Genomic DNA, 57,254 nt, shown 5'->3' with positions numbered 1-57,254 from the left:
TGGTCGTGGTGGAGGCGGTGCCGCATCCCGAGATGCAGTCCAGGTAGAACCCGCCGGCGTTGCCGTACGAGTAGTTGTACTGGAACGTGCAGCTGCCCTTGATCTTCATGTCGCAGTCCCACGCGGTGGAGTCGTACGTCGATCCGACGCTGTTGCCGACCACGTTGTACTGGAACAGCGGATCGACCGAGTTGTACGGCCACATGCCCGCGAAGTTGCCCTTGAGGAACGGGTACTCGCCGTGCCCCAGATCGATGGCCGAGTTGTACTCGATGACCGGCTTGTCGGAGTTGTGGATCACGATGCCGTCGCCGCCCACCGCGCGGATGTCGTTGCGCGCGACGTACACCTTCTCGTTGTAGTGCCGGGTGGTGTCGGGCGCCGACAGCTTGATGCCGCCCGCTGCCGTGTCGTTGACGACGTTGTCGGTCACGGTGATGCCGTCGAACCAGCCGATGCCGTCGCCGAGCACCGAGATGCCCGCCGAGCGCGAGAACGCGTTGCCGAGGCTCGTCTTGTCGGACCAGCCGGCGACCTTCTCGACGTGGTTGCGCGTCAGCACGACACCGCTGCGCTTCGTGCCGTCGTTGATCTCGTACAGGATGCCGACACGTCGCTGGTCGGGCGTGCCCGGGTTGATCACATGCATGCCGTCGATGGTCCAGTTGCTGACGTTGAGCAGGTGGATGCCGGCGAGCGCGCCGTTGCCGTTGATCGTGGCCTCCGCGTCGCCGTCGCCGTAGGGCGCGACGGTGATGGGAGCCGTGGCGAGGCCGGAGCCGGTCGGAGCGAACGTGCCGACGCACTCGGCGCCGCGCCGGAAGCGCACCGACTGGCCGGGCTGGAACGGCTGCACGCCGCTCAGCTGCTCGAGAGAGGTGAACGGGGCGGCCTCGGAGCCGTCGCCGGTGCCGGTGGCGGAGCAGTCGACGTAGTAGACCGTGTCGGAGACCGCGACGACGTGCGCGGCGATCTCGCCGTGCGCAACGGCGCCGAACAGGGACTCGGCGCGCGCGGTGATCGTGTACTCGCCGGCTGAGACGTCGGCGGGTACGACGAACGAGGCCGTGGCACGTCCGTTGTCGTCGGCGTTCGCGATGACCTCCGTGCCCGCGAAGCCCACGGTGACGGGGGTCTGCGGGTTCGCCCCGTCGACGGTGACCGACACGGGCGAGCCCGCGGCCAGGAGCGACAGGTCGACGTCGGCCGCGGGGTTCACGGTGAGAGGCTGCGCGAGGTACTCGTCGGTGCAGTTGATGCGCAGATCGGCCCAGTCGGCGTGGTCGTTGCCGTTGCCCTCGGGCCCGGGCTCGGCGATGAGCTCGACGGTGCTCGCGCCGCGCAGATCGAGGTTCAGGCGGCCCGCGGGGTCCATGCCGCTGCGCGCCATGCGGAACTGCTCGGCGCCGTCGACCTTGACCACGAAGTCAACGCGGCCCTTGCCCGCCTGGCTGTCGTCGATGCCGACGTAGCCGAGCAGCTGCGTGCACTGCTGCCCGACGTCGTAGACGACGCGCGCAGGCGCGTGCGTGCCGAGCCCCTTCGGATACTGCACGCCGCGGATCGACTGGATGGTGCGCGTGGTGTCGGGCACGGCTCTGGCGCCGTTGCTGAAGTCGCGTTCGACCGGTCCCCAGCCGTTGTCGGCCGAGACCCAGTCGAGGTCGCTCGCGTAGTGGACGGCGCCGGCGAGACCGTCGGCGGCGAGAGCGGGCGCGGGAGCGCCCGTCAGGCACAGGGCGCCGACGGCTGCTGCGACGAGCAGCGTGGTCCGTTTGCTGGGCAAGGGATTCCTCCTCGAATCACACGGTCCGCGGCCCGGGATGACGGCGGACGATTCATCGTTCCAGCCGGTGTGCGTTCGGGCGATCGAAGTGAACAGAAGTGAACATCGGGCGATGGCTCATCCGCGGACGAACAAAGCCCCGGCGCGGGACACGCCGGGGCTTCGTTCGGGATCTCTCGATGTCAGCGAACGCCCTTCGCGGGCGCCGCCTCGAAGGCTCGCTCGATCTCCTGCGAGAAGGTGTTGCCCTCGGCATCCTTCGCCGTGACGCGCAGGTCGACCCAGCCGCCGGTGTCGGGCACCGGGATCTGGGCGGTGTAGCCGCTGACCCAGGCACGGCTCTTGACGAAGATGTCGCCGTCGTGCTCCACAGCACCCGTCGGGGCGTCCGTCTTCGCCGGCGCCAGCTCGACCCGCTTCCACTGTCCGTCCCCGCCGCGCACCTCGAGCGTCGCCTCGGTCACGGCGCCGGCCGGCGCGGCGCCCGCGACGTGGCCGAGCTCCAGGCCGAGAGTGACCCCGGTGCCCTTGCGGCGGCCTTCGCCCGCGAGGTTGCCGACGTTGACGTCGACGTCGTAGAACGCCTGGATCATCGGCAGCAGCCGGTTGTTCCAGTCGCCCAGCTTGCCCTCGGAGCGGAACGTCCAGTCGCTGACGGTCCTGGTCGATCCCGCGAGGTGGGCGCCGTCGTGCGTCGCGGTGCTCACGACGCGCCACTGCTGCTCACCGTCGGGAAGGTCGAAGACGTTGGCGCCCTGGTGCTCGGCCTGCTTGATCAGCTGGCCGTCGAGGTAGACGTCCGTGGACTGGTGGACGGTCGAGGGCTCGATCCACGTGTCGAACGTGCCCGTGTGCTCGGCGTTGCCGCCGTCCGCCCAGCTGGGGATGTTGATCTGCGCGTAGTCCGACACCCGGTACGGCGCCCAGAACCCGGTGGCGACGTACGGACGCACGACTCCGCCGAAGTACTCCTCCTCGGTGCGCTGACCCGGCTGGTACGTGCGCTGCTTGTCGCGGATCTCCCACATGACGGACGTCACGGCCACCCACTGGTTCCAGCGGAGCTGGTCGGTGTTGACCCACTCGGCACGGTCCATGCCGCGTTGAGCGCGGAACGGGAAGCCGCTGCCGTACTCGGCACCGGGCACGAAGTCGTACCGGAACTCGGCGACCTCCTCCTGCTGGCCGTGGTAGCGGGTGTCGATGCGGGCGAGGTCCTTCGACGTGTGCCGGTAGGCCATGTCCGACGGGATCTCGCCGTCGGCGTACTCCGCGATGTCGTACACCACGTCGGTCGCAGGCACGCCCACCGCCGACATCGTCAGCTTCTTCTTGCCCGAGATCTGCTCCCGCAGGGCGCGTCCCTCGACGCCGCTGATCTGGGCGACCGGGATGGCGGCATCCGTGAAGTCGGTCTCGGAGCCGACCCAGCCGTTGTGCTCGCGGTCCTCGTCGTTCGCGAGGACGACGAGCTTCACGCCGGCGGCGGCCGCGTCAGCGACCTGCTGGGATGCCGAGACGTCGGCGGTGCGCGTCACCACCGCGATCTTGCCGGCGGCGCCCGCCGCGGCCAGTTCGTCCGGCGTCCCGGTGCCGGCGTCGACCGCGGTCGCCTTGAGCGTTCCGTCGAGCAGCGTCGACCCGCCGGGGACGATGACGTCGAGCGGCTTCTTGCCGGCCGTGACGGTCAGCAGCGGCGTCTGCAGCCGCCAGCGCGTCGTGAAGCCGAAGTCGGCGTCGTCGACGGTCATGGGCTGCGCCCACATCTCGTCCGTGAGGATCGGCATCATCGCGCTGGCGAGGAAGTCGTCGACCTTGACGTCCATGCGGCGGAAGACGGACTCCAGCCCGTCCTGACCGACATCGACCGTGACCTGCTCGGCGGTGCGGGCGTCGAGTGCGACCGTCTTGTCGCCGTCGAGCTCCAGCGTGGGCTCGCCCACGAGCACGCTGGCGACGGTGTCGGGCGTGCGGTCGAGCTCCATGAACGAGACGAGCGAGTAGTCGCCCTTCATGAGGCGCAGCGTCGTCTCGCCGCCGACGTAGATCGGTTCGGCGAACTGCGTCGCGGGGTTCCACAGGTACGCGTACGTCTCGGCGGGGTTGCCGTCGAAGTCGGTCGCCGTGATCGTGAGGTCGTACCGCTCGGCCTCGGCGATGGTGCCGAGCGCCGTGCGCGCGACCGGCTCGCCGTCGACCAGGGCGACGAGGGCGCCCGAGAGCTGGGTTCCGGCGGGGACCTTCGCCGGATCCACCGTCATCGTCACGGAGCGGGTCTCGCCCGCCGGGATCGCGAGCGTCTGCGCGTCGATCTGGAGGGCGTCGAACGCGATGCCCGCACTGAGCGGGCCGGGCTCGCCGCCGCCGTCACCGGGAGTCGTGTCGACGAGCGTCGGCTCGAGGGTCACGCTGACGTCGGCGTCGGTGCGGTTCGTGTACTCGATCGTCCGGGTGACGGGCGCGGGCTCCTGACCCCACGCGAGCATCCCGAAGTCTCCCGATCCGGAGGCGACGACGGGCGCGTCCAGGGCTGCGGCGACGTCGACCACGCCCGTGCCGCCCTGATACGGCGTGTAGCCGAGATCCGTGGCGGAGCTGGAGAGCGCGGCCTTCAGTTGGGCGGCGGTGTAGTCCGGGTGCGCGCCGAGCAGGATCGCGGCGGCGCCCGCGACATGGGGCGTGGCCATGGAGGTGCCGCTCATGGACACGTATGCCCCCGAGCCGGCGCTGTCGGCCGAGCGCGCGGCGGTGACGTCGTTGCCCGGGCCGGTGAGATCCGGCTTCATGGCCCCCGACCGTGCGAGCGGTCCCTGGCTCGTGAAGTACGAGAGCGAGCCCGTCGGGTCGTCGACCGACCCGACGGTGAGCGCCTTCTCGGCCGATCCGGGCGCGCCGATCGTCTCGGATGCGCCCGCGTTGCCCGCGGCGACCACGAAGAGCGCACCGGTCTCTTCCGAGATGCGGTTGAGCGACTCGGCCATGAGGTCCTTGCCGTCGGACGCTTCGGTGGAGCCGAGGCTCATCGAGACGATCGGCGCGTGCTGACCGGCCCACTCCATCGCCTCGATGATCCAGGAGTCCTGGCCGTAGCCGTCGGCCCCCAGCACCTTGCCCACGAGCAGCTGCGCGCCGTCGGCGACACCGCGGTGCGTGCCGTCGCTGGCGGCGCCGGTGCCGGCGATGGTCGAGGCGACGTGCGTGCCGTGCCCGTTGGGGTCGGCATCGACCTCCTCGCCGGGCACGAAGCTCTTCGAGTCGCCGCTCACGTGGCCCTGCAGGTCGGGGTGGGTGTCGTCGTATCCGGTGTCGAGCACCGCGACGGTGACGCCTTCGCCGGTGTACCCCTGCGCCCATGCGTCGGGTGCGTCGATGTAGGGCACGCTCGAGTCCAGCGTGGCCCGCACCTTGCCGTCGAGGTGGATCGCCTGGATGCCGGCGGCCAGCGCAGGCGTCGCCGAGAACGATCGCGCCGACGGCGCCGACGGCGCCGTCAGCGCCTGCCACGCGGCGGCCGCATCCGCATGGCCGACGGTCGCCGCGGCTCCGCCGATGCTCGCGAGCGGAGCACCGACGTCCAGTCCCGGGACAGGGGCGGCGAAGGAACGCGCGGCCGCGGCATCCTGCTCGACGATGACGGGAGTGGCGTCGACGGACGCGTCGTCGTAGCCGAAGTCGATCAGGAGCGAGACGTTGAAGAGGTCCGCGTCGAGGACGCCGGCGGCGAGGTAGCCCATCGCACCCTCGGGGACCACGTGCAGATCGCCGCCCACCTCGTACGTCTGCACCCCGGCACCGTCGACGGCGGTGTCTACGGAGACGGTGTGGGTGCCGTCCGTGAGGTCGGTGACGGTGACGCGGTCGCCGGTGATCAGGGTGACGGTGTGCGCGTCGCCGGTGGCCGTGACCGTGGCGTCCGATGGGGCGGATGCCGGGTCGGCGGACGCCGGCAGAGCGGCGAGGCCGATGCCGGCGATGCCGATCGCCAGGCCGCTCGTGGCGGCGACGATCGGCCGCAGGCGGCGGGAGTGGGGTCGTGACATGCGCGAGCCTCTCAGGGTCCGGGGATCCGTTCCCCCCACCTTCGCGGGCGCGCCGCCTAAAGTGGGTGGCGGAGAAACGCCATGGCCACCATCCGCCACGTCGGTGCGCCTGATGGCCAGCGGAAGGAACGCCGTGCTCGACGCGCTCGGCCTCGATGAGGCCCACACCGCCGTCTACCGGTGCGTACTGCAGCAGCCGTCCGCCTCGGTGCCCGACATCGCGGCGGCCCTGAGCATGTCGCTGCCGCGCGTGCGCCCGATCGTCGCGGAGCTCGAACGGCTGGGGCTGCTCGCACGGCAGGCCTCGCAGAGCGACCGGTTCGTGGCATCCCCGCCGTCGATCTCGCTGCGGCCGCTGCTGCTGGAGCGCGAACGCGGACTCACCCGCGCACACGAGGCGCTTGTCGAGCTCAGCGATCTGTATCGGCGCTCGGCCGAGCAGCGCAGCGTGGCCGACGTCGTCGACGTGGTCATCGGCGACGACGCGGTCCGCCAGCGCGTCGCGCAGCTCCAGGCTGCCGCGACGCAGCAGGTGCGCGTGCTCGTGCTCAACGAGATCGCCCTCGTCAGCGGCGAGGAGAACATCGAGGAGGACCGTGCTCTCGCCCGCGGCGTGCGCTACCGGGTGATCGTCGAGAGCGCCGTGCTGGAGCGGCCGGGATTCCTGGCCGCCGCGCGCGAGATGGCGCAGATCGGCGAGGAGATCCGCGTCCTGCCCACCTTGCCGACGCGCATGTTCGTCGCGGACGACCAGATGGCGCTGGTCCCGATGCACTCGCAGGGGGAGGACGAGGGGTTCGGCGCTCTGCTCATCCATCCGAGCGGGCTGCTCGACCTCGTGACGTCGATCTTCGAGGAGTACTGGCGCACCGCCACCGAGTTCCTCCCGATCGCTGCCGCCCCCGCGGCGGAGGAGGACGTCGACCGCGATCTGCTCCATCTGCTGCTGCTCGGGGTGACCGATGCCGCTGCCGCGGCGCAGCTGGGCATCTCACTGCGCACGTTCCAGCGACGCGTCGCCGAGCTGATGACCATGGCGGGCGTCACGACGCGCATGCAGCTGGGCGCCGAGGCCGTCCGGCGCTCCTGGGCCTGATCCGCAGCGCGGGAGTTCAGGCGCGCGTGCGCGGCACGTACCGCGGCACCCACTTCACGAACGCCAGCGCGCCGAGCAGGCCGATCCCGCCCATGACGCCGGTCGCCACGGCGAGCGACGCGACCGCGGCGAGCCCCGACACGATGAGCGGCGCGACGGCGCCGCCGGCATCGGTGAGCGTGCGCCAGGATCCGAGGAACGCGGCCGGGTCGGACTTCGGCGCGACGTCGGCGCCGAGGGTGAGGAGGATGCCGCTCGACAGGCCGTTGCCGACGCCGAGCACGGCGGCGAACATGGCGAACCACATGGCCGCCTGCGGCACGTCGTGGGTGAGCGACAGCGCGATGAAGCCGGCCCCCATCAGCACCATGGCGGGCAGGGCCGCCCACAGCCGACCGAACCGGTCCATGACCTGACCGCTCGCGTAGAACAGGGCGAAGTCGATCGCGCCCGAGATGCCGACCACGAGCGCGATCGTCTGCGCGTCGAGGCCGATCGACACGCCCCACAGCGGCAGCACCACCTGGCGGGCGGAGCGGACGGCCGAGAGGGATGCCGCAGCCAGCCCCAGCGTCGAGAGCACGCGCCGATAGCGCCACATCGTGCGCATGACGCCTGTGGCGGGGCTGCGCGTCTCGCGTGACGGCAGGGGGATGGACCCGGTGACCGCCTCGCCGGTGTCTTCGGTGAGGTCGGCATCGATACGACGGGCCGGGGCTGGAGCCGGCAGCTGCTTCTCGGGGTCGGGACCGAGCAGCACCAGGAGGACCGTGGCGACGAGGCATCCTCCGAAGAACCAGATGGTCGCATGCTCATCGCCGAAGAGGGCGAGCAGTCCCGCGGCGATGAAGGGGCCGACGAACATGCCGAGGCGGAACGTGCCGCCGAGCAGCGAGAGCGCACGCGCACGGAACGACAGGGGAACGCGCGTCGTCATGAACGAATGGCGCGCGAGTCCGAACGCCGCCGCGCAGAACCCGATGAGGAACACCGCGATCGCGAACACGCCCAGCGACGGGGCGAGCGCCATGCCGAGGATGCCGGCGAGCGACACGATGCCGGCGATCGCCATCGTCAGGCGCTCGCCGATGCGCGCCACCGCCCATCCGGCCGGCAGATTGCCGCACAACTGGCCGACGACGAGCGCCGACGCGACGAGCGCCGCCGTGGCCACATCGGCACCCAGCTGCGCGGCGATGACCGGCACGAGCGGGATCACCGCGCCCTCGCCGAGTGCGAACAGTACGGTAGGGCCGTAGACCATGGGCCCGAACCGCCACAGCACGTCGCGAGCAGTGGGGGACTCGGCGCGTTCACTCATCGCTTCCACGTTAGTCTGGAGTGTCATGCTCGACTTCGATCCCTCCGCCGACATCCAGGCCCTGCGCTCCACGTTCGCCGACATCAAGGCCGTGGTCGACGTCGAGGCACTCACCGCCGACATCGCCCGCCTCAGCGAGGAGGCCGGAGCCCCCGACCTGTGGGACGACGTCGAGAAGGCCCAGAAGGTGACGAGCGCGCTCAGCCACCGCCAGGCCGAGCTCAAGCGCGTCACCGACGTCGAGCAGCGTCTCGACGATCTGGACGTGCTCGTCGAGCTCGCCAACGAGATGGACGACGAGGACTCCGCCGAAGAGGCCCGCCGCGAGATCGCCGAGCTCGAAGACATCATCAGCCAGCTCGAGGTGCAGACGCTTCTCGACGGCGAGTACGACGACCGCTCGGCCGTCGTGACGATCCGCTCCGGCGCGGGCGGCGACGACGCCACCGACTTCGCCGAGATGCTCATGCGCATGTACCTCCGCTGGGCCGAGCGGCACAAGTACCCCGTGAAGGTCATGGACACCTCGTACGCCGAGGGCGCGGGCATCAAGTCCGCGACGTTCCAGGTCGATGCGCCGTACGCGTACGGCACGCTGTCGGTCGAGGCGGGTACGCACCGCCTCGCCCGCATCAGCCCGTTCGGCTCGGCCGACAAGCGCCAGACGAGCTTCGCCGCCGTCGAGGTCATCCCCGTCATGGAGGAGGCCCAGGAGGTCGAGATCCCCGAGGGCGACATCCGCGTCGACGTGTTCCGCTCGTCGGGTCCCGGCGGTCAGTCCGTCAACACGACGGACTCCGCGGTGCGCATCACGCACCTCCCGACCGGCATCGTCGTCTCGATGCAGAACGAGAAGTCGCAGATCCAGAACCGCGCCGCCGCGATGCGCGTGCTGCAGACCCGTCTCATGCTGCTGCAGCGCGAAGAAGAAGCGGCGAAGAAGAAGGAGCTCGCCGGCGTCATCACGGCGAGCTGGGGCGACCAGATGCGCTCGTACTTCCTGTACGGCCAGCAGCTTGTGAAGGACCTGCGCACCGGGCACGAGGTCGGCAATCCCGCCGTGGTCTTCGACGGCGACCTCGACGGCTTCATCTCGGCCGGCATCCGCTGGCGCAAGCGCAAGGACGACGACGACTGATCCTCGGGATGCTGCGCCCTTGAGTGTCGCTGGACACCTGGATGAGGCATCCGCATAGGCTCGAAAGGCCATGATCCGGTTCGAGAACGTCACGAAGCGCTATCGCGGCACTGCGAAGCCCGCCCTGACCGATGTCGACTTCGAGGTGCTCCGCGGCGAGTTCGTGTTCCTCGTCGGCGCGTCGGGGTCCGGCAAATCGACGTGCCTGCGCATGATCCTCCGCGAGGAGACCCCCACCGACGGCAGGGTGGTCGTCCTCGGCCGCGACCTGCGCACGCTGTCGAACCGCAAGGTGCCGTACTTCCGGCGCCATGTCGGCGCCGTCTTCCAGGACTTCCGGCTGCTGCCCACCAAGACGGTGTTCCAGAACGTCGCCTTCACGCTGCAGGTGATCGGATCGTCGCGCGGCTTCATCCAGCAGGCGGTGCCCGAGGTGCTCGCGCTGGTCGGACTCGCCGGCAAAGAGAAGCGGTTCCCTCACGAGCTCTCGGGCGGTGAGCAGCAGCGCGTCGCGATCGCCCGCGCCCTGGCCAACCGTCCGCAGATCCTCCTCGCCGACGAGCCCACCGGAAACCTCGACCCCGGCACGTCGGTCGACATCATGCAGCTGCTCGCCCGTATCAACGCCGGCGGCACGACGGTCGTCATGGCCACGCACGAGGCGGGGTTCGTCGACCAGATGCAGCGCCGCGTGATCGAGCTGCGGCACGGCGAGATGGTGCGCGACGAGCGGCACGGCGGCTACGGCGACACGTCCAGCCTGCCGAGCCTGGCGCCCGAACCCGAGCGCGGCGCCGCGGCCGTGGCGGCCCTCACCGCCGTGCTCGAAGTGCAGCGCGAGGCCGCGATCGCCGCGGCGGCCGGCCTCGACCCGACCGCCGTCGCCGACGACGACGAGCTTCCCGCCTCGGGCGCGGTGGCGGATGCCGTCACGCCGCCGCCGTCGGCGCCGCCTGCGCCCCGCACGCCGGCCGCGACCGCCGCAGCGTCCGAGGCCGAAGCGGGGGCCGCCGCGGAGGAGGTCGACGGCGAGCCCGAGGGCGCGGCATCCCCTCCGCCGCCGGCGCCGCACACGCAGTCGATCCCCGTCGAACTGCCCGACATCGACGTCGAGGAGCTGGGGCTGGCCGATCGGCTCGGACTGCGCCGTGACGAATCCGACGGCGACGACGAAGTGGGGCCGACGTCATGAGGGCCGGGCTCATCCTGTCGGAGGCGTTCTCTGGCCTGCGGCGCAACCTGTCGATGGTCGTGTCGGTCGTGCTCGTCACGTTCGTGTCGCTCACGTTCGTCGGGGCGGCCATCCTCATGCAGATGCAGATCGCCACGATGCGCGATTTCTGGGTCGAGCGCGCCCAGGTCGCCGTCTACATGTGCACCAACATCTCGACGTCCGCCACCTGTGTGAACGGCGAGGCGACGCCCGAGCAGGTCGAGGACGTCAAGGCGAAGCTCGAGGGCAGCGCGCTGGCGCCGCTCATCCGCGAGAAGGTGTTCCTCAACCACGAGCAGGCATATCAGGAGTACGTCGACCTCGCCGGCGAAGACAACGCGAGCGTCATCACGGCCGACCAGGTGAACGAGACGTTCCGCATCACGCTGGTCGACCCTTCGCAGTCGGACGTGCTGCTCGAGGCGTTCAGCGGCATGCAGGGCGTCGAGGACGTCAAGGACCAGATGCAGTACCTCGATCCGCTGTTCTCGGCGCTGACCATCGCGACCTACATCGCCGTCGGCATCGCCGCGCTCATGCTGATCGCGGCGGTGCTGCTCATCGCGACCACGATCCGGCTCTCGGCGTATGCGCGGCGACGCGAGCTCGGCATCATGCGCCTGGTCGGGGCGTCCAATCGGTTCATCCAGACCCCCTTCATCCTCGAGGGCGTGTTCGCCGCGCTGCTGGGGTCGCTGCTGGCGAGCGCCGCGGTGCTGGCCGGCGTGCACTTCGGCGTGGACGCGTACCTGCGCAACCGCGTGGACTTCGTGACGACATGGGTCGACCTCGGCGACGCGTGGCTCGTGGTGCCCGTGCTGATCCTCGTGGGCGTGGTGCTGGCGGCGCTGTCGGCAGGATTCGCGATCCGGCGCTGGCTGCGGGCGTGAGTCGGCTAGACTGACAGGCTGCCGTGCACCCGGTGCGGCATGCTTCGACAAGCTCAGCAACCGTAGGAGACACGCATGCCCAGGGAACGCGGGGAGAAGGTCGTGGCGACCAATCGTCGCGCGCGCCACGAGTACGCGATCGAGAAGACGTACGAGGCGGGCCTCGTGCTCACCGGCACCGAGGTGAAGTCGCTGCGCGAGGGCCGCGCCAACCTGTCGGACGGCTACGCGTACATCGACAACGGTGAGGCGTTCCTCGACGCGGTGCACATCCCGGAGTACTCGCAGGGACACTGGACGAACCACTCGTCCAAGCGCACCCGCAAGCTCCTGCTGCACAAGGACGAGATCGTCAAGCTCTCGCACGCCATCTCGGCGGGCGGCTACACGCTGATCCCCTTGAAGCTGTACTTCTCGGACGGCCGGGCGAAGGTCGAGATCGCGATCGCGAAGGGCAAGCGCGAGTACGAGAAGCGCCAGACCATCCGCGAGCGCGAAGACAAGCGCGAGGCCGAGCGCGCCATGCGCAGCCGCAACCGGCTCGGCGAATAGTGGATGCCGGTCCCGCGGGTCAGCGGGCCACGAACCTCGCCTCGACGGCGGCCGACACCACGATGTCTTCGGGCTGGAGCTGCACGGCGGGTGCTCCGCCGGCGTCCGCCGCGTAGGCGGCCTTCGCCATCATCATGCGCGGCGCGGGGGCGGGCGACTGCTCCTGCCGCGTGAGCAGCCCGACGTCCGCGAGCTCGAGCGCCGTCACGTTCGACAGTCCGAGCGCGCCCGCGTATGCCTCGGCCCGTGCGACGGCGACGCCGACGGCCTGGGTGGCGACATCCTTCTCGGTCTGGGCCCGCGTCCCGGGCGTGAGCAGCCACTCGATCCAGCCGAGCTGTACGCCCTCGCGCTCGGCCACCTCGCCGGCCCACCACGACAGCACGGTGAAGTCCGTGAACGTGACCGAGAAGTCGACGCTGGCGTAGTGCACCGGCGCGAGGCGCTTGCCTTCGTTGTTCCAGGGGCGCTCGGACCACACCGAGACGCGCTGGCTCGTCCACTCGGGCACCGTGCCCGCCGTCTTGCGGGCGACGAGGTCGTCGCGGACCGGCTCGGTGAGTGCGGCCATGCGTTCGACGACCGCGCCGCGTTCCTGGCCCTCGGCGCGGATCGTGAGGTGCGCGATGGCGCGCTCGGGGGCGATGCGGATCTCGTGCTCACCGCGGACCGTGATGACGACGTCGCTCATGACGCCGACTCTACGTGAGTCGGCGTCACGTGCCGAGGTGCCGCGGAGGTCGCGCGCCCCCGCTTGTGCCACAACGGGGCGGCGGGCGCAAGCCGGTCCGGCGAGCCGGGCGGTCGTCGTATCGTCGCGGCATCGGACCGTGCAGGAGGAGGGACGCGATGTCGCGCAACGTGAGGGTGCTGCAGTGCACACCGGAGGACGTCTTCGAGGTGCTGGCGGACGGCTGGCTCTATCCGTCGTGGGTCGTGGGCGCTTCGAGGATGCGCGAAGTCGACGAGACGTGGCCGATGGCCGGCGCCGAGCTGCACCACTCGGTGGGGGTGTGGCCGGTGCTCATCGACGACAAGACGGTCGTCGAGCAGTTCGTGCCGTCGCGGCTGCTCGTGATGCGCGCACGCGGGTGGCCCCTCGGCGAGGCGCGCGTGACCATCGAGGTCAAGCTCCGGGACGACAGGTCGATCGTGCGCATCCAGGAAGAGGCGACCGCCGGGCCGGCACGGCTCGTGCCGCGCCAGATCATGGACGCGCTGCTGTACTGGCGCAACGCCGAGACGCTGCATCGGCTCGCCTACCTCGCCGAAGGCCGGGCGCAGGGACGCACGCCGCTGTCGACGGCGCAGCGCGAGATGGCTTCCGACACTGCGGGTTCTGCCGATGGTGCGGATACGGTCGACAGCGTGGAGCAGATGGATGCCGCCCGACCGGCGCCGACCGACGACCAGACTCCGGCGGACTCGCCCGACGCCGGGCGTATCGACATCGAGGCCAACGAGAATCCGCTGGGCGCGGCATCCCTGACCACTCCCGTCTCGGACGAGCGCGATCAGGGCGACGACGCGGCGCCTCCCGCCTCGTGAACGGCCGGCGCGGTGCCGTCGACGTCGACGCGGTGGTCGTCGGCGCCGGCCCGAACGGCCTGGCCGCGGCGGTGACGCTCGCGCGAGCGGGACTGCGCGTGCGCGTGTACGAGCGGGAGGACGCGCCGGGCGGCGGCGCATCGACGCGAGAGCTGACGATGCCGGGGTTCCGCCACGACGTGTGCTCGGCGGTGCACCCGATGGCGTTCGAGTCTCGGTTCTTCCGTGAGTTCGGGCTGCGTGACCGCGTGGGCTTCGTCACGCCCGACGTGTCGTTCGCGCACCCACTGGGCCTTGGGCAGGCGGGCATCGCCTACCGCGACCTTGCCCGCACGCGCGACGCCCTCGGCGCGGACGGCCGTGCCTACGAGCGGCTGATGCGCCCGCTCGTCGAGCGTTCCACGGCCGTGGCGGACTTCACCGGGTCGTCACTGCTGCGCATCCCGCGCGACCTGCGCACGGCGATCGCGTTCGGCCGCCGGGCGCTCGAGCAGGGCACGCACGCCTGGAACGTGCGGTTCCGCGACGCCGCGGCGCCCGCGATGCTCACCGGCGTCGCTGCGCACTCGATCCTGTCGCAGCCGAGTATCGCCGCCGCGGGTGCCGGTCTCGCGCTCACCGCCTACGCCCACGCGCGCGGGTGGCCGATTCCCATCGGCGGGAGCCAGGCGATCACCGACGCGCTCGTCGACGACCTCCGCGCCCACGGGGGTGAGCTGGTCGTCGATCACGAGGTCACGGACCTCGCCGCGCTGCCCGCGGCGACGGTCACGCTCCTCGATGTCACGCCGAGGGCGCTCATCCGGCTCGCCGGGGCTGCGATGCCGGCACGGTTCCGGCACGCGCTGGAGCGCTTCCGCTACGGCGACGGCGTCGCGAAGGTCGACTTCGCGCTCAGCGCTCCCGTGCCGTGGACGCACCCAGAGCTGGGCCGCGCCGGCACCGTCCACGTCGGCGGCACGCGCGCGGAGGTGGCGGATGCCGAGAACCAGGTGCATCGCGGGCGTCTGCCCGAACGCCCCTATGTGCTGGTGTCGCAGCCCTCGTTGTTCGACGAGACCCGGGCGCCCGCAGGCATGCACACGCTGTGGACGTACACGCACGTGCCGGCCGGCAGCCCCGCCGACCGCCGCGAGGCGGTCGTGCGGCAGATAGAGCGCTTCGCCCCGGGCTTCCGCGAGGTGATCGTCGCCAGCAGCTCGCGCAGCGCCCGCGACGTCGAGGAGCACAATCCGAACTACCCCGGCGGCGACATCGCCGCGGGTGCGCCGAACCTGTGGCAGCTGTTCCGACGACCCGTGCTGGCCACGGATCCGTGGCGCACGCCCATTCCGGGCGTGTACCTCGCCTCGGCGTCGACATCGCCTGGCCCCGGTGTGACCGGCATGCCGGGATGGTTCGCCGCCCTGAGCGCTCTTCGTCACGACTTCGGCACCCGCGCGCTGCCCGACCTCTCGCCGGGTTCCTGATCTCGCTGCGTCATCCCGTCCGTGTCAAGGGGGAGTTCCGCAGCGGGGATGCCGTCTAGCGTCGCCGGCATGGAGCCTCAACACGAGAACACGGAAGGCGTCAGCGTGCCGGGCGAAGACGCGTCGACCGGGCCGCTGTCGAACAGCGAAGCGCTGCGCAAGGACATGTCGTACAGTCCCGCAAGCGAGTCCGAGACCAGCCAGAAGCAGGCGGACCCGCTGCCGGATGCCCTGGACGGAGACGTCGACCCCGACGATGTGCGAGTGACGCCGGGCACCGGCGGGCCCGATGACGAGGGCGATGTCGCGGTCGACCCGGACGACCTCAACCTGCCGACGTCGCCGCGCGAATCGTCGTGAGCGTCGCCGTGGACCCGGTGGTCGTCCTCGTCGGTGCGTCCAGCGGCATCGGACGGGCGACCGCGCGCCGCTACGCGCGCGAAGGTGCGCGCCTCGTGCTCGCCGCCCGCGGCCGGGATGCGCTCGAGACCGTGGCCGCCGAATGCCGCGACCTCGGCGCGGCGGTGCTCGTGGTCCCCACCGACGTGACGAAGCCGGACGACGTTCACGCGCTGGCCTCGGCAGCGGTCTCGGAGTACGGCCGGATCGACGTGTGGGTCGGCAACGCCGGCGTCTTCGCGTACGGCGCGTTCGATGAGCTCCCCGCCGATCTGTTCCGGCACGTGGTCGAGACGAACCTGATGGGGCAGGTGCACGGCGCGCGGGCGGTCCTGCCCGTGTTCCGCCGTCAGGGCACCGGCACTCTCGTCATGGTGGGGTCGCTCTACTCCCGCGTGGGGTCGCCCGCCATCTCTCCGTACGTCGCGAGCAAATGGGGCGTGCTCGGTTTCGCCGAATCCCTGCGGCAGGAGCTCCGCGGCACGGGGGTCCGCGTGCGGGTCGTCCTGCCGGCATCCATCGACACCCCGATCTATCAGCATGCCGCCAACATGACGGGGCGTCAGGTGCACCCCCTGCCGCCGACATCGTCGCCGGCCCGAGTCGCCCGGGCGATCGTGAACGCACCGCACCGCCGTCGCCATGCGCTCTACGTCGGACGCCTGCAGCTGGTGGTATTGGTCGTGCATCGCGTCGCACCGGGGCTCTACGACGCGGTGGTCGGGTGGCTGATGGACCACGTCGAGCTGCGCGGCAGCGGTGTCGAACCCACGGCGGGGACGGTGTTCGATCCGCCTCCTGTCGCGGGTCCGGTCACGGGCGGCTGGCGGTCGCATCGCGTCGGGGCGACTGCCGTTGCGGTCGCCGCGGTCGCCGCGCTGGCGTTGGTCATGCGTCGCAGGTAGGTCAGCGGAAGCCTTCCATCTGAGTGCGCTCGTCGGCCACGCGAACCCCGTAGCGGTACGCGAGCTTGCCGCCCAGCCAGCCCGAGACGCCGAGGACGGCCAGCCCCACGATGCTGAGCACGAAGCCGACGATGCTGACCTCGTCCTGGTCGTCGGCCGACAACCGGACCAGCAGATCGACGACGAAGAGCACCACGACGCCGAGGTTCAGCGTCAGATGGATCGTCGCCGTGCGACGCGCAGCCGTGCTGCGACCGAGCTGCGCATAATCGATGAATCCCCACACGGCCGCGAGGACCGCACCGACCAGGCCGATCACGATGAGCACCCACGCGCCCCGCACGTACGGCTCCGGATCGTTCGAGACCAGCCCGATGATGTCGAACACGAGGCTCGCGATCCAGGCGCCGATCGGGATCGTGACGAGGATCGGGTGGAAAGGATGCCCGTACGGGCCGGCGAGGGCGGTACGCGGATGCTTGGCTCGGGCGTGCGGGGTGTTCTGCGACATGGCTGACTCCTTGGGTCGATGGGCTCAGCCGACCAGATCGCCGGGCACCGCGCAGGGGGATTGACAACGCCGAGTGGGCGGGAATGGCGAGGGTGCGGCATCCGTTATAGACTGATGTGCTCGGTAGCTGTTACTGCCGCGATTGACAACTCCACAGTGTGACAACGGCCCTTCGACAGAAGGAACAACCTCGAACGAGGCACGGGGATGATCGGTTTCGACATCGCCTGTGAATCTGCGAGAAGCGGGCCGAGGATGCAGGGTTATCTCGTGAACGCCCCCTGCAAACCAATAACTGCCGAAAAGAAGCAGTCCGACTTCGCCCTCGCTGCCTGAGCAGCGAGCCCGAGTCCGTCAATCCGTGACTGATCCCGTCACGGGTATTGGCGTCATCTAGGGATCTTGCTGCGTGACGACGCCTGAGCGTCACGCGGGACTCTTATCAGGCTGGGCTCGTCGACTTAGGTGTCTGTGACAAAGGTCGGAGCCGAGTAGAACGCTCGCACAGACTGCGCCCGGAGAAGCCGCCGTTACTCAGCGATGGACGGGGGTTCGATTCCCCCCATCTCCACAGCCGTTGTCACTGGATGAAGGCCCCGGCTTCCGCGTCATACGCGGGAGCCGGGGCCTTCGTCGGAATGGCCGCCGTGGGGGATGCTCCACCGCCGGCCGCTCGCTGCTTGCCTGTGCTCGTCCGCCTCAATCACGCAGATCGTGTGATTGAGAGCAACGCGGGATCGTCCACGCTGAGGGGATGAGCGAACGAGCAGGATTCGGCAAGCCGACGGGCAAGGACGTGGTCTCGGGCTTCGTCACCGGGCTGTTCTCGATCCCCGAGGGGATGGCGTACGCGAGCATCGGGAACTTCTCGGCTCCGCTCGGCCTGTGGTCGGGGATCGTGCCCACGATCATCGGCTCGATGTTCGCGCGGACCGTGCTGATGGTGACGACGCTCACGAGCGCGATCGCCCTGACATCTCACAGCGTGCTCACGAGCGCCGGTCTCAAGCCGAGCGACATCGGGGCGGTGGCGACGCTCACCGTCCTGACAGGCGTCGTCATGCTCACGCTGGGACTGCTGAAGCTCGGTTCGGTGATGTCCTACGTCTCGACCGCCGTCATGACGGGGTTCACCACGGGCATCGCGTTGCAGATCATCGCCGGCGTCATCGACGACGCGACGGGCTTCTCTCCCACGAGCCACAACACCGTGGGCAAGTTCATCGATGCCGTCGTCAACATCGGACAGTGGCAACCGGTCACGGTGCTCGTCTCGGTGAGCACGGTGGTCGTGTGGCTGCTCGTGCGGCTCATCAAGCCCATCAAGGCGCTGGCCACGCTCATCGCCCTCGTCGTGGTGAGCGTGCCCGTCGCGCTGCTCGGCGCAGACGTCCAGCTCGTCTCGGACATCGCGACCATTCCCCGTTCGCTGCCCCCGTTCACCTTGCCTGACATCAGCACGATTCCGGCGCTGGCGACGGGGGCTGTCGCAGTGGCGCTCGTGGCGCTCGCACAGGCAGCCGGCATCAGTGCCGCCGTCGCCAACCCGGACGGTTCGCGCTCGGACGCATCGAAGGACTTCTCGGCGCAGGGCCTGGCCAATCTGGCCGGAGGCTTCTTCGGCTCGCTCCCCACCGGCGGCTCGCTGTCCCGCACGGGGGTGGGCACGAGCGCGGGGGCGCGCACACGGTGGTCCGGGATCTTCGCGGGCATCTGGCTGGCGATCATCGTCCTGGCGATCGGGCCGCTGGCGGGGTACATCCCCATGGCCGTCATCGGCGGCCTGATGATCGTGATCGGCGGCGAGCTGATCGTGGGCCGCGCCGGCGACATCGCGCTCGTCTTCCGCACGTCGGCGCTGTCGGCCGTCGCCATGCTCGTCACCTTCGTCGCGACGACAGGGCTGCCGCTTCAGCAGGCGATCTTCCTCGGAGCCGGGCTGTCGATGATCCTCAGCCTGGCGGCGATCTCGCGCACCGGTCGGATCCTCGGCCTGGAGAAGTCCGACGGCGGATGGCGCATCTCTGCCCCACCGGAAGAGCTGCCCTCCGATCGGACGACGGTGCTGCATTACACCGGTGGCACCGTCTTCGCTGAGGTCAACCGGCTCGAGGAGGAATGGCCGCGGACGGCCGGGGCGCGACGGGCGGCGATCGTCCTCTCGCTGGGCGCATCGCCGATGGTGCCCTCCGCGACGTTCCTCAAGGCGCTGGATGCGATCGCGCTCAAGCTCCACCGCCAGGGTGTGCGGCTGGTCGTCTGCGGCGTGCCGGAGCGGTTCCGCCTGCTGCTGCGTCGCACCGGCAGGCTCGAGCACCTGGGCGAGGACGACGTCATCGCCCAGACACCCAAGCTGGGCGAGGCGCTCGACATCGCGTACGCCCGCGCAGAGACCCTTCGCGCCGGGCAGCTGGCGGAGGACGACCCGGCCGCGAGCTGATCTCCGCGCGGCGTCAGGCCGACCAGAGCCGGTCGATCGCGACGTCGTCGCCGAGGACCCGGCACGCGGCCCGGTGACCCGAGAGCATGGCCGCCGGCACGGTGGCGGGGTCGTCGGTCCAGGTGGCTTCGCCCGCGAGGTGAAGGATGTCGCCGATCGGGGTGGCGAGGTCGTCGTGGTCGGCGGTCGTCGAGCCCACGGTCATGTAGGCGTACGAGCCGAGTGAGAACGGATCGTCCTGCCAGGCGGTGATGTCGACGCGGGTCGGCTGCTCGACGCGATCGCCGTACAGTCGGCGCAGCTGCGTGAGGACGGAGTCCACGACGGCGGATTCGGACCAGGGGCGCGTCGCGATCGCAGCAGGACCCGCGGCGAAGGTGAGGAGCGTAGGGACGCCGTGCAGCGGGGTGAGGTCGTACCAGGAATGCCACCATGCGCTCTCGGGGCCCTGCTGGCGGATCGCGTAGACGCCGTCGTCCCAGAACCTGGTGGGGAAGCGCAGGAACACCTTCTCGAACGCGTTCATCCGAAGCCGCCCCAGAGCGCCGGCGACGGTGCCGGGAAGTGGGGGATCGATGACGAAGGCGTCCGACTGCAGCACGCCCACCGGCACCGTCACGATCGCGGTGCCGGCCGTGAAGACGCCGCGGTCCGTGGTCACGGTCACCGATCCCCGCGACCAGTCGACGTGCGACACGACGTGCTGCAGCCGGACGTCGAGGCCTTCCGCCAGCCGGGCAGGAAGCACGTCGTATCCGTCCGGGAAGACGACTTCGTCGCCGTCGATCGAGTCGTCGTCGAGTCCGTGCGCCGCCAGATCCTCGATCCAGGCGCCGTACTGCTCCTCTGACCGATGCTCCAGGTACTCGCGCACCCGCTGCGTTCGTTCGGCGTCCCAGTCCTGCAGCGCGAGCGCGCGGTCGGTGACGTCGCGGTACGAATCGTCAGGACCCGACGCCGCCACGACGTCAAGCAGGGCAGCATCGACGACACGGATGTCGTCGATGAAGCGCCGGGCGGCGGCATCCGTCAATCTCCTCCCATCGAGACCGTAGTACGCGATCGGGCGGCTGTCGGGCTGATACCCGCCCACCGTGAACTCCACCATGCGCATGCCGAAGGCCTCGGCTGCGGCGGCGACCGGGCTGCCGATGACGCCATGGATCCACGAAGCGCCGAGGTCGGTCGCGAGCCCGTCGACCCGGGCTGTCACCACGCGGCCCCCGACGCGGTCACGGGCTTCGAGCACCACCACCGAGAGTCCCGCGTCGACCAGCAGCTTCGCCGCGGAGAGCCCGGCGACACCGGCGCCGACGACGATCGTGTCGAGATGTTCCACGCCTGCCATCCTCGCGCAGGGACACCCGGGTGCGGTGCCGGCGAGCGCGCGCTGAGAGAATCGACGCATGACCGCAACACTCGTCGCCCGCGGACTGGCCGGCGGGTACGGCCACCGCACGCTCTTCGACTCGCTGGACCTCACGGTGGCCCCAGGCGACGTCGTCGGCGTCGTCGGCGCGAACGGCGCCGGAAAGTCCACGCTCCTGCGCCTGCTCGCGGGAGTCGACGAGCCGCAGGCGGGCTCGGTGACCCTCTCGCCCGCGGACGCGTTCGTGGGCTGGCTGCCGCAGGAGCATGAGCGTGTCGCGGGTGAGTCGGTCGCGGACTACATCGCCCGGCGGACGGGGTGCGCGCAGGCGACGAGACATGGATGCCGCGGCCGCCGCGCTCGCAGACCCGTCGCTGTCGGCAGGCGACGCCGATCCCGCCGACGTGTACTCGGCTGCGCTCGACCGCTGGCTGGCCAGCGGTGCCGCGGATCTCGACGAGCGGCTCCCCCTCGTCCTCGGCGAGCTGGGTCTGGACCTCGGCGGGACGCCCGCCGACCGGGCGAGCATGGTGTCGCTCTCGGGCGGACAGGCTGCCCGCGCCGGCCTCGCCGCGCTCCTGCTCTCGCGGTTCGACATCGTCCTGCTGGACGAGCCCACGAACGACCTCGACCTCGACGGCCTCGAGCGGCTGGAGGCGTTCGTGCGGGGACTGCGCGGCGGGGTCGTGCTGGTCAGTCACGACCGCGAGTTCCTCGCGCGCAGCGTGACGCGCGTGCTGGAACTGGATCTCGCGCAGCATTCGAACCGGGTCTTCGGCGGCGGCTACGACGCGTACCTCGAAGAGCGCGAGACCGTCCGGCGTCATGCGCGCGAGAAGTACGAGGAGTTCGCGGGCAAGAAGGCCGACCTCGTCGCGCGGGCGCGGACGCAGCGCGAGTGGTCGAGCCAGGGCGTGCGCAACGCGATGAGGAAGTCGCCCGACAACGACAAGATCCGCCGCAAAGCGGCGACGGAGTCCAGTGAGAAGCAGGCGCAGAAGGTGCGCCAGATGGAGAGCCGGATCGCCCAGCTCGAAGAGGTCGAGGAGCCTCGCAAGGAGTGGCGGCTCGAGTTCACCATCGGCGCGGCGCCGAGGTCCAGCACCGTCGTTTCGACGCTGAGCGCAGCCGTCCTGCGACAGGGGGCGTTCACGCTCGGACCGGTGTCGCTGCAGGTGAACGCGGGGGAGCGGATCGGCATCACAGGGCCCAACGGGGCCGGCAAGTCGACGCTGCTCCGAGCGCTGCTGGGCAGGCAGGAGCCGGACGAGGGGACCGCGAGCATCGGAGCGAACGTCGAGATCGGCGAGAGCGACCAGGCGCGGTCCCTCCTGGTCGGCGCACGCCCGCTGGCAGCGGCGTTCGCGGAGCTCGTCCCGTCGATGGAGTCGGGCGAGGTGCGTACGCTCCTCGCCAAGTTCGGTCTCAAAGCCGATCATGTCGGACGACCGGTCGACGAACTGTCGCCGGGGGAGCGCACCCGCGCAGCGCTCGCACTCCTCCAGGGGCGCGGCGTGAACGTCCTGGTCCTCGACGAGCCGACGAACCACCTCGATCTGCCGGCGATCGAACAGCTGGAGCAGGCACTCGAGTCGTACCGGGGGACCCTGCTCCTGGTCACGCACGACCGGCGGATGCTCGACGCCGTCGAACTCGATCGCCATTGGCGGGTGGAAGGCGGACGCGTCACCGAGCTCTAGTCCGCTCGCGCGTCATCTGCGCTGGCGCTTCTCGAACGACTTCGGCCCGGACCTGTCACATCCGCGGTCCTCATCCGGTCTCTGCTGATGACGCGCGCGGGAGCGCGATGAGCGGAGAGGGTTCGACATGAGGATCGCTGTCATCGGAGGAACCGGTCTGATCGGGTCGAGGGTGGTCGCGGGATTGCAGGCGACGGGCCACGACGTGGTCGTCGTCGCGCGCGCGGCGGGAGTGGACTCCTTCACCGGCGACGGTCTCGCCGACGCGCTCGCCGGAGTGGAGACGGTCGTCGACGTCTCGAACTCGTCGTACACCGACGAGGCCGGTGCGCGCGAGTTCTTCTCGGGGTCGACCATGAACCTCATCACGTACGGCGAGGCCGCGGGCGTGCGCCATCACGTGGTGCTGTCGGTGGTCGGCACCGATCGGCTCGCCGCGTCCGAGGGCGGGTACTTCCAGGCCAAGGCCGAGCAGGAGCGCCTGCTGGCGGCATCCGGCCGGCCGTACTCGATCGTGCACGCGACCCAGTTCTTCGAGTTCGTCCGCAGCATCACGGATGCCGCCACCCGCCGCGGCATCGCGCACCTGGCGGACGTGCTCATCCAGCCGATGGCGGCCGACGACGTGGCGGCCGCCGTCGCCCGGGCGGCGCTGGCGCGCCCGACCGGCGGGGTCTCCGAGGTCGCCGGGCCCGAGGTGTTCGAGCTCGGCTACCTCGCGGCCCGGGAGCTGCGCTTCCGGCGCGACCGGCGCGAAGTGGTCTCGGACCCGCTCGCGACCTACTTCGGCGCGCGGCTGGATCGGTATGAGCTCCTGCCCGACGTCGACGCGACGATCGCGCCGACGCGCTTCCATGAGTGGCAGGTCGCCTCGCACGACGGCGAGTCCGCACTGTCCTCCGCCGTGGCGACGCTCTGACGATCGTCTAGCCGGCGGGCGTCGAGGGTGCCTCGCGCGGCCGACGCGGCGCGGGCGGCGGCGGGACCTCCTTCGCGGCGATGATCGCGCCGCGGGGGATGCGCTCGACGCCGCGCTTGCCGTCGACGACGACCGTGGCGGCATCCGCGCTCAGCAGCTCGCCGAGCGCGTCGGTGGCCTGCCCGGTCGGGAGGATGTACCGCACGACCACCCGGCGGCCAGGTTCGGGCAGGTTCACCACGCGCCGGGGGCGTAGTCCTTCAGGAACACCCCGAACAGGTCTTCGCCCGCCTCACCGCGCACGATCGGGTCGTACACGCGTGCGGCGCCGTCGACGAGGTCGAGCGGCGCGTGGAAGCCCTCTTCGGCCAGGCGCACCTTCGTCGGGTGCGGCCGCTCGTCGGTGATCCACCCGGTGTCGACGCTCGTCATGAGGATGCGGTCGGTCTCGAAGAGCTCACGCGCGCTCGTGCGGGTGAGCATGTTGACCGCCGCCTTGGCCATGTTGGTGTGGGGATGCCCCGGCCCCTTGTAGCCGCGGTTGAACACGCCTTCCATCGCGCTCACGTTGACGATGTAGGTGCGCCGGGCGCTCGACGCGGCGAGCGACGAGCGCAGCTTCGAGACGAGCAGGAACGGCGCGGTCGTGTTCGCCAGCTGCACCTCGAGCATCTCGAGCGGGTCGACCTCGTCGACGCTCTGCACCCACGAGTTGGTGTGGTCGAGGTCGGGGATGAGCCCGCCGGCGTCGATCGCCGTCCCCGCGGCGAGGCGCTCCAGCGAGCTGGACCCGGCCGCCATCGCCTGCTCGGTGAGCTCGTCGGCGCGCGCGGCAGCCGCGGCGAGGATGGGGTGCGCCGTGACGGAGCGCTCCAGCGCCTGCGGGTGGCGGTCGTTCGTGTGACCGAACGTGACGAGCTCGGGAAGCGGCCCGTTCGGGAGGGGTGCGAGCTCGGCGTCCACGAGCGGCTGGTACGCGCCCGGCGAGCGGCGCACGGTCTGCGTCGCGTTGTTGATGAGGATGTCGAGCGGCCCCGCGGCCGCGACATCGTCGGCGAGTCCGATGACCTGTGCAGGGTCGCGCAGGTCGATGCCGACGATCTTGAGCCGGTCGATCCACTCGGGAGCGTCGGGCAGGCTGCTGAAGCGCCGGACCGCGTCACGCGGGAACCGCGTCGTGATGGTCGTGTGCGCGCCGTCACGCAGCAGCCGCAGCGCGATGTACATGCCGATCTTCGCGCGCCCGCCGGTCAGCAGCGCGCGCTTTCCCGTCAGATCGGTGCGCGCGTTGCGCTTGGTGTGGCTCATCGCCGCGCAGTCCGGACACAGCTGGTGGTAGAACGCGTCGACGACGGTGTAGGGCTGCTTGCAGATGTAGCACGCCCGCGCCTTGATGAGGGTGCCCGCGGTCGGCGCGGTCGTCGACGAGCTGATCGGGATGCCGCGCGTCTCGTCGTCGATGCGGTCGGGCGCCCCGGTGGCCGTGGCCGCGACGACCGCCTTGTCGGCGGCGGCGATGGCGTCGCGGATCTCGCGCCGGCGGTGACGCTTGACGGCCTTGAACATCTTGGCGGTCGCACGGCGGACGGCGATGAAGTCGGGGTGCGTCTCGTCGATGCCCGCCATGCTGCCGAGCACGCGGAGCGTCGTGGCGAGATCGTCCGCGTCGATGCCGCTGGGCGGCAGGTCGGAAGGCGCAGGGGATTCGAGAGGCACACGTGATTCTACGCCGGACGAGGTGGGCGCCACCTGTTAGCGTGCCAGGGTGACGACCTCGAATCCCGCCGAAGCCTCGGTGCGCAGCATCCACGTGTCGGCCGCGGTCATCGTGAACGACGCCGACGAGCTGCTGCTGGTGCGCAAGGCCGGGACGACGGCGTTCATGCAGCCCGGGGGCAAGCCCGAGCCGGGGGAGTCTGCTGCCGAGACGCTGTCGCGCGAGCTGCTCGAGGAGCTCGGCATCCGGGTGGAGCCGGACGCGCTCGAGGCTCTCGGCACGTTCACGGCCGCTGCGGCCAACGAACCCGGATTCCTCGTCGTCGCCGACGTGTTCGTCGCCGACATCGGCGCCCAGCAGCCGGTGGTGGCCGCCGAGATCGAGGAACTGCGCTGGGTCGGCAGCACCGAGGCCGCGGACCTCGACATCGCCCCGCTGGCGCGCGAGAACTTCCTGCCCGCCTGACCGGCGCCGTCAGGCGGCGGCCTGCGTGTGGATGTCGCTCTCGAGGCTCGTGCCGCCGAGGTCGAGGTAGATCCGCCGCTCGGTGACCGACAGCGTCATCGCGCTGCGGCGTTCGACGAGCGCCGCAGCGGCGTCGACGAACCCGGGGTCGAAGCTGTGCAGCAGGATCTCGCCGCCGCGGTGGATGCGCTTGCCCGCCCACGGTGCCGCCACCTTGGCCGGATCGCGGTGCGTGTACACGACGGTGCGGGCGGCCTGCATGCTGCCGGAGTGCAGGCGTGCGGCATCCGGAGCCCCCACTTCGATCCATGCGGTCAGCGCGCCGGTGAGGTCGCGCACGAGCACGGCCGGCTCGTCGGTGGCAGAGATGCCGTCGCTGAAGGCGATGCCTTCTTCGTACTCCAGGCAGTACGCGAGTACGCGGGTCATCATGAACGCGTCCGTCTCGGAGGGATGCCGCGCCACACGCAGCGCCAGATCCTCGTACACGCCGCGGTCGACGTCGGCCAGCTGCACCGTGAAGGTGTGCATCGTCGCGCCGACTGCCATGGATCAGGCCTTCGGCCACTCGATGAGGAGCAGACCCTGCTTGGTGTCGGCGACCTTCACCTGCCCGGCGACGAACAGGTACGTCATGCCGTAGCCCTCTTCGTCGGTGACCAGCGCCGTGTTCTCGCTCTCGGTGATGTACACGCCGCCGTCGTCGGCTTCCTCGCGTACCCAGCCCTCGGCGAGCAGCTCCTGCTGCGCCGCGTCGGACTCGGCGTCCGACAGCTTCGCCCAGCCGTAGATCTGGCCGGCGTCGCCGGCCGGCTGATCGAAGTTCGCCCACATGCACAGGATGCCGCCGTCGATCTGCTGACTGCCGATGAACAGGGGCTGTTCCTGTGACGTGACGCCGAGCTTCTCGTAGTCGGCCACGAGGCTGTCGGCGATGAGCGTGGCGCACGTGGGTGCGGCGTCGGCGGTGGGCTCGGGCGTGGTCGATGTCGTGGGTTCGGGTGCGACCGTCGTCGGAGCCGACGAGGTCGTCGGTTCGGGGGCGGCTTCGGGACTGCCACCGCAGGCGGTCAGGGCGAGCACGGACAGTGCCAGGACGGCGGCGGTGCCGAGGAGGCGGGGAGCAGGCATCGGGGGAGTCTCCGTGGGGGATGGGAGCGAACGGGGCGTGGATCAGGACTGGTGCAGCAGGCGGAGGTAGTCCTCGTGGAGGACGCGGTTGGTGGCGAGCGACGAGCGCGCTGAGACGGTGTCGTCACCGTCGAACGACGTGAACCGGCCGCCTGCCTCGGTCACGATCGGCACGAGCGCGGCGATGTCGTACTCCTTGACGTCGAACTCGGCGACGAGCTCCAGGCGTCCCTCGGCCAGCAGCATGTAGGGCCACGCGTCGCCGTAGCCGCGGTCGCGCCAGACCGCGGAGGTCAGGCGTTCGAGGGCGTCGAGCCTGCCGGCATCCCGCCACTGTCCGATGCTCTGGAAGCTCACGCTCGAGGCGCCGACGGTGTCGACCGTCGAGACGGCGAGGCGCTTCGGCTCGCCGGCCGGCGTGTTCGTCCACGCGCCCAGTCCGGTCGCCGCCCACCAGCGGCGCCCGATCGCGGGCTGACTGGCGACGCCGACGCGCGGGACGCCGTCGATCGACAGCGCGATGAGGGTCGTCCACATCGGGATGCCCTTGAGGTAGTTGGCCGTGCCGTCGATCGGGTCGATGATCCACTGTCGCGTCGAGTCGCCGGTGACGCCGAACTCCTCGCCGAAGACGCCGTCCGCCGGGCGCTCGGTCTGCAGCAGCGCGCGGATCGCCTGCTCGGTGGCGAGGTCCGCTTCGGTGACGTGCGTCGCGTCGGCCTTGATGCTCACGTCGAGGTCGGCGGCATCGAAGCGCGACATGGATGCCGCGTCCGCCGCGTCGGCCAGGCGGAGGGCGAGCGCGAGGTCATCCCGGAGGTCTCCGCGGTACGGCGCGTCGAACGTCGAGGCGGAGGGTCGGGTGGTCACAGGGACCAGGATACCCGGGCGGTTCCTGCCTCGATTTCACCTCCGGCCGATCCTCATGTAATGTGGTCCCTCGGTTCGGGTCATCCGGATCACGCGCCTCTAGCTCAATCGGCAGAGCAATTGACTCTTAATCAATGGGTTCAGGGTTCAAGTCCCTGGGGGCGCACCACACCAGGAGCCGCCTTCCGCAACGTCATGCGGGAGGCGGCTTCGTCGTGCTGTGCGCGGGCGGGGCAGTCGGAGCCGGAACCGCTTCTCGTGGTGCCCGCTGTGCCCCTAGATTCGTCACTGCGGACCGCGACGGACTCGGCCGCGGGAGGGAACGTCAGTGGCCGGACAACAGCACGCATCGGGCTGGAAGCGCTTCTGGGAGAGGGGCGGCTGGTGGCGCTCGCTGCTCGTCGTGGTGGGCTACTACGTGCTGTGGCAGCTCGTATCGCTCGCGCTCGGGCCCCTCATCGGCGCGATCGACACGTCGGACGAGGCCGTCGGCGTTCTCCTCGGGTACGGCCTGCCGATCGCCCTCGGCTGCGTCATCCTCGTCGTCTTCGCGCTGACCGTGGGCTGGCTGCGCGAGCTGTTCGGCCGGCAGCCGATCCGCGGCCGCGGCTGGATGTGGATCGCGGTGGTCGTCACCGTGCTCTTCAACGTGCTGCACTTCGCGGGCATCGACTACACGAAGGCGAGTGGAGCGCTGGTGGCGGCGTGGGTCGTATCGAGCCTCTTCGTCGGCTTCGCCGAAGAGTTCCTCACCCGTGGCCTGGTGGTGAATCTGATGCGCAAGGCGGGCTACCGCGAGATCGTCGTCGCCGTCGTGTCGGCGGCGCTGTTCGCCGCCCTGCACGCGGGAAATCTGCTGTCGGGCCAATCCGTCCTCGCGACGGGATTCCAGCTGCTCTACACGTTCGCGTTCGGCATCTGCATGTACCTCGCCCTGAGGGTGACGGGCAACCTCATCTGGCCGATCCTCATCCATGGGACGACGGACTCGGCGACGTTCCTCTTCACCGGCAACCCGGCGCCGGGCGCGCTCTCTGCCCTCGCAGCGCAGGGCAACATCGTCGTCATCATCACCGGGCTCGTCCTGCTGATCTTCATCCGTGGGCGGGTGAACGCGCCGGCGCCCGCGATCGAAGACGCACGAGCCTCTGCGTGACCGTACGCTGAAGCCCCCGCCCGAGGGCGGGGGCTTCAGCGCGTCCGGGTGAACCCGCGGGTTCCACAGCAGGATCGGGGCGTTCGACGGGCCGGAGGAATCAGGCGGCGTCGCCGACGAGCACCGAGGCGGCCTCGTCCGCGGCATCCGCTTCGCGCTCGTCGATCCGGGCGAGGGCGCGGCGGCCGATCGCGATCGTGGCCGTCGCGATGAGGATGGATGCCGCGGCGAACACGTACGGGACGGTTGCGCCGTAGGCGTGCCAGAGCCAGGCGGCCAGCGGCGGAGCGGCGGCACCGCCCAGGAAGCGCACGGCAGAGTAGGCCGACGACGCGACCGAGCGCGGCAGGTCGGTGGCCTCCATGACCGACTCCGTCAGCACGGTGTTCATGATGCCGAGGAGCAGGCCGCCGACGATGATGCACACCACGAGAGCCGTCGGGTTCTCGACGAGGATGCCCGCGATCACGAGGTCGATCGCCAGCAGGGGAAGGGTCAGCAGCATGACGGTGGTGCGGGCGAGGAAGCGCAGCAGCAGCGGTGCCACCCATACGCTCGTGATCGCCAGCGCGACACCCCAGCCGAAGAACGTGAAGCCGATGCCCATGGCGCCGAACCCGAGCGGGAACGGCGAGAACGCCAGCAGCACGAAGAACCCGATGTTGTAGAAGAGGGCTGCGACCGCCAGGACGGCCAGCGCCGGGATGCGTAGCGCTTTGAACGGGGCCGACAGCGGCACGGGGACGGGCTTCTCGCCCGGGCCGCGCAGCAGAGCGAGCACCGCGACGAACGCGATCGCCATGAGCGCGACGACGCCGAAGAACGGGCCGCGCCAGCTCACCTCGCCGAGCAGGCCGCCCAGGAGCGGGCCGATGGCGATGCCGAGGCCGAGCGCCGCCTCGTACAGGACGATGGCCGCGCTGCTGCCGCCCGATGCGGCGCCGACGATGGTCGCGAGCGCCGTCGAGATGAACAGCGCGTTGCCGAGGCCCCAGCCGGCACGGAAGCCGATGATGGCGTCGACGCTGCCCGAGAGCGAGCAGGCGAGGGCGAAGACCACGATGAGGGCGAGGCCGATGAGCAGCGTCGCCTTTGCGCCGATGCGGCTGGAGATCCAGCTCGTGATCAGCATGGCGAGGCCCGTGACCAGCAGGTAGCTCGTGAACAGCAGCTCGGTCTGCACCGGCGTCGCCTTCAGCGACTCGGCGATCGCGGGAAGGATCGGGTCGACGAGTCCGATGCCCATGAAGGCGACGACGCACGCGAATGCGACTGCCCACACCTGCGCGGGCTGGCGCCAGACCGAGACCTGTGCGGAGCCGTGCGCGCTCATCGGGCGGCCTCCGTGGCGGCGGTCGCGCGGTCGAGGTTGCGCGTCAGCACCTGGGCGGTGGTGCGCAGGGCGTCCCATTCAGACTCTGTCAGGTCCTCGAATCGAGGCGCGAGCGCCGAGGTCAGGTGCAAGAGCCACGTCTGCAGCGCTTCGATCCCGAGCGGCGTGGCCTCGACGACGGTGGCGCGTGAATCGGCGGCATCCGTCGCGCGCGTCAGCAGGCCCTGCTCGACCATCTGACCGACGAGCCGGGTCATGCCGGGCTGCGTCACGCGGCTGAGGCGTGCGAGCTCGCCCACACGCAGGGGACCGTGGTCGCGCAGGATGGTGAGGGTCCGCCACTGGGCGGCGGGGGTGTCGTTGGCTGTCTCGAGCGCCGCGAGTCGCGTGAGCGTGTGCGCGGCGACGATGAGGGTCTCGATGTCCTGATCGTGTGTCACTCGGTCAATGATACCAGCGATATATACCGAGGGTATCTATTTGCGGATGCCGGCGGCAGAGCTCATCGCGATTCGGTAACGCCGTCCGGCCCCGACTTGACCACGTGCTCGGTTCTTCCTAGATTGCAAATACCTGAATCGGATTTCATGTTCTCCGATGCACCAGATCCTTCCAATGGGGAAAGGCACGCACATGCGGGTTACGAAGAAGTTGCTCCTGGGCTCCGTGGTCGTCACGGCAGCGCTCGCCATGGCGGCGTGCGCACCGACCGCCGAGTCGCCGTCCGGTGAAGCGACCGACGGCGGTCCGTCCGAGGTCACCGTCGGCATCGTCACGAGCGAGTCCGGTCCGCTGGCCGGGTACGGCAAGCAGTACCTCGACGCGTTCAAGGCCGGGCTCGACTACGCCACCGACGGCAGCGGCGAGGTCGACGGCACGAAGATCACCGTGGAGTACCGCGACGACGCGGGCGACCCCGACAAGGCCGTCACCGCCGTCAAGGAGCTCATCGGCGAGGGCGTCAACATCATCGCCGGCACCGCGTCGTCGGGCGTCGCCCTCGCGGTCGCCGAGCAGGCCGCCCAGAACAAGGTGCTCTACATCTCGGGTCCGGCCGCGGCCGACGCGATCACCGGGATCAACGACTACACGTTCCGCTCCGGACGACAGAGTGCGCAGGACGTCGCAACGGCGGGAACCTTCCTCGACGACATCGAGGGCAAGAAGGTGACGGTGTTCGCACAGGACAACGCGTTCGGGCAGGGCAACGTGGCCGCCGTTGAGGCGATCCTCGGCGGCAAGGGCGCGACGGTCGACTCGGTGCTGGTCGCCGAGGATGCGACCGAGTTCACGCCGTTCGCGCAGCAGGTGCTGGCGGGCTCGCCCGACCTCGTGTTCGTGGCGTGGGCCGGTGCCACGTCCGGTGCCATGTGGCAGGCGATGAGCCAGCAGGGCGTCATGGACGAGATCCCGGTCGTCACCGGCCTCGGCGACTCGGCGACGTTCGGCGCCTACGGCGAGGCATCCGAGAAGATCAGCTTCCTCAACCACTACTTCCCCGGCGCACCCGATAACGACGTGAACACCGCGATGGTCGAGGCGATCGAGGACGCGGGCGGCACGCCCGACCTCTTCAGCCCCGACGGCTTCAACGCGGCGATCATGATCGTCCACGCCATCGAAGAGGGCAAGGGCGATGTCGACGCGATGGTGTCTGCGCTCGAGGGCTACGAGTTCGAGGGACCGAAGGGCACGATGACGGTCCGCGCGAGCGACCACGCGCTCCTCCAGGAGATGTACCAGGCCAAGCTCGTCGCCAAGGACGGCACATTCGTGCCCGAGCTCGTCGACACGGTGTCGGCAGACGACGTCGCGCCGGCCGAGGCCGCGAAGTAGTCCGGAGACGCGGAACGCGATGAGCACCTCAGTCCCGCCCGCGCCCGCCGCGGAGACCGCGCGCCGCGGCTCTCCGCTCAAGATCGACGGCCTCGGCCTGCAGATCGGGGGCGCGACGATCCTCAAGGACGTCGTACTCGACGTCGCCGCCGGCTCCCTCGTCGGTGTCATCGGTCCCAACGGCGCCGGCAAGACCACGCTCTTCAACGTGATCTCGGGGCTGGTGAAGCCCACGGCCGGCCGCGTCGTGCTGGACGACCGCGACATCACGACGGCGTCGGTGCCGGCGCGGGCGCGGGCGGGACTGGGACGCACCTTCCAGACGTCGAGCATCTTCCCCAAGCTCTCGGTGCTCGAGAACGTGCGCCTCGCGGCGCAGGTGGCGCTCGGCGGTTCGGGGTCGCTGCTGCACTTCCCGAGACGGACGGATGCCGCCACCGAAGCCGCGGTCGCCAAGCTCGAAGCCGTAGGCCTCGGCCACAAGCTCGACGCGCTGGCCGGAGACGTCTCACACGGCGACAAGCGGAAGCTCGAGATCGCGGTCCTGCTGGCCACAGAGGCGAGCATCGTGCTGCTGGACGAGCCGATGGCCGGTGTCGCGTCGGGAGACGTTCCAGGGCTCGTCGAGAACATCCGCGACATGCAGCGCGAGAAAGGCTGCACGCTGCTCATGGTCGAGCACCACATCGACGTGCTCATGGGCCTCGTCGAGAAGGTCGCGGTGATGTACTTCGGCAGGATCATCGCGTACGACACGCCGCAGCGGATCATGGAGAACCCGCTGGTGCAGAGCGCGTATCTCGGCACCGGGTCGGCCGGGACGGAGGCCGCATGACCAGCGAGCCGATCCTCACCGTGCGCGGGCTGCGCTGCACGATCTCCGGTCAGCAGGTCGTCGAGGACGTCTCGTTCGACGTGCCGGCGACCGGCATCACGGCGGTGCTCGGGCGCAACGGCGTCGGCAAGACCTCGACGCTCCGCGGCATCCTCGGCCTCATCTCGCGGCGGGGCGAGGTGCGCCTCGCGGGCGAGCGCATCGACGGGCTGCCCACGCACCGCATCGTGCGGCGCGGCGTCGGGTACGTGCCCGAGGACCGCGAGGTCTTCTCGAAGCTCAGCGTGGCCGAGAACCTCGCGCTCGCCGAGCGGCAGCACAACCCGCGGCGCGAGTTCGTGGCCGAGCTGTTCCCCGACCTCGTGGCTCGTCGCGACCAGGCTGCCGGAACGCTGTCGGGCGGCCAGCAGCAGATGGTGTCGGTCGCGCGGGCGCTGCTCAACGACAACCGGCTGCTGCTCGTCGACGAACCCACGAAGGGGCTCGCGCCCAAGATCGTGACGGAGGTCGCCGACGCGCTCGAAGAGGCGTCCAAGACCGTCCCGATCCTCCTGGTCGAGCAGAACCTCGAGGTGGTCCGCCGTCTCGCCGACGACGCCGTCGTGATCGCGGGCGGCCGCGTCGCGCACGTCGGCAAGGCGCGGGACATCCTCGACGACGAAGACCTCACCCGCCGCCTGCTCGGCGTCCACGTGGAGCACGCATCGTGAGCACCCTTGTCCTGACCCTCATCACCGGCGTCGGCCTCGGCGCCCTCTACTTCCTCGTCGCGAGCGGGCTGAGCCTCATCTACGGACTCATGCATGTCCTGAACTTCGCGCACGGCGCGTTCCTCACCCTCAGCGCCTTCATCGGCTGGATGGTCGCGCAGGCGCTCGGCACCGACTCCTGGGGCTCGTTCCTGCTGTCGGTGCTCGTGGGCGCGGGGGTCGGAGCGGTCTTCGCCACGCTCACCGAGCTCGTGCTCATCCGTCCGCTGTACGAGCGGCACATCGAGCAGGTGCTCGTCACGGTCGGTCTGTCGTTCGCCGCGGTCGCACTGTTCGAGGGCATCTGGGGCACCGACCCCGTGCACATCTCGGGTCCGTCCTGGCTGCGGCAGACCACGGAGGTCCTGGGCGCCCGCATCCCGAACACGTACTGGGTGCTCATGATCGCCGCCGTGCTCGTGCTGGCCGCACTCGTGCTGTTCCTCCAGAAGACGCGCTACGGCATGATCATCCGGGCCGGCGTCGAGAACCGCTCGATGGTGACCGCGCTCGGCATCGACGTGCGCCGCTCGTTCACCCTCGTCTTCGCGATCGGCGGCGCTGCTGCCGGGATCGGGGGAGTGCTCGCGATGCACTACTCCACGTTCGTGTCGGCGCACCTCGGCCAGACGCTCCTGATCTTCGCCTTCATCGTCACCGTCGTGGGCGGCCTCGGCTCGCTGACCGGCGCGGCGGTGGCCTCGGTCCTCGTCGCGGTGCTGCAGCAGTTCGCGAACTTCTACCTCGGCGGCACGGGCGACTTCATCGTCGTGATCCTGCTGGCGCTCGTGCTGCTGCTGCGTCCGACCGGACTGCTCGGAAAGAGGGCATGATGCGCCGTTACATCCCCGCCGGCGTCGGCGTTGCGCTCGTCGTGTTCATGGCGGTGCTGCCGCTGCTGAACCTGTCGCTTCCCGGCATCCTTCCCACTCCCACCTACATGCCGGGCACGCTCGCCCTGCTGTCGCTGTGCATGGTGTTCGCGGCGCTCGCGCTGTCGTACAACCTGCTGCTCGGATCGGGAGGGATGCTGTCGTTCGGCCACGCCCTGTACTTCGGTGCCGGCGCGTACGGGCTCGGCATCGCCCTCGAGCACTTCGGCGTGCCGCTGTGGCCGGGCGTGTTCATCGCGCTCATCGGCGGGATGATCATCGCCCTGGCCACCGGCGCCGTGTCGATGCGCGTGTCGGGCATCCCGTTCGCGATGGTGACCCTCGCGTTCGCGCAGGCGGGGTCGGTGCTCGTGCGCCGCAACTCGCAGGTCACCGGCGGTGAAGAGGGGCTGAGCCTGAACACCGAGCAGGTGCCCGACGTCCTCATCGGCGTCGTGAACACGCGCAACCTGTACTGGTTCACCCTCGCGGTGCTCGTGGTCGTCTACCTCGTGACGCTGTGGGTCGACACGTCGCGGCTCGGCCACCTCGCCCGCGCGACGCGCGAGAACGAGCAGCGCGTCCGGGTGCTGGGTCTCTCGCCGTATCGCGTGAAGCTCATCGTGTTCGTGATCGCAGCGGGCCTCGCGAGCCTCGCCGGCGTCGCCTACATGCTGCTGCAGTCGGGCACGGTGCCGCGCTCGGTGTCGGCCGACCTCACGATCACCGTGCTCGTCATGGTGGTGCTGGGTGGTGTCGGCTTCCGCTGGGGTGCCATCGTGGGCGGTGTGCTGTACACGCTGCTCGATCAGCGCCTCACCGTCCTCGCCGGCTCCGACGCGATCGCGGGTCTTCCGGACTGGCTGCGCGTGCCGCTGTCCGAACCGCTGTTCCTCCTCGGCGTACTCTTCATCGTCGTGGTGATGTTCCTGCCCGGCGGCATCGCCGGCACGATCGACACGGCCGTGCGGCGTCGACGGGGCGAAAGGGCGCGCGGCGCGTTGCGGCAGCTGGACGATGCGGACGACGCGGCCGCCCCCGCGGAGGTGCGGGCATGACCTGGACCTCCGACCCCGTCATCGACGACGGACCCCACACGATCGGCCGGTGGCTGGTCGACAGCGCGGCGCGGGTGCCCGAGCGCATCGCGATCGACGACCGCGGCGTCACCACCGACTACGCCACGCTCGCGGCACGCGCCGTCGCCCTCGCCGACGCGCTGCGCGACGCGGGGTACGGCGCCGGTGACCGCGTCGCAACGGTGTCGGGCAACTCGACCGACCACGTGGTCGCCTTCTTCGCGTGCGCGATCGCCGGCACCGCCTTCGTGCCGCTCTCGTGGCGGCTCACGCCCCGCGAGCTGTCCGACGTGCTGACGCGCTCGGCTCCGTCGCTCGTGCTCGTCGAGGACGAGTATGAGGCCCTGGCGGGCGAGGCACTTCGCCTGTGCGATCGGATGCCGCCGACCGCGGTGCTCGGGACGGTCGGCGTCGAGGCGGCGGTGCCCCGGGCGATGCGTCCGGGCTCGTGGCGACCGGTGCGCGACGACGACCCGCTGCTGGTCATCTTCACCTCGGGGAGCGAGGCGGCGCCCAAAGGTGTGGTGCTGACGCACGCGAACTGCTTCTGGAACAACCTCGCCCTCGCCCAGGCCCTGCCGCTCACCCAGGACGACGTCGTGCTGGCGATGCTGCCGCAGTTCCACGTCGCGGCCTGGAACTGCCAGCCGCTGCTGGCATGGTGGGTCGGTGCGACGGTCGTGCTGGAGCGGTCGTTCCAGCCCGCGCGCGTGCTGCAGCTCATCGCCGACCGGCACGTGACCGCGATGATGGGAGTCCCCACCCAGTACGCCATGCTCGCTGCCGACCGCGATGCGGGCACGGCCGACACCTCATCGCTGCGGCTGGCGCTCGTCGGGGGCGCGACGATGCCGGTGGAACTGCAGCAGCTGTGGGCGCAGCGCGGAGTGCCGCTCACGCAGGGCTACGGGCTGACCGAGGCAGGACCCAACGTGCTGCACCTGCCGGCCTCCGACGCCGTGCGGGCTCCGGGCGCTGTCGGGCGCCCGTACCCGCACGTGTCGGTGCGCATCGTCGACCCTGCGACGGGGCTGACGCTGGAGGGTCCGGCGACCGGCGAGCTGTGGGTGCGCGGACCGAGCGTGTTCGCCGGGTTCCTGGGCGACGACGCGGCGACGGCGCGCGCGCTGCGCGACGGGTGGCTGCGCACGGGCGACCTCGTCTCGCGCGACGCCGACGGCGTGCACCGGGTCGTGGACCGGCTCAAGGACATCTTCATCTCGGGCGGCGAGAACGTCGCGCCGGCCGAGGTCGAATACGCACTGTGCCTGCACCCGCTGGTGGAGGCTGCCGCCGTGGTCGGCGTGCCCGATGACGTGTGGGGCGAGCGCGGGGTGGCTTTCGTCGTCCGCACGCCCGGTGCCGCGCTCTCGGCCGACGAGCTGCTCGCGCACGCCCGCCGCAACCTCGCGGCGTTCAAGATCCCGGTGCACGTCGAGTTCGTCGACGAGCTGCCGAGATCGACGATCGAGAAGCTCGCGCGCTCACGGCTGCGCGAACGGGCGCGGGCGCTGCGCGCACACGCCGACCCACGCGAACAGGTCGAGACCGGTTCGCCCAGCAGGGGGGAGTCCTGATGAGCATGTCCGACGAACTCGTCGACGGGCAGGAAGAGCTGGTGTCGTCCGCGACGGGGCGCCCGCTGACCAAACGGGGCGAGGCGACCCGTCGCCGCCTGCTCGAGGCCGCGGAGCTGGTGTTCGCCCAGCAGGGCTACCACGAGGCATCCATCGTCAAGATCACCGAACGCGCAGGCATCGGGCTCGGCACGTTCTACCTGTACTTCGACAGCAAGCAGACGATCTTCGAGGCGCTCGTGCTCGACCTCAACCGCCGTGTGCGCCACTCCATGTCGGAGGCGATGGCGGGTGCACCGGATCGGCTGCAGGCCGAGCGCGCGGGATTCGCCGGGTTCTTCCGGTTCACAGCCGAGCACCCGGCGCTGTACCGCGTGGTGCGCGAGGCCGAGTTCGTCTCGCCCGACGTGCTGCGCATGCATTACACGCGCATCGTGGAGGGCTACGAAGCGGGGCTGCGCGCCGCACAGGCGACGGGCGACGTCGACCGCGCCCTCGATCCCGAGACGACGGCGTGGGCCCTCATGGGCATGGGCGAGCTCATCGGCATGCGGTTCCTGCTGTGGGAGCGCGACGCGGACGGCCGCCCGCCGGCGGAGCTCGACCCGCGCGTGTTCGCCGGCATGACCCGCTTCATCGACAACGCGCTCGCACCGCGGGCGGCAACCCCCGAGGAGGACCGATGACGGACCACGATCTGGCGGGCCGGCGCGCCCTGGTCACGGGAGGCGCGAGCGGCATCGGTCTCGCGTGCGCCCGCGAGTTCGCCGCGCGCGGCGCCCACGTGATCATCGCGGACCTGAACGCGGATGCCGCGGAGGATGCCGCCGCCTCCGTCGGCGGAGAGCCCTGGGTGGTCGACCTCTCGGACACCGCGGCGCTCGACGACCTGACGCTCGACGTCGACATCCTCGTCAACAACGCGGGCATCCAGCGGGTCTCGCCGATCACGGAGTTCGACCCCGATACGTTCCGGCTGCTGCTGCGGCTCATGCTGGAGTCGCCGTTCCTGCTGATCCGCGCAGCGCTGCCGGCCATGTACGAGCGCGGCTGGGGACGTGTCGTCAACATCTCCAGCGCCCACGGTCTGCGAGCGAGCGCGTTCAAGTCCGCCTACGTGTCGGCGAAGCACGGACTCGAGGGGCTCTCGAAGGTCACCGCGCTCGAAGGAGCGCCGCACGGCGTGACGAGCAACTGCATCAACCCCGCGTATGTGCGCACACCGCTGGTCGAGAAGCAGATCGCCGACCAGGCGAAGGTGCACCGCATCCCCGAGAGCGAGGTCGTCGAGCAGATCATGCTCACCGAGAGCGCCGTCAAGCGGCTCGTCGAGGCCGACGAGGTCGCCTCGCTCGCCGGCTGGCTGGTGTCCGACAAGGCCGGCATGGTCACCGGCGCCTCCTACACGATCGACGGCGGATGGACCGCACGGTGAGCCACGACTATCGCGAGATCGACGTGCCCGTCGACGGCGGATCGCTGCACGTCGGGGTGTGGGATGCGCCACATGCCGGTGCCGACACGCCGACCGTGCTGCTGGTGCACGGCGTGACGGCCTCGCACCTGGCGTGGCCGTTCGTCGTCGAGCGTCTTCCCGGGGTGCGCGTGGTCGCACCGGACCTGCGCGGTCGCGGCCGCAGCAACGGGATCGAGGGCGCCGCGGGCATGGCCGCGCACGCCGGCGACCTGGCGGCGGTGCTGGATGCCCTCGGCATCGAGCACACCCTCGTCGTGGGGCATTCGATGGGCGCGTTCGTGTCGGTCGTGTTCGCGCACCTGCACCCCGAGCGCGTCGCGCGACTGGTGCTGGTCGACGGCGGTCTGCCGCTCGATGTGCCCGCCGGTCTCAGCACCGACGAGCTCGTCGCGGGCATCCTCGGACCCACCGCCGCGCGGCTGTCGATGAGGTTCGCGAGCCCCGCCGAGTACCTCGACTTCTGGCGTGCGCATCCTGCGTTCGCCGGCGCCTGGACACCGGAGCTCGAGCGGTACCTGGCGTACGACCTGGTGCCCGACGGCGACGGCGCGTTCCGCCCTGCCACGAGCTACGCCACGACCGCCGACGACACCGTCGACATGAACACCGGGACCGCTCTGCCGGACGCGCTCGCCGGCTTGCGGCATCCCACGCGCCTGCTCACCGTGCCGCGGGGCCTGCAGGACGAGCCGCCCGGGCTCTACGCGCCCGAGCATCTCGAGCGGCTGCTGGGGGAGTACCCCGGCGTCCGGCACGAGCGCATCGACGGCTTCAACCACTACACGATCGTGATGTCGCCTGCCGGTGCCGACGTCGTGTCCGCCGTGGTGCGGCAGGAGCTGGCGGCGACGTAGGTCGTCGGCGCGGTCGCGGCGTTTCGTCTTCGCTCGTCCCTCGCTCCGCTCAACGCCCGGGGCACGGCCGTTGAGCGAGCGGAGCGAGACGAAACGCGGCGAGCCGCGCGTCGGACGCAGCGACGCCGCCCGGGCGCGAGCTCACCGGCCGGCTGCGGCGATGCGCGTCGTCAGCTGGTGCGCGTGGGCCAGCAGCGTGCGGCCGAGCTCGGAAAGGCGGTCCGGTCCGAAGCGGAACTCGACGCCCGTGAGGCTCAGCGCCCACTGCGGGTGCCCCTCGCGCGTGAACACCGCCGCGCCGAGTCCGTAGGACCCCTCGACGATCAGCCCGGGGTTGACGGCGTAGCCGCGCTCCTGCGTGTCGCGCAGGCGCGCGCGCAGGCGCTTCTCGCTGTGCGCGGCGCCCCAGTCGTCGGCGAGATCGGGGTGGCGCTCAAAGTACGCGTCCACATCGTGGGGTGGCAGGAACGCCAGGATCGCGAGCCCCGCCGAGGCCACCCCGAGCGGGAACCGCACGCCCTCCGACAGCACGAACGACCGGATGGGGAAGCTCCCCTCCTCGCGCAGCAGGCACACCGTCTCGTCGCCGCGGCGCACCGAAAGGAACGCACTCTCTTCCGTGCGCACGGCCAGCGAGCGCACGATGTCGCGCGCGATCGCGGTGATGTCGTATCGGGATGCCGCGACCGTGCCCATCAGGTACAGCTCGGGCCCCGGCATCCATCGTCCTGTCCGCTCGTCCTGGTCGACGAGGCCCTCATGCCGCAGAGCGGTGAGCAGCCGGTGCGTCGTCGGACGCGTGAGGTCGGCGCGACGGGCGAGCTCGGCCACCGGCATCCCGTCGTCGCCTGCCGAGGTCACGAGCCTCAGCAGCTGCGCCGCGCGCGCGACCGACTGCGCGCCGGGGATGCTGCGTTTCGTGGTGTCCACGATATGGACGGTACGGCGTGCGTCGGCCACATCGCAAGCAGCTGCTGGCTCGTGCGAGCTGTCGGACGCAGGATGGAAGGGCAACGCAGGACACGAAGGAGTGCACGTGATCGACAAGACCTGGGGCTCGGCGGCCGAGGCCGTCGCCGACATCCCCGACGGGGCGTCTCTCGCGGTGGGAGGGTTTGGGCTGTCGGGCAACCCGATCGCGCTCATCGAGGCGCTGCTCGCGCAGGGCACGAGCGACCTCCGCATCGTGAGCAACAACTGCGGCGTCGACGACTGGGGGCTCGGCGTGCTGCTGAACGCGAGGCGCATCAGCAAGATGACCTCGTCGTACGTCGGCGAGAACAAGGAGTTCGAGCGGCAGTTCCTCTCGGGCGAGCTGGAGCTGGAGCTCACGCCCCAGGGCACGCTCGCCGAGAAGCTGCGGGCCGGCGGCTCGGGCATCGCCGCGTTCTACACGCAGACGGGCGTCGGCACCCAGGTCGCCGAGGGCGGCCTTCCCCGCAGGTACGGCGCCGACGGCAGCGTCGCCGTCGCTTCGCCCGTCAAGGACGTGCGCTCGTTCGACGTCGACGGCACACCCCGCGACTTCGTGCTCGAAGAGGCGATCGTCACCGACTTCTCTCTCGTGCACGCGCTGCGCGGCGACCGCCACGGCAACCTCGTGTTCAACAAGGCCGCGCGCAACTTCAACCCGCTCGCCGCGATGGCGGGCCGCGTGTGCATCGCGCAGGTGGAGGAGCTCGTGGAGCCGGGGGAACTCGACCCTGACGGCATCCACCTTCCCGGCATCTACGTGCACCGCGTCGTCGAGGTGGGCACCGGCATCGAGAAGCGCATCGAGCGCCGCACCGTCGCGGCGCCCGCGACGACGGAAGGAGCCTGACATGGCACTCACCCGCACCGAGATGGCCGCGCGTGCGGCTCGCGAGCTCGCCGACGGCGCCTACGTCAACCTCGGCATCGGACTGCCGACACTCGTTCCGAACTACGTGCCCGACGGCGTCACCGTCGTGCTGCAGTCCGAGAACGGCATCCTCGGCGTCGGTCCGTACCCGTCCGAAGAGAACGTGGACCCCGATCTCATCAACGCCGGCAAAGAGACCGTGACGACGCTTCCGGGGGCGGCGTTCTTCGACTCCGCGACGAGCTTCGGCATGATCCGCGGCGGCAAGATCGACGCCGCGATCCTCGGCGCCATGCAGGTGTCGGCCACCGGCGACCTCGCGAACTGGATGATCCCGGGCAAGATGGTCAAGGGCCCGGGCGGCGCGATGGACCTCGTCCACGGCGCCGCGAAGGTGATCGTGCTGATGGAGCACGTCGCCAAGGACGGCTCGGCCAAGATCGTGCACGAGTGCTCGCTGCCCCTCACCGGCCGCGGCGTCGTCGACCGCATCATCACCGACCTCGCCGTCATCGACGTGACGGATGCCGGACTCGTGCTCGTCGAGACGGCGCCGGGCGTCTCGGTGGCCGACGTGATCGCTGCGACCGAACCCGAGCTGTCGATCTCGGACGAACTTAAGGTGGAAGCATGAACCACGACGACATCGTCATCGTCGCCGCCGCCCGCACGCCGCAGGGACGGCTGAAGGGCCAGCTGGCGCCGCTCACGGCGGTGCAGCTCGGCAGCGCCGCCATCCGCGGCGCGCTGTCGCAGGGAGGCATCCCCGCCGACGCCGTCGACGCCGTGCTCGTCGGGCAGGTGCTCGCGGCCGGCGCCGGCCAGAACCCCGCACGTCAGGCGGCCGTGGGCGCCGGCATCCCGTGGGACGTGCACTCGAGCTCGGTCAACAAGGTGTGCCTCTCGGGGCTGACGGCCATCATCGACGGTGCGCGCATGCTGGCCGTCGGCGATGCCACCGTCGTCGTCGCGGCCGGCATGGAGTCGATGACGCGCGCGCCGCACCTGCTGATGGGATCCCGAGAGGGATGGGCATACGGATCGGTCGAGGTGCTCGACCATATGGCGTACGACGGACTGACCGACGCGTACGACGCCGAGAGCATGGGCGCCTCGACCGAGCGCCATAACGAGCGCTTCGAGGTCAGCCGCGAGGATCAGGATGCCGTCGCCGCGCGTTCGCACCAGCGCGCGGCCGCCGCGCAGGAGGCGGGGGTGTTCGACGCCGAGATCGTGCCCGTCGAGATCCCGCAGCGTCGCGGCGAGGCCGTCGTCGTCACGAAGGACGAGGGGATCCGCCCCGACACGACGGTGGAGACCCTCGCGGGACTGCGCCCGGCGTTCGCGGCCGGCGGGTCGATCACCGCCGGCAACTCGTCGCAGATCTCGGACGGCGCCTCGGCCGTCGTGCTCACGACCCGATCCCATGCCGACGCGAACGGATGGCCCGTGCTGGCGGTCGTCGGCGCGTCGGGCCAGGTCGCGGGTCCCGACAACTCGCTGCACGCGCAGCCGGCGCGTGCGATCGAGAAGGCGTGCGAGAAGCAGGGGATCCGTCCGGCCGACCTCGACGTGGTCGAGATCAACGAGGCGTTCGGCGCCGTCGTGGCCCGTTCGCAGCGCGAACTCGGCCTCGCCGACGACGTCGTCAACCCCCACGGCGGCGGCATCGCGATCGGGCACCCCATCGGCGCCTCCGGCAACAGGCTCGTCGTCCACGCGGTGCACGAGCTGGTGCGACGCGGGGGCGGGACCGCGGCCGTCGCCCTGTGCGGCGGCGGAGGCCAGGGCGACGCGCTGATCCTCACGCGCTGAGTCCGCGCCGCACACACGACGACGGGGCGGGGCCGATCGGCCCCGCCCCGTCGTCATGCGGAGGTCGCGTCAGCTCTCCAGACGGCGCTTGAGGAGCTTCTTCTCGCGGCCGTGCACGGGGGAGTCCTGGGCGATGAGGTGCCCGCGCGACGCGCGGCGGACGTCGACGATCGCGCCGACCGCGAGCGCCAGCGAGATGCCCCAGCTGGCCCACGCCAGCGCGGTGCGCCACGTGAACGGCTCGTTCTCGCGCAGCGCGCGCAGCAGCGTGAGTCCTCCGGTGAAAGCGGTGATGATGCCGGTGCCGAAGAGGTACTTGCGCATGCCGCAACGTTAGCGCGACGTGCGGCGGGCAGTCTGCCCTTGACACGTGCGACGTCGCCCGTCAAGGGACGACACCCCCCGAGAGCTCGCTGTTAGCCTGAGCGTGCCGTCCACGAATCGTCAGGAGTCCCGTGTCAGAGCCGAGAAAAGCCGCGCCGAGAAGCCCTGGATCGGAGGGTCCGCTCCCGTCCTCCGCGTCGGGTCCCGGGGTCTCGGAAGCCGACCGCCGCGCCGATCTGGTCGTCGTCGCCAATCGTCTTCCCGTCGACAAGGTGACCGACCCCGACGGGGACTCGGAATGGCGGCGCTCACCCGGCGGCCTCGTGACGGCGCTGGAGCCCGTCATGCGCCGCGCCGACGGCGCATGGGTCGGGTGGCCCGGCCAGCCCGACATCGAGGTCGAGCCGTTCGAGTTCGAGGGCACGCATCTCGTACCCGTCTCGCTCAGCGCCGACGAGGTCGAGAACTACTACGAGGGCATGTCGAACGACACGTTCTGGCCGCTCTACCACGACGTCATCTCACCGCCCCGGTACCGCCGCGTCTGGTGGGACGCCTACGTGCGCGTCAACCGCCGGTTCGCCGAGGCCGCCGCCTCGGTGGCGGCCGAAGGGGCCACGGTATGGGTGCAGGACTACCAGCTGCAGCTCGTGCCGGCCATGCTTCGCGAGGCGCGCCCCGACCTGACGATCGGCTACTTCCACCACATTCCCTTCCCGGCATACGGCCTGTACTCGCAGCTGCCGTGGCGGCGCCAGGTTCTCGAGGGACTGCTCGGCGCCGACGTCATCGGCTTCCAGCGGGTGGCGGATGCCGGTAACTTCGCGCGCGCCGTGCGACGTCAGCTGCGCTATCAGACGAAGGCGACGGGCATCACCGTGCCCTTGCCCGACGGCACGTCGCGCAACGCCCTCGCGAAGGCCTTTCCGATCTCGATCGACGCGTCGTCGTACATCGAGCTCGCCGAACGCCCCGACATCATCGCCCGCGCCGCCGAGATCCGCGAGAGCCTCGGCAATCCGAAGAAGATCCTCCTCGGCGTCGATCGCCTCGACTACACCAAGGGCATCCGCCACCGCCTGAAGGCCTTCGGCGAGCTGCTCGAAGACGGGCGGGTCAAGGTCGAGGACGTCACGCTCGTGCAGGTGGCCAGCCCCAGCCGCGAGCGCGTCGACGCCTACATGCAGCTGCGCGACGAGATCGAGCTGACGGTCGGGCGCATCAACGGCGACCACGACACGATGGGGCACACGGCGATCCGGTATCTGCATCAGGCGTACCCGCGCGAAGAGATGGTGGCCCTGTTCCTCGCGGCCGACGTCATGCTCGTGACGGCTCTGCGCGACGGCATGAACCTCGTCGCGAAGGAGTACGTCGCCACGCGCACCGACAACCGCGGCGTGCTCGTGCTGAGCGAGTTCGCCGGAGCCGCCGACGAGCTCCCCAGTGCCATCCGCATCAACCCGCACGACATCGGCGGCATGAAGGAGGCCATCATGCGCGCCATCGAGATGCCGGCCGCCGAGCAGGGGCGCCGCATGCGCGCGCTGCGCAAGAAGGTGCTCGAGAACGACGTCGACCGGTGGTCGCGGTCGTTCCTCGATGCGCTGGAGGAGGCGCGACGCGCCAAGAAGCGGGGTCGGGCGTGACCGCTGCGGACGACCTGATCGGCCGGCTCGCGGCATCCCCTCGCCTTCTCGTCGCACTCGACTTCGACGGCACGCTCTCGCCGCTGGAGGACGAGCCGATGGACGCGCGCATGCTGCCGGCGGCCCGCGACGCCGTCGACGCCCTGGCGGCCGCCCCCGAGACGGTCGTCGCCTTCGTCTCGGGTCGCAGCCTCGTCGACCTGCGGGTCATCGCCGAGCACGACGACGCGGCCGCGGTATGGCTGGCGGGATCGCACGGTGCGGAGTTCTGGGTCCCCGGTGAAGGGCCCGTGAGCCACGGCGACGACGAGGAGGCGGCCGCACTCCGTGACACGCTGCGCGCCCACGCCGAGCGTGCCACGGCGCACCTGGACGGCGTGTGGATCGAGCCGAAGACGTTCGGATTCGGCGTGCACACGCGCCGCGCCGACGCCGCTGACGCCGCCGAGGCCAACAGCATCGTCGACGCCATCGTCGCCGAGGAGGCGCCGCACTGGCGCCGGCGCACCGGCCACAACATCGTCGAGTTCGCCTTCCGGCACGAGGGCAAGGACTCCGCGGTGGCAGAGCTGCGCGAGCGCGTCGGCGCGACAGCCGTGCTGTTCGCGGGCGACGATGTCACCGACGAGGACGCCATCGCGAGCCTCGGGGCCGGGGACGTGGGCGTGCGGGTCGGCGAGGGGGAGTCGGCAGCGGCGGTCCGCGTGCCCGACATCGCCGCGCTGGCGGACCTGCTGACCCGTCTGGCGCAGGAGCGCACGCGGCTGCTGGCCTGAGTCCGTCATGCCGGACGAGCGCGTGTCGGAGCGGGAATAGACTGCAACAATGGCCCGGCCCGATTCACCCGCAGCTGATAACTCCATCGACATCAAGCCCCGCAGCCGCGTCGTCACCGACGGCATCGAAGCGACCACCTCGCGCGGAATGCTCCGCGCCGTGGGCATGGGCGACGAGGACTGGGACAAGCCCCAGATCGGCATCGCATCCAGCTGGAACGAGATCACCCCCTGCAACCTGAGCCTCGACCGGCTCGCGCAGGGCGCCAAGGAGGGCGTGCACGCCGGCGGCGGCTATCCGCTGCAGTTCGGCACCATCTCGGTGTCGGACGGCATCTCGATGGGCCACGAGGGCATGCACTTCTCGCTCGTCTCGCGCGAGGTCATCGCGGACTCCGTCGAGACCGTCATGATGGCCGAGCGCCTCGACGGCTCGGTGCTGCTCGCCGGCTGCGACAAGTCGATCCCCGGCATGCTGATGGCCTCGGCGCGCCTCGATCTGTCGAGCGTCTTCCTCTACGCCGGCTCGATCGCTCCCGGCTGGGTCAAGCTCTCGGACGGCACCGAGAAGGACGTCACGATCATCGACTCGTTCGAGGCCGTCGGCGCCTGCCTCGCGGGCAAGATGAGCGAAGCGGACCTCAAGCGCATCGAATGCGCGATCGCGCCGGGCGAAGGCGCGTGCGGCGGCATGTACACCGCCAACACGATGGCCTCGGTCGCCGAGGCCCTCGGCCTCAGCCTCCCGGGCTCGGCGGCCCCGCCCTCGGCCGACCGCCGCCGGGACTACTTCGCCCACCGTTCGGGCGAGGCTGTCGTGAACCTGCTGCGCCAGGGCATCACGACCCGCGACATCCTCACCAAGGAGGCCTTCGAGAACGCGATCGCCCTCGCGATGGCCCTCGGCGGCTCGACCAACGTCGTGCTGCACCTGCTGGCGATCGCGCGCGAGGCCGACGTCGAGCTGAGCCTGCACGACTTCAACCGCATCGGCGACAAGGTTCCGCACGTGGCCGACATGAAGCCGTTCGGCAAGTACGTCATGAACGACGTCGACCGCCACGGGGGCATCCCGGTGATCATGAAGGCGATGCTGGACGAGGGTCTGCTCCACGGCGACGCGCTCACCGTCACGGGCAAGACGCTGGCCGAGAACCTCGCCGAGCTCGACCCGCAGCCGGTCGACGGCAAGGTGATCCACACCTTCGACGACCCGATCCACGCGACCGGCGGTCTCACGATCCTCCACGGTTCGCTCGCTCCCGAAGGTGCGGTCGTGAAGACCGCCGGCTTCGACGCCGCCGTCTTCGAGGGTCCTGCCCGCGTGTTCGAGCGCGAGCGCGCCGCGATGGACGCGCTCGAGGCGGGCGAGATCAACGCCGGCGACGTCGTGGTCATCCGCTACGAGGGGCCCAAGGGCGGCCCCGGCATGCGCGAGATGCTCGCGATCACCGCGGCCATCAAGGGCGCAGGGCTCGGAAAAGATGTACTACTCTTGACGGACGGACGATTCTCAGGCGGCACAACCGGCCTGTGCATCGGCCACATAGCACCCGAAGCGGTGGACGCAGGTCCCATCGCCTTCGTGCGCGATGGTGATCTGATACGGGTCGATATCGCGGCTCGCACTCTCGACCTACTCGTCGATGAGACCGAGCTGGGCTCCCGCCGCTCTGGATGGGAGCCGCTTCCCCCGCGCTATACCCGTGGCGTCCTTGCCAAGTACTCCCGTCTCGTGCGCTCCGCTGCGGAGGGCGCGACGACCGGTTGAGTGCTGGCTTCCGACATCCCCTCCGACAGGACGAAGAGGAACTCTCCATGTCAGCCGACACCGCCGCCATTCCCCGGCCGCCAGCCCGCACCGCTACGACGCCCGTGCTCACGGGCGCCGAGGCGGTCGTCCGTTCACTCGATCTGCTGGGGGTGACCGACGTCTTCGGTCTTCCCGGCGGCGCGATCATGCCCGTCTACGACCCGCTCATGGACGATGAGTCGGTCCGCCACATCCTCGTCCGGCACGAGCAGGGCGCCGGTCACGCCGCGGAGGGCTACGCCGCGGCATCCGGAAAGGTCGGCGTCGCGATCGCGACGTCCGGTCCCGGCGCGACAAACCTCGTCACCGCGATCGCGGACGCGTACATGGACTCGGTGCCGATCGTGTGCATCACGGGCCAGGTCTTCTCGACGCTGATGGGCACGGACGCCTTCCAGGAGGCCGACATCGTGGGCATCACGATGCCGATCACGAAGCACTCCTTCCTGGTGAAGGACGCCGCCGACATCCCGGGTGCGATCGCCGCCGCGTTCGAGATCGCCTCGACCGGACGGCCCGGCCCGGTGCTCGTCGACATCACGAAGGACGCGCAGCAGGCCGAGGCTCCGTTCGTGTGGCCGCCGAAAGTGGACCTGCCCGGCTACCGCCCGGTGACGAAGGCGCACGGCAAGCAGATCCAGGCGGCGGCGCAGCTGATCGCCGACGCCAAGAAGCCCGTGCTGTACGTGGGCGGCGGCGTGATCCGGGCGCGCGCCTCGGAGGAGCTGCGCACGCTCGCCGAGGCGACCGGCGCCCCCGTGGTCACCACGCTGATGGCGCGCGGCGCGTTCCCCGACTCGCACCCGCAGCACCTCGGCATGCCGGGCATGCACGGCACCGTCCCGGCGGTGCTCGCGCTGCAGGAGGCCGACCTCATCGTCGCGCTCGGCGCGCGGTTCGACGACCGTGTGACCGGCAAGGCCAGCCAGTTCGCGCCCCACGCGCAGATCGTGCACGTCGACATCGATCCGGCCGAGATCTCGAAGATCCGCACGGCGGACGTGCCGATCGTGGGCGACCTCAAGGACGTCCTGGTCGACCTCGACGCGGCGTACCGCACCGCCGCGGCGGGGCAGAAGGCCGACATCGCCGAGTGGTGGTCGTTCCTCGACGGGCTGCGCGACGAGTTCCCGCTCGGCTACTCGCAGCCCACCGACGGCCTGATGTCGCCGCAGTACGTCATCCAGCGGATCGGCGAGCTCACCGGACCCGAGGGCATCTACGCCGCGGGCGTGGGGCAGCACCAGATGTGGGCGGCGCAGTTCATCAAGTACGAGCGCCCCAACGCCTGGCTCAACTCCGGCGGCGCGGGCACGATGGGCTACTCGGTGCCGGCCGCGATGGGTGCGAAGGTGGCGGAGCCCGACCGCGTGGTGTGGGCGATCGACGGCGACGGCTGCTTCCAGATGACCAATCAGGAGCTCGCGACCTGCGCGATCAACAACATCCCGATCAAGGTCGCCGTCATCAACAACTCGTCGCTCGGCATGGTGCGTCAGTGGCAGACGCTGTTCTACGACGGCCGCCACTCCAACACCGACCTCAACACCGGCCACGGCACGGTGCGCATCCCCGATTTCGTCAAGCTGGCCGAGGCCTACGGGTGCCTGGCCCTGCGCGTCGAGAAGGAGGAGGACGTGGATGCCGCCATCAAGACCGCGCTCGAGACGAACGACCGCCCCGTGGTCATCGACTTCGTGGTGAGCGCGGACGCCATGGTGTGGCCGATGGTGCCGCAGGGGGTCAGCAACAGCTACGTCCAGTACGCGCGGGACCACTCGCCCGCCTTCGCAGAGCAGGAGGACTGAGACATGACGAGTCACGTGCTGAGCCTCCTCGTCGAGGACAAGCCGGGTCTGCTGACGCGCGTCGCTGGTCTGTTCGCACGCCGCGGATTCAACATCGAGTCGCTCGCCGTGGGCGTCACCGAGGTGCCGGGCCTCTCGCGCATCACGGTGGTCGTGGACGTCGACGAGCTGCCGCTGGAGCAGGTCACGAAGCAGCTGAACAAGCTGATCAACGTGATCAAGATCGTCGAGCTCGACCCCGCCGGGTCGGTGCAGCGCGAGCACATGCTGATCAAGGTGCGCGCCGACAACCAGACGCGGTCGAACGTGCTCGAGGTCGTCAACCTGTTCCGCGCGCAGATCGTCGATTACGCCCCCGACGCGCTCGTGGTCGAGGTGACCGGCGACAAGGGCAAGGTCGAGGCCTTCCTGCGTGCCCTGGAGCCGTTCGGCATCAAGGAGCTGGCGCAGTCCGGCCTCGTCGCCATCGGCCGCGGCGGCAAGAGCATCACCGAGCGCGTGCTGCGCGGCTGACCATTTCTGCGGGCGTCTCGTCTCGCTTCGCTCGCTCAACGACCGAAACCAATCAAGGAGAAACACGAAGATGGCTGAGATCTTCTACGACGCCGATGCCGACCTGAGCATCATCCAGGGCAAGAAGGTGGCGATCGTGGGCTACGGCTCGCAGGGCCACGCGCACGCCCAGAACCTGCGCGACTCGGGCGTCGAGGTCGTCATCGCCCTCAAGGACGGCTCGAAGTCCACCGAGAAGGCACAGGACGAGGGCTTCGAGGTCAAGTCGGTCGCCGACGCGACCGAGTGGGCCGACCTCATCATGATCCTCGCGCCCGACCAGCACCAGCGTGCGATCTACTCGGACTCGATCAAGGACAAGCTGACCCCGGGCAAGACGCTCGCCTTCGCGCACGGCTTCAACATCCGCTTCGGCTACATCGACGCGCCGGATGGCGTGGACGTGATCCTCGTCGCCCCCAAGGCGCCGGGCCACACCGTCCGTCGCGAGTACGTGGCCGGTCGCGGCATCCCCGACATCATCGCCGTCGAGCGGGATGCCTCGGGCTCGGCGTGGGCGACCGCGCTGTCGTACGCCAAGGCGATCGGCGGGACGCGCGCCGGTGTCATCAAGACGACCTTCACCGAAGAGACCGAGACCGACCTGTTCGGCGAGCAGTCGGTGCTGTGCGGCGGCATGTCGCACCTCGTGCAGTACGGCTTCGAGACGCTCACCGAGGCCGGCTACCAGCCGGAGATCGCGTACTTCGAGGTGCTGCACGAGCTGAAGCTCATCGTCGACCTCATGTGGGAGGGCGGCATCGCCAAGCAGCGCTGGTCGATCTCGGACACCGCCGAGTACGGCGACTACGTCTCGGGTCCGCGCGTGATCGACCCGCACGTGAAGGAGAACATGAAGGCGGTGCTCGCCGACATCCAGTCGGGCGCCTTCGCCGAGCGCTTCATCGCGGACCAGGACGCCGGCGCGCCGGAGTTCCTCGCGCTGCGCGAGAAGGAGGCGCAGCACCCGATCGAGGCCGTCGGCAAGGAGCTGCGCGGCCTGTTCGCCTGGAAGCAGCAGGACGAGGACTACGTCGAGGGCTCGGCCGCGCGCTGACCTCGCCTGTACGTCGGAAGACCCGGCTCCCGTCCGCGGGGCCGGGTCTTCTGCGTGTCACCAGGTGTTCGCCGGTTGCTGAGAGTTTCCTCATCGTCGCGCTCTTGTCGCGGATCCCTCGCGCGTGATGTGATCCTCGCCATGGGAGAACACATGCCTGACCACGCATCCGACGACCTCGCCCCGCTCGCGGATGATCCGCCACGGTCCGGCATCAGCCGCCGCGCCCTCCTCGTCGGTGCATCGGCGGCGAGCGTCCTCGCCGCCGCCGGCTGGGGAGCAGCGCCGAAAGCCGCTGCGGCGCCGGGCGAGAAGGTCGTCAGGATCGCGATCATGGGCACGTCCGACATCCACTCGAACGCGCTCAACTGGGACTACTATAAGGACGCCGCCTACAGTGACAGCGCCAAGAACTCGATCGGCCTGGCGCGCGTGTCGAGCCTCGTCAATCAGGTGCGCGCAGATGTCGGCCGCGAGCGCACGCTCCTGTTCGATGCGGGCGACACGATCCAGGGGACGCCGCTCGGGTTCTACTACGCGACCGTGGAGCCGATGACGACCACCGGTGCGATCCACCCGATGGCGGCCCAGTTCAACGCGATCGGCTACGACGCCGTCGCGCTCGGCAACCACGAGTTCAACTACGGCCTCGACTTCCTCGACACCTGGATCTCGCAGCTGGACGCCCCGGCGCTCGCGGCGAACGCCGTGCACGCGGGGACGAATGTCCCGCGCTTCGAGCCGTTCATCATCAAGAACATGCACGCCGGGCCGGGACTGCCGCCGATCCGGGTCGGCGTGCTCGGCCTCACCAATCCCGGCGTCGTCATCTGGGACAAGGCGAACGTCAGCGGCCGCGTGGACGTGCTCGATGTCGTCGAGACGGCGGCTCGCTGGGTGCCGGTGATGCGACGCCGCGGCGTCGACGTGATCGTCGTGAGCGTGCACGCGGGCGACAGCGGCCTGTCGTCGTACGGCAGCGATCTGCCGGTCGAGAACGCGGCAGGGATGCTGGCAGAGCAGGTGGCCGACATCGACGTCATCCTGTTCGGGCACGCGCACCTCGACAAGCCCGAGGTCTTCGTGACGAACACGCAGACGGGCCAGCAGGTGGTCATGAGCGAGCCGGCGAAGTGGGGTCAGCGGCTCAGTGTCTTCGACCTCGACCTGGCATTCTCCCGCGGCGCGTGGAAGGTGGTCTCGAAGTCCGCCCACTCGGTGAACGCGAACACCGTCGAGGACGACCCGGCGCTCGTCGCCGTGGTGAAGGCCCAGCACGACGCGGTCGTCGCGTACGTCAACACCGCGGTCGCGACCTCCACCGAGGTGCTGTCGGCCGCCGAGTCGTGCTGGAAGGACACGGCGATCCTCGACTACGTCAACCACGTGCAGGTCCAGACCGTCACGCAGGCCATCGCGGGCACGCCGGAGGCATCCCTCCCCGTCGTCTCGATCGCCGCGCCGTTCAACCGCGCCGCGACCTTCCCCGCGGGGCAGGTGACCATCAAGGACGTCGCCGGGCTCTACATCTACGACAACACGCTGATGGCCTCGGTGCTCACCGGCGCGCAGATCAAGGACTATCTGGAGTACTCGGCGAAGTACTTCCAGAAGGTCGCGCCGGACGCGCCGGTCGCACCCGAGACGTGGACCAACGCGCTCAACACCCCCGACTACAACTACGACCAGTTCTCGGGTGTGACCTACGACGTCGACATCTCGCAGGACCAGGGGTCGCGGATCGTGAACCTCGCGTACGACGGCGTCGCGGTCACGCCCGACCAGCGATTCGTCGTCGCCGTCAACAACTACCGCCAGTCGGGTGGCGGCGGGTTCCCGCACATCTCGACGGCACCGGTCGTGTACAACGCGCAGGTCGCGATCCGCGAGGCGATCGTCGCGTTCGCGTCGGCGGCGGGCCAGATCGACCCGGCGGAGTTCCACGTCGTGAACTGGCAGCTGGTGCGGGCGGGCACGCCGGTCTTCTAGCCGGTCGTCCTGGGGGCGAGCACGCCTTCGCAGAGTGGATGCTGCGCGCCCAGGTCACCGAGATGCGTCTGCCACTCGTCGGCCGTGGGTTCACGGCCGGCGAGCCGGCACGCCGCCTCGAGCTGCGCGTCCGGCGACAGCTGCCACAGGATCACGCCGTCGCGGCCGGCCAATGCGAACGACGACCCGTCGCCTGCCAGCGTGGATCTGCCCGGCCCCGGCGCGGAGAGGCGATCGCCCAGCGCGACTCCGCCCGAGTTGTCGTAGAGGGCGGCGACACCGGCAGCCTGGTTGGAGAACAGGATGGACCGGGCGTCGCGGGAAGCGGAGTACGCGAGGATTCCGCCGATCGAGACGGGGACGCCGCCGAGCCGGGCGAAGTCATCGTCGAAGCGGCTCACGCTCTGAAGATTCGACGCGATGATGTCGCCGTCGGGGAGTGTGATCGAGGTGACGTAGGTCGCCAGGCCGGTATCGACGACGCCGCCGCCGGCGGAGTCGTACACGCTCGTCTCCGCCTGATTCTGCGCGTCGGAGATGTAGGTGACGACGATGCGTTCGCCGTCGGCCGTATCACCGGCCGTGATGACCCAGTCGGGTGCGTGGACGGCGGGACCGGCGGGTTCGAGGGTGGCGAGGTCGATTGGCACCACCTCGTTGTCGGGCCGGAGGACGGCCAGGACCCGGCCGTCGACCGCGGAGGGGAAGACGTCCTGCGTGCCGGCCGGCAGCCGATGTGCCACGAAGCGGCCGGTGGCGACATCGACGACGTGCGGTGTGAGGTGCTCGACGCCGTCCGCGTCCACCACGGAGGACCACGTGAGCACGCGGTCGTCGCCGAGCCATTTCAGCCCGACCAGCACGCCTTCGTACGGGTCGACGATGTCATCGGGGATGCGCAGCGCCGGCCGGTCCGTCGCGACGTCCCAGACTGCGAAAGCCGGCGGCGCCGACTGATCCGTCCAGTTGCGCATCGCTTCGACGAGGACCCGGCTCCCGTCGGCGTCCAGCCCTCCGTCCGGCGTCCAGCCCTCGGCGATCAGCCTGCTCGACGGTCCCGCTCCGTCCAGGCGGAGACGTCCGACGGCCGGGGCGATCGCGCTGAGCAGGAGGAGCTCGTGCCCGCCGTCGACGACGGCGAGGTCACCGGAGCCGCCGAGCTGGTACGAGGTCGGAGCGAGGACGCGCTCGCCCGTCGACAGGCGCCAGGCCTGCACCGTGCCGGTCTCGTCGCCGCACGCGACGACGTCGCTGAGCGACGACGCCGTCAGGCGCGTGCATTCGTCGGTGCGCTCGTCCGCGCGATGCCAGAGCTCGGTGCCCGCGGCATCCCACACCGACACGCCTGACGCTCCCATCGACGCGATGAGCCCGCCGGCGGTGACCACCACCGCCCACCCGACGAAGCCGGGGCGCCCTTGGAGAGTCGACTGCACGGTCATCCCGGTCGGGTCGACGATGTCGATCACGCCGTCTGCCGTGCCGACGATGATGCGGCCGTCAGGGAGGAACGCGGATGCGGCGAGCGTTCCCTCATCGAGGTCGCCCACGGCCAGTCCGGGGAGCGTGCGCACCGCCCCCGTGTCGCGTTCGACGACCGCGAGCGTGCCCGGTGTGGCCCAGGTCGCGTAGCGGCCGTCCGCGCTCAGCGTGAACATCTCGCTGACGACGTCCACCCGAACGGGTGCACCGTACGGGCGCCCCGTGGCGGTGTCGAAGAAATGCATGATCTCTTCGTCGTCGTCCGCGAGGTCCGGCTGGTTCCTGAGGTGCTGCAGCACCGCGATCGTCGAGGCGTCCGCGCTGACCCGCACCCAGGGGCGGATCACGTCGTCGCTCGCGATGAGGTCGTCGGTGATCCGACGTTTCACCGTCCCGGTCGTGGCGTCATGGATGCTGAGCGTGGTGCCCCGGGCCACGGCGAGTTCGTCCGTGTCGGGGATCGGGGCGATCCCGGCGCGCCAGTCGATCCCTTCCAGGTACGTGATGCCCGTGACGGCGCCGGCACCGGTGAGCGTGCTCATCAGCGCGGCGCGGCTGCGCGCGTCGTCCGGCCAGCGGCGGGCGGCGGCGACCGCCATGAGCGCGGCGATGTCGCGGTTGGTGGGGCGCAGCGACACCGACTGGGCCGTGACGGCCTCGATGAGCCGGTCCTCGGCGGAGGCCGCCGCGTCGGCTGCCGACGAGGCCGCCTCGCGACCGCGCACCGCGGCGACGCCGCCTGACACGAGCGCGACGATCAGCAGGACGGCGGCGCCCGCGAGCGCTCCGCGCAGCCGGCGGTTGCTGCGTGCTTCGTGGGCCGCCTGGTCGGCCAGAGCGCGCATCTCGTTCTGCTCGCGCGCCGTCGAAGCCTCGACGAGTGCGCGCTCGGTCTCGGTCAGATCGGGATGGGATGCCTCTGCCCACTCGACCGCGGCCTGCAGGCGTGCACCGCGCAGCAGATCCTCGTCGCGTCGTCCGTCGGAGTCCCAGACCTCGGCGGTCGTGGCGACCAGCGCCATCACCCGCACGTTCGCGGCGTCCCGCTCGAGCCAGCCGTCGAGACGCGGCCAGGCGGTCGCGACGGCTTCGTGCGCGACCATGACGCGGTCGCCGTCGACCGTGAGCAGGCGCGCCGCGACGAGCCGGTCGAGCACCCGCCGACGGGTCGGGTCGGCGATCAGCGGCTCGAGGTGCGCGATGCGGCGCACCGATGCGCCGTCCGGCCCGCGCTGCACGAGCCGCAGCATCAGCGCTCGGCAGGCGTCGGCCTCGTCAGGCTCGAACGAGCGGTAGAGCGTCTCAGCCGACTGCGCGATGGCGCCGGCGATCCCTCCGGACGCCTCGTAGCCGGCCACCGTGAGCGTCGCGCCCTCGCGGCGCAGCCACGTCTCGACCAGGGCGTGCGAGACGTGTGGGAGCGTCGCACGCCGATCACCGGCATCCCTCATGATCACTTCGACCAGCCCCGGCTCCAGCCGCAGCCCGGCACGGGCAGCGGGCTGCTCGATGGCCGCTCGCAGTCCCTCGACCGAGAGCGGACCGAGGGCGTACACCCCGCCGCCGACGGCCGTGCCGATGTGGGGGAGGCCGGTGGCCAGATCGAGGAAGTCGCTGCGCAGGGTCAGCAGCACCGTGGCGCCGCCGGCGAGCGCCTCGGCGACGATGGCGCACAGTTCGTCGCGCTCCGGTGGGTCGAGCTGGAACACCGCCTCGGACTGGTCGATGACGATCACGTCCGCGACGCCGCGCCGGGACATCCGCGCCCGCAGCTCGACCGCGGTGTCGCGGCCCGCCGCCACGACGGCGAGGCGTCGTCCCTCTGCGGTGCGGGGGACGACACCGGCCAGGACGAGCGAGGACTTGCCCAACCCGGAGGCGCCCACGACGGCGATCAGCGATCCGGGATGCGCGCGGTCACGGATCGCGGCGATGTCATCCTCACGACCGAAGAACTCATCCGCGTCGCCGGGTGAGAACGCCGACAGCCCGCGGTACGGGCAGCTGTCGCTCACACGGTGCAGTGTCCGCACCGCCGCGAGCGCCGGGTCCTGCTGCAGCATCGCAGCCTCCAGCGTCCGCAGGCGCTCGCCGAGGTCGATGCCCAGCTCGTCAGCCAGCCTCTCGCGTGCGGCGCGGACCGTGGCCAGCGCCTCGGCCTGACGTCCGGCCCGGTAGTTGGCCATCGCCAGGACCGCCCAGCGGTTCTCGCGCAGCGGACGCGCGCGCACGAGGCGCTCGGCGTCGGCGATGACGGCACGATGCTCGCCATCGGCCAGTCGCGCCTCGAGCAGCTCCTCCTCGGCGCTGTCGCGGATCTCGGCGAGCCGCTCGGACTCGACGGCCGCCGGCTCCCAGTCCGCCAGTTCGGGGTAGGCGCGCCCCCGCCACAGAGCCAGCGCACGACCGTAGGCGTCGATCGCGCGATCGTGCTCCTCGTGGAGCGAATGCAGGCGTGCCGCCGACACGAGCCGCTCGAACTCGAAGGCGTCGATCGTCGCGGGATCGAGCCCGAGCGCATACTCCGATCCCCGTGTGACCACGGCCGCGGCGCCGAGGCCGGCGCGGATGCGGGCGACCGAGGTCTTCACCTGCTGCGGCCACGTGCGCGGCGGCGCTTCGCCCCAGTACGCCTCGGCGAGCTCGCCCGGCGCGACGGCGCGCCCCGCGCACACGATCAGTGCCGCGAGCACCGCCCGCTCCCGCGGGCTCAGGGCGTGCTCGTTCCCCGTATCGAGCGGCCCCAGCACCCTGATGGCCATGGACAAAGTGTGGGAGCCCGGGAGTCCCGCGTCAACGGCAGACCCGTTCCGCGAGTACCGGATGAGTACCGGGCCGCCGAGGGACGGATACCGGCGTCGGCGATCGTGCTGTCACGGCACCGCGGAAGGACCGCTGC

Annotated in this window: 48 protein-coding genes, 1 tRNA gene, 1 other RNA gene and 1 pseudogene (1 of these 51 cut by a window edge); 35 read left to right on the top strand and 16 right to left on the bottom strand. The window is 70.5% G+C overall.

Annotated features, from left to right (window positions below; genetic code table 11):
- Both JNB62_RS04930 and JNB62_RS04925 read right to left on the bottom strand, forming a co-directional pair.
- Nucleotides 1–1,786, bottom strand: the 5' portion of a protein-coding gene (locus tag JNB62_RS04930) for an NPCBM/NEW2 domain-containing protein (protein WP_220299747.1). Its footprint begins 1,322 nt before the window's first position; only the first 1,786 of its 3,108 coding nucleotides appear in the window; the start codon lies at nt 1,784–1,786; the stop codon falls past the left edge of the window.
- Nucleotides 1,787–1,968: 182 nt separating this feature from the next.
- Nucleotides 1,969–5,826 carry a S8 family serine peptidase gene (locus tag JNB62_RS04925; RefSeq protein WP_220299746.1) on the bottom strand — a complete coding sequence of 1,286 codons (3,858 nt, stop codon included), beginning with the start codon at nt 5,824–5,826 and terminating at the stop codon, nt 1,969–1,971.
- Between the two features lie 112 nt (nt 5,827–5,938).
- Here JNB62_RS04925 and JNB62_RS04920 point away from each other — a divergent pair, with 112 nt between their 5' ends.
- Entirely contained in the window at nt 5,939–6,922 is a 984-nt protein-coding gene (locus tag JNB62_RS04920) for a TrmB family transcriptional regulator (protein WP_222855717.1), read from the top strand.
- Nucleotides 6,923–6,938: 16 nt separating this feature from the next.
- Here the strand turns inward: JNB62_RS04920 and JNB62_RS04915 are convergent, their stop codons facing one another.
- Nucleotides 6,939–8,243 carry an MFS transporter gene (locus JNB62_RS04915; protein ID WP_220299745.1) on the bottom strand — a complete coding sequence of 435 codons (1,305 nt, stop codon included), beginning with the start codon at nt 8,241–8,243 and terminating at the stop codon, nt 6,939–6,941.
- A 25-nt stretch (nt 8,244–8,268) separates the two neighbouring features.
- On the opposite strand from JNB62_RS04915, the gene prfB reads away from it, so the two are divergent.
- The 4 genes from prfB to smpB all read left to right on the top strand — a co-directional run bounded on the left by prfB (nt 8,269) and on the right by smpB (nt 12,036).
- Nucleotides 8,269–9,381, top strand: coding sequence for a peptide chain release factor 2 (gene prfB, locus JNB62_RS04910; protein ID WP_220299744.1), 1,113 nt, complete (start codon nt 8,269–8,271; stop codon nt 9,379–9,381).
- 70 nt (nt 9,382–9,451) lie between these two features.
- A complete protein-coding gene (gene ftsE / locus JNB62_RS04905) occupies nt 9,452–10,573 on the top strand; it encodes a cell division ATP-binding protein FtsE (protein WP_220299743.1) in 1,122 nt (373 codons plus the stop codon).
- On the top strand, nt 10,570–11,484 hold the full coding sequence (ftsX, locus tag JNB62_RS04900) for a permease-like cell division protein FtsX (protein WP_220299742.1): 915 nt from the start codon (nt 10,570–10,572) through the stop codon (nt 11,482–11,484). Before ftsE ends, ftsX begins: the two co-directional genes overlap by 4 nt.
- A gap of 75 nt (nt 11,485–11,559) precedes the next feature.
- Nucleotides 11,560–12,036: an SsrA-binding protein SmpB gene (gene smpB / locus JNB62_RS04895; protein ID WP_018171205.1), complete on the top strand. Its 477-nt coding sequence runs from the start codon at nt 11,560–11,562 to the stop codon at nt 12,034–12,036.
- Between the two features lie 19 nt (nt 12,037–12,055).
- Here the strand turns inward: smpB and JNB62_RS04890 are convergent, their stop codons facing one another.
- Nucleotides 12,056–12,727, bottom strand: coding sequence for an SIMPL domain-containing protein (locus tag JNB62_RS04890; protein ID WP_220299741.1), 672 nt, complete (start codon nt 12,725–12,727; stop codon nt 12,056–12,058).
- Nucleotides 12,728–12,885: 158 nt separating this feature from the next.
- On the opposite strand from JNB62_RS04890, the gene JNB62_RS04885 reads away from it, so the two are divergent.
- The 4 genes from JNB62_RS04885 to JNB62_RS04870 all read left to right on the top strand — a co-directional run bounded on the left by JNB62_RS04885 (nt 12,886) and on the right by JNB62_RS04870 (nt 16,357).
- Nucleotides 12,886–13,584 (top strand): SRPBCC family protein, encoded by a 699-nt coding sequence (locus JNB62_RS04885; protein ID WP_308291725.1) that lies wholly within the window; start codon nt 12,886–12,888, stop codon nt 13,582–13,584.
- A complete protein-coding gene (locus JNB62_RS04880) occupies nt 13,581–15,053 on the top strand; it encodes a phytoene desaturase family protein (protein ID WP_220299740.1) in 1,473 nt (490 codons plus the stop codon). Before JNB62_RS04885 ends, JNB62_RS04880 begins: the two co-directional genes overlap by 4 nt.
- A 69-nt stretch (nt 15,054–15,122) precedes the next feature.
- Nucleotides 15,123–15,413 carry a hypothetical protein gene (locus JNB62_RS04875; protein ID WP_220299739.1) on the top strand — a complete coding sequence of 97 codons (291 nt, stop codon included), beginning with the start codon at nt 15,123–15,125 and terminating at the stop codon, nt 15,411–15,413.
- Nucleotides 15,410–16,357 carry an SDR family NAD(P)-dependent oxidoreductase gene (locus JNB62_RS04870; RefSeq protein WP_220299738.1) on the top strand — a complete coding sequence of 316 codons (948 nt, stop codon included), beginning with the start codon at nt 15,410–15,412 and terminating at the stop codon, nt 16,355–16,357. The genes JNB62_RS04875 and JNB62_RS04870 overlap by 4 nt, the downstream gene beginning before the upstream one ends.
- Nucleotide 16,358: 1 nt before the next feature.
- Here JNB62_RS04870 and JNB62_RS04865 read toward each other — a convergent pair whose 3' ends face one another.
- The gene (locus JNB62_RS04865; protein WP_220299737.1) at nt 16,359–16,868 is read right to left on the bottom strand and encodes a DUF2231 domain-containing protein; all 510 of its coding nucleotides are present in this window, start codon (nt 16,866–16,868) and stop codon (nt 16,359–16,361) included.
- Nucleotides 16,869–17,071: 203 nt separating this feature from the next.
- Here JNB62_RS04865 and ssrA point away from each other — a divergent pair.
- Both ssrA and JNB62_RS04855 read left to right on the top strand, forming a co-directional pair.
- Nucleotides 17,072–17,442: a transfer-messenger RNA gene (gene ssrA, locus JNB62_RS04860) on the top strand.
- Nucleotides 17,443–17,622: 180 nt separating this feature from the next.
- On the top strand, nt 17,623–19,308 hold the full coding sequence (locus tag JNB62_RS04855; protein ID WP_220299736.1) for a SulP family inorganic anion transporter: 1,686 nt from the start codon (nt 17,623–17,625) through the stop codon (nt 19,306–19,308).
- A gap of 13 nt (nt 19,309–19,321) precedes the next feature.
- On the opposite strand, the gene JNB62_RS04850 is transcribed toward JNB62_RS04855, so the two are convergent.
- Nucleotides 19,322–20,647: a flavin monoamine oxidase family protein gene (locus tag JNB62_RS04850; protein ID WP_220299735.1), complete on the bottom strand. Its 1,326-nt coding sequence runs from the start codon at nt 20,645–20,647 to the stop codon at nt 19,322–19,324.
- 67 nt (nt 20,648–20,714) lie between these two features.
- On the opposite strand from JNB62_RS04850, the pseudogene JNB62_RS19490 reads away from it, so the two are divergent.
- Both JNB62_RS19490 and JNB62_RS04840 read left to right on the top strand, forming a co-directional pair.
- Nucleotides 20,715–22,377, top strand: a pseudogene (locus JNB62_RS19490) (ABC-F family ATP-binding cassette domain-containing protein).
- Between the two features lie 127 nt (nt 22,378–22,504).
- Nucleotides 22,505–23,296 (top strand): SDR family oxidoreductase, encoded by a 792-nt coding sequence (locus JNB62_RS04840; protein WP_220299734.1) that lies wholly within the window; start codon nt 22,505–22,507, stop codon nt 23,294–23,296.
- Between the two features lie 7 nt (nt 23,297–23,303).
- Here the strand turns inward: JNB62_RS04840 and JNB62_RS04835 are convergent, their stop codons facing one another.
- Nucleotides 23,304–23,537 (bottom strand): putative acetyltransferase, encoded by a 234-nt coding sequence (locus JNB62_RS04835; RefSeq protein WP_308291724.1) that lies wholly within the window; start codon nt 23,535–23,537, stop codon nt 23,304–23,306.
- Nucleotides 23,531–25,012 (bottom strand): SDR family oxidoreductase, encoded by a 1,482-nt coding sequence (locus tag JNB62_RS04830; RefSeq protein WP_220299733.1) that lies wholly within the window; start codon nt 25,010–25,012, stop codon nt 23,531–23,533. Before JNB62_RS04830 ends, JNB62_RS04835 begins: the two co-directional genes overlap by 7 nt.
- A 49-nt stretch (nt 25,013–25,061) precedes the next feature.
- Between JNB62_RS04830 and JNB62_RS04825 the strand changes: the two genes are divergently transcribed.
- Nucleotides 25,062–25,478, top strand: a complete 417-nt coding sequence (locus tag JNB62_RS04825; RefSeq protein WP_308291723.1) for an NUDIX hydrolase — start codon at nt 25,062–25,064, stop codon at nt 25,476–25,478.
- Between the two features lie 9 nt (nt 25,479–25,487).
- On the opposite strand, the gene JNB62_RS04820 is transcribed toward JNB62_RS04825, so the two are convergent.
- From JNB62_RS04820 to JNB62_RS04810, 3 genes are read right to left on the bottom strand one after another with little or no spacing between them, the layout of a single operon-like run.
- Nucleotides 25,488–26,027, bottom strand: coding sequence for a YaeQ family protein (locus JNB62_RS04820; RefSeq protein WP_220299732.1), 540 nt, complete (start codon nt 26,025–26,027; stop codon nt 25,488–25,490).
- 3 nt (nt 26,028–26,030) lie between these two features.
- The gene (locus JNB62_RS04815; RefSeq protein ID WP_220299731.1) at nt 26,031–26,609 is read right to left on the bottom strand and encodes a hypothetical protein; all 579 of its coding nucleotides are present in this window, start codon (nt 26,607–26,609) and stop codon (nt 26,031–26,033) included.
- 42 nt (nt 26,610–26,651) lie between these two features.
- Nucleotides 26,652–27,479: an inositol monophosphatase family protein gene (locus JNB62_RS04810; RefSeq protein WP_220299730.1), complete on the bottom strand. Its 828-nt coding sequence runs from the start codon at nt 27,477–27,479 to the stop codon at nt 26,652–26,654.
- Nucleotides 27,480–27,572: 93 nt separating this feature from the next.
- On the opposite strand from JNB62_RS04810, the gene JNB62_RS04805 reads away from it, so the two are divergent.
- Nucleotides 27,573–27,648 (top strand) — tRNA-Lys (locus tag JNB62_RS04805).
- A gap of 159 nt (nt 27,649–27,807) precedes the next feature.
- Nucleotides 27,808–28,635, top strand: a complete 828-nt coding sequence (locus JNB62_RS04800) for a CPBP family intramembrane glutamic endopeptidase (RefSeq protein WP_220299729.1) — start codon at nt 27,808–27,810, stop codon at nt 28,633–28,635.
- 100 nt (nt 28,636–28,735) lie between these two features.
- Here JNB62_RS04800 and JNB62_RS04795 read toward each other — a convergent pair whose 3' ends face one another.
- Together JNB62_RS04795 and JNB62_RS04790 are read right to left on the bottom strand one after the other, a co-directional pair.
- On the bottom strand, nt 28,736–29,968 hold the full coding sequence (locus JNB62_RS04795; protein ID WP_220299728.1) for an MFS transporter: 1,233 nt from the start codon (nt 29,966–29,968) through the stop codon (nt 28,736–28,738).
- A complete protein-coding gene (locus tag JNB62_RS04790) occupies nt 29,965–30,408 on the bottom strand; it encodes a MarR family winged helix-turn-helix transcriptional regulator (protein ID WP_220299727.1) in 444 nt (147 codons plus the stop codon). The genes JNB62_RS04795 and JNB62_RS04790 overlap by 4 nt, the downstream gene beginning before the upstream one ends.
- Nucleotides 30,409–30,601: 193 nt before the next feature.
- On the opposite strand from JNB62_RS04790, the gene JNB62_RS04785 reads away from it, so the two are divergent.
- The 9 genes from JNB62_RS04785 to JNB62_RS04745 are packed head-to-tail and all read left to right on the top strand — an operon-like array spanning nt 30,602 to nt 39,247.
- Complete coding sequence (locus tag JNB62_RS04785) at nt 30,602–31,804, top strand: substrate-binding domain-containing protein (RefSeq protein WP_220299726.1); 1,203 nt, start codon at nt 30,602–30,604, stop codon at nt 31,802–31,804.
- 19 nt (nt 31,805–31,823) lie between these two features.
- Nucleotides 31,824–32,639 (top strand): ABC transporter ATP-binding protein, encoded by an 816-nt coding sequence (locus tag JNB62_RS04780; protein ID WP_220299725.1) that lies wholly within the window; start codon nt 31,824–31,826, stop codon nt 32,637–32,639.
- On the top strand, nt 32,636–33,349 hold the full coding sequence (locus tag JNB62_RS04775) for an ABC transporter ATP-binding protein (RefSeq protein WP_220299724.1): 714 nt from the start codon (nt 32,636–32,638) through the stop codon (nt 33,347–33,349). Before JNB62_RS04780 ends, JNB62_RS04775 begins: the two co-directional genes overlap by 4 nt.
- Complete coding sequence (locus tag JNB62_RS04770) at nt 33,346–34,221, top strand: branched-chain amino acid ABC transporter permease (RefSeq protein WP_220299723.1); 876 nt, start codon at nt 33,346–33,348, stop codon at nt 34,219–34,221. Before JNB62_RS04775 ends, JNB62_RS04770 begins: the two co-directional genes overlap by 4 nt.
- Entirely contained in the window at nt 34,218–35,318 is a 1,101-nt protein-coding gene (locus tag JNB62_RS04765) for a branched-chain amino acid ABC transporter permease (RefSeq protein ID WP_220299722.1), read from the top strand. Before JNB62_RS04770 ends, JNB62_RS04765 begins: the two co-directional genes overlap by 4 nt.
- Complete coding sequence (locus JNB62_RS04760; RefSeq protein ID WP_220299721.1) at nt 35,315–36,916, top strand: class I adenylate-forming enzyme family protein; 1,602 nt, start codon at nt 35,315–35,317, stop codon at nt 36,914–36,916. Before JNB62_RS04765 ends, JNB62_RS04760 begins: the two co-directional genes overlap by 4 nt.
- Nucleotides 36,916–37,602 (top strand): TetR/AcrR family transcriptional regulator, encoded by a 687-nt coding sequence (locus tag JNB62_RS04755; RefSeq protein WP_220299720.1) that lies wholly within the window; start codon nt 36,916–36,918, stop codon nt 37,600–37,602. The genes JNB62_RS04760 and JNB62_RS04755 overlap by 1 nt, the downstream gene beginning before the upstream one ends.
- Nucleotides 37,599–38,351, top strand: a complete 753-nt coding sequence (locus tag JNB62_RS04750) for a 3-hydroxybutyrate dehydrogenase (protein ID WP_220299719.1) — start codon at nt 37,599–37,601, stop codon at nt 38,349–38,351. Before JNB62_RS04755 ends, JNB62_RS04750 begins: the two co-directional genes overlap by 4 nt.
- Entirely contained in the window at nt 38,336–39,247 is a 912-nt protein-coding gene (locus tag JNB62_RS04745) for an alpha/beta fold hydrolase (RefSeq protein ID WP_220299718.1), read from the top strand. Before JNB62_RS04750 ends, JNB62_RS04745 begins: the two co-directional genes overlap by 16 nt.
- Nucleotides 39,248–39,388: 141 nt before the next feature.
- On the opposite strand, the gene JNB62_RS04740 is transcribed toward JNB62_RS04745, so the two are convergent.
- Nucleotides 39,389–40,177 carry an IclR family transcriptional regulator gene (locus JNB62_RS04740; protein WP_220299717.1) on the bottom strand — a complete coding sequence of 263 codons (789 nt, stop codon included), beginning with the start codon at nt 40,175–40,177 and terminating at the stop codon, nt 39,389–39,391.
- 106 nt (nt 40,178–40,283) lie between these two features.
- Between JNB62_RS04740 and JNB62_RS04735 the strand changes: the two genes are divergently transcribed.
- Genes JNB62_RS04735 through JNB62_RS04725 form a run of 3 tightly spaced genes read left to right on the top strand, consistent with a single transcriptional unit; the run spans nt 40,284 to nt 42,905 of the window.
- Nucleotides 40,284–41,069 (top strand): CoA transferase subunit A, encoded by a 786-nt coding sequence (locus tag JNB62_RS04735; RefSeq protein WP_220299716.1) that lies wholly within the window; start codon nt 40,284–40,286, stop codon nt 41,067–41,069.
- A 1-nt stretch (nt 41,070) separates the two neighbouring features.
- Nucleotides 41,071–41,724, top strand: coding sequence for a CoA transferase subunit B (locus JNB62_RS04730; protein ID WP_220299715.1), 654 nt, complete (start codon nt 41,071–41,073; stop codon nt 41,722–41,724).
- Nucleotides 41,721–42,905 carry an acetyl-CoA C-acetyltransferase gene (locus JNB62_RS04725; RefSeq protein WP_220299714.1) on the top strand — a complete coding sequence of 395 codons (1,185 nt, stop codon included), beginning with the start codon at nt 41,721–41,723 and terminating at the stop codon, nt 42,903–42,905. The genes JNB62_RS04730 and JNB62_RS04725 overlap by 4 nt, the downstream gene beginning before the upstream one ends.
- Before the next feature lie 69 nt (nt 42,906–42,974).
- Here the strand turns inward: JNB62_RS04725 and JNB62_RS04720 are convergent, their stop codons facing one another.
- A complete protein-coding gene (locus tag JNB62_RS04720; RefSeq protein ID WP_220299713.1) occupies nt 42,975–43,229 on the bottom strand; it encodes a hypothetical protein in 255 nt (84 codons plus the stop codon).
- 272 nt (nt 43,230–43,501) lie between these two features.
- Between JNB62_RS04720 and JNB62_RS04715 the strand changes: the two genes are divergently transcribed.
- From JNB62_RS04715 to JNB62_RS04685, 7 genes are all read left to right on the top strand, one after another.
- The gene (locus tag JNB62_RS04715; RefSeq protein ID WP_374450304.1) at nt 43,502–44,878 is read left to right on the top strand and encodes an alpha,alpha-trehalose-phosphate synthase (UDP-forming); all 1,377 of its coding nucleotides are present in this window, start codon (nt 43,502–43,504) and stop codon (nt 44,876–44,878) included.
- Nucleotides 44,875–45,654, top strand: a complete 780-nt coding sequence (gene otsB / locus JNB62_RS04710) for a trehalose-phosphatase (RefSeq protein ID WP_220299711.1) — start codon at nt 44,875–44,877, stop codon at nt 45,652–45,654. The genes JNB62_RS04715 and otsB overlap by 4 nt, the downstream gene beginning before the upstream one ends.
- Before the next feature lie 49 nt (nt 45,655–45,703).
- The gene (gene ilvD, locus JNB62_RS04705; RefSeq protein WP_220299710.1) at nt 45,704–47,425 is read left to right on the top strand and encodes a dihydroxy-acid dehydratase; all 1,722 of its coding nucleotides are present in this window, start codon (nt 45,704–45,706) and stop codon (nt 47,423–47,425) included.
- Nucleotides 47,426–47,472: 47 nt separating this feature from the next.
- Nucleotides 47,473–49,275 (top strand): acetolactate synthase large subunit, encoded by a 1,803-nt coding sequence (locus JNB62_RS04700; RefSeq protein WP_220299709.1) that lies wholly within the window; start codon nt 47,473–47,475, stop codon nt 49,273–49,275.
- A 3-nt stretch (nt 49,276–49,278) separates the two neighbouring features.
- Nucleotides 49,279–49,788, top strand: coding sequence for an acetolactate synthase small subunit (gene ilvN, locus JNB62_RS04695; protein ID WP_141894242.1), 510 nt, complete (start codon nt 49,279–49,281; stop codon nt 49,786–49,788).
- The gene (gene ilvC, locus JNB62_RS04690) at nt 49,688–50,884 is read left to right on the top strand and encodes a ketol-acid reductoisomerase (protein ID WP_374450299.1); all 1,197 of its coding nucleotides are present in this window, start codon (nt 49,688–49,690) and stop codon (nt 50,882–50,884) included. Before ilvN ends, ilvC begins: the two co-directional genes overlap by 101 nt.
- A 153-nt stretch (nt 50,885–51,037) precedes the next feature.
- Complete coding sequence (locus tag JNB62_RS04685; protein ID WP_223230946.1) at nt 51,038–52,873, top strand: bifunctional metallophosphatase/5'-nucleotidase; 1,836 nt, start codon at nt 51,038–51,040, stop codon at nt 52,871–52,873.
- Here JNB62_RS04685 and JNB62_RS04680 read toward each other — a convergent pair.
- Nucleotides 52,870–57,117 (bottom strand): nSTAND1 domain-containing NTPase, encoded by a 4,248-nt coding sequence (locus JNB62_RS04680; protein WP_220299706.1) that lies wholly within the window; start codon nt 57,115–57,117, stop codon nt 52,870–52,872. The genes JNB62_RS04685 and JNB62_RS04680 overlap by 4 nt on opposite strands.
- Nucleotides 57,118–57,254: the final 137 nt, after the last annotated feature.

It is taken from the genome of Microbacterium jejuense (genome assembly GCF_019511665.1).
GTDB lineage: Bacteria > Actinomycetota > Actinomycetes > Actinomycetales > Microbacteriaceae > Microbacterium > Microbacterium jejuense_A.
Note: the sequence above shows the minus strand (reverse complement) of the source record. Positions and strands in the feature narration are given on the sequence as shown.

What these genes read in the sequence shown, in the direction of transcription:
- JNB62_RS04925 (WP_220299746.1), bottom strand. Translation starts at nt 5,826, where the DNA reads ATGTCACGACCCCACTCCCGCCGCCTGCGGCCGATCGTCGCCGCCACG.
- JNB62_RS04920 (WP_222855717.1), top strand. Translation starts at nt 5,939, where the DNA reads ATGGCCAGCGGAAGGAACGCCGTGCTCGACGCGCTCGGCCTCGATGAG.
- JNB62_RS04915 (WP_220299745.1), bottom strand. Translation starts at nt 8,243, where the DNA reads ATGAGTGAACGCGCCGAGTCCCCCACTGCTCGCGACGTGCTGTGGCGG.
- prfB (WP_220299744.1), top strand. Translation starts at nt 8,269, where the DNA reads ATGCTCGACTTCGATCCCTCCGCCGACATCCAGGCCCTGCGCTCCACG.
- ftsE (WP_220299743.1), top strand. Translation starts at nt 9,452, where the DNA reads ATGATCCGGTTCGAGAACGTCACGAAGCGCTATCGCGGCACTGCGAAG.
- ftsX (WP_220299742.1), top strand. Translation starts at nt 10,570, where the DNA reads ATGAGGGCCGGGCTCATCCTGTCGGAGGCGTTCTCTGGCCTGCGGCGC.
- smpB (WP_018171205.1), top strand. Translation starts at nt 11,560, where the DNA reads ATGCCCAGGGAACGCGGGGAGAAGGTCGTGGCGACCAATCGTCGCGCG.
- JNB62_RS04890 (WP_220299741.1), bottom strand. Translation starts at nt 12,727, where the DNA reads ATGAGCGACGTCGTCATCACGGTCCGCGGTGAGCACGAGATCCGCATC.
- JNB62_RS04885 (WP_308291725.1), top strand. Translation starts at nt 12,886, where the DNA reads ATGTCGCGCAACGTGAGGGTGCTGCAGTGCACACCGGAGGACGTCTTC.
- JNB62_RS04875 (WP_220299739.1), top strand. Translation starts at nt 15,123, where the DNA reads ATGGAGCCTCAACACGAGAACACGGAAGGCGTCAGCGTGCCGGGCGAA.
- JNB62_RS04865 (WP_220299737.1), bottom strand. Translation starts at nt 16,868, where the DNA reads ATGTCGCAGAACACCCCGCACGCCCGAGCCAAGCATCCGCGTACCGCC.
- JNB62_RS04855 (WP_220299736.1), top strand. Translation starts at nt 17,623, where the DNA reads ATGAGCGAACGAGCAGGATTCGGCAAGCCGACGGGCAAGGACGTGGTC.
- JNB62_RS04840 (WP_220299734.1), top strand. Translation starts at nt 22,505, where the DNA reads ATGAGGATCGCTGTCATCGGAGGAACCGGTCTGATCGGGTCGAGGGTG.
- JNB62_RS04820 (WP_220299732.1), bottom strand. Translation starts at nt 26,027, where the DNA reads ATGGCAGTCGGCGCGACGATGCACACCTTCACGGTGCAGCTGGCCGAC.
- JNB62_RS04815 (WP_220299731.1), bottom strand. Translation starts at nt 26,609, where the DNA reads ATGCCTGCTCCCCGCCTCCTCGGCACCGCCGCCGTCCTGGCACTGTCC.
- JNB62_RS04795 (WP_220299728.1), bottom strand. Translation starts at nt 29,968, where the DNA reads ATGAGCGCGCACGGCTCCGCACAGGTCTCGGTCTGGCGCCAGCCCGCG.
- JNB62_RS04785 (WP_220299726.1), top strand. Translation starts at nt 30,602, where the DNA reads ATGCGGGTTACGAAGAAGTTGCTCCTGGGCTCCGTGGTCGTCACGGCA.
- JNB62_RS04780 (WP_220299725.1), top strand. Translation starts at nt 31,824, where the DNA reads ATGAGCACCTCAGTCCCGCCCGCGCCCGCCGCGGAGACCGCGCGCCGC.
- JNB62_RS04775 (WP_220299724.1), top strand. Translation starts at nt 32,636, where the DNA reads ATGACCAGCGAGCCGATCCTCACCGTGCGCGGGCTGCGCTGCACGATC.
- JNB62_RS04765 (WP_220299722.1), top strand. Translation starts at nt 34,218, where the DNA reads ATGATGCGCCGTTACATCCCCGCCGGCGTCGGCGTTGCGCTCGTCGTG.
- JNB62_RS04760 (WP_220299721.1), top strand. Translation starts at nt 35,315, where the DNA reads ATGACCTGGACCTCCGACCCCGTCATCGACGACGGACCCCACACGATC.
- JNB62_RS04755 (WP_220299720.1), top strand. Translation starts at nt 36,916, where the DNA reads ATGAGCATGTCCGACGAACTCGTCGACGGGCAGGAAGAGCTGGTGTCG.
- JNB62_RS04750 (WP_220299719.1), top strand. Translation starts at nt 37,599, where the DNA reads ATGACGGACCACGATCTGGCGGGCCGGCGCGCCCTGGTCACGGGAGGC.
- JNB62_RS04745 (WP_220299718.1), top strand. Translation starts at nt 38,336, where the DNA reads ATGGACCGCACGGTGAGCCACGACTATCGCGAGATCGACGTGCCCGTC.
- JNB62_RS04730 (WP_220299715.1), top strand. Translation starts at nt 41,071, where the DNA reads ATGGCACTCACCCGCACCGAGATGGCCGCGCGTGCGGCTCGCGAGCTC.
- JNB62_RS04725 (WP_220299714.1), top strand. Translation starts at nt 41,721, where the DNA reads ATGAACCACGACGACATCGTCATCGTCGCCGCCGCCCGCACGCCGCAG.
- JNB62_RS04720 (WP_220299713.1), bottom strand. Translation starts at nt 43,229, where the DNA reads ATGCGCAAGTACCTCTTCGGCACCGGCATCATCACCGCTTTCACCGGA.
- ilvD (WP_220299710.1), top strand. Translation starts at nt 45,704, where the DNA reads ATGGCCCGGCCCGATTCACCCGCAGCTGATAACTCCATCGACATCAAG.
- JNB62_RS04700 (WP_220299709.1), top strand. Translation starts at nt 47,473, where the DNA reads ATGTCAGCCGACACCGCCGCCATTCCCCGGCCGCCAGCCCGCACCGCT.
- ilvN (WP_141894242.1), top strand. Translation starts at nt 49,279, where the DNA reads ATGACGAGTCACGTGCTGAGCCTCCTCGTCGAGGACAAGCCGGGTCTG.
- JNB62_RS04685 (WP_223230946.1), top strand. Translation starts at nt 51,038, where the DNA reads ATGCCTGACCACGCATCCGACGACCTCGCCCCGCTCGCGGATGATCCG.
- JNB62_RS04680 (WP_220299706.1), bottom strand. Translation starts at nt 57,117, where the DNA reads ATGGCCATCAGGGTGCTGGGGCCGCTCGATACGGGGAACGAGCACGCC.